Here is a 57,671-nt window from a genome sequence, read left to right on the forward strand (position 1 = left end):
CCTTCGACGGCTGGCGCATCGAGCCGGCGACGCGCACGCTGTTCGATCCCGACCGCGTCAAGATCACCTTGACCAGCGCGGAGTTCGACATCCTGCTGGCGTTCTGCCGCAACGCCGGCCGCGTGCTGTCGCGCGAGCAGCTGATCGAGCTGGCGCATGGCGGGCAGGCCGGGCCGGTCGAGCGCAGCATCGACGTTCACATCAGCCGCATCCGCCAGAAGATCGAGCCCGGCGCCAGGAGCTGGACCCTGATCAAGACCGTGCGCCTCGGCGGCTACGTCTTCACGCCAAGAGTCGAGACCATCGATGACGCCTGATAGCAAGCCGTGCCCGCGCCTCGGCCTCACCACGCAGATCGTGACCCTGGCGTCGCTTTCGGTGCTGTTCGGCATGGTGCTGATGATCGCGGCCGCGCTTTTGTTTCTCGATCCGCCCGACGAGCAGGAATCGCCAGCCTACGGCATCGCGCGCGTCGCCGAGGCGGTGCACTTCGTCCGCGCCGCGAACGACCCCGTGGCTGTCGAGAGCAGCCTGTCGAGCCTGCGCAGCTCCGGCATCCAGGTCGAGCTGGTGCCGCTGAGCTCGCTGACGCTGCTCGCCAAGCCGGTCAGGGACGTGCCATGGACCTCGCGGCTGGCGCGCCGCCAGCTCAGCGTGCTGCGCGATGTCACCTTGCTCCACGGCGTCGGCTATGGCGCGGCGCCGCCGACCCAGATCATCGTCCAGGTCGACGGCGAGCGCGCGCTGGTGTTCGACGACGTGCCGCGGCTCGAATTCTGGTCGATGGTGTTGAAGCCGGCGGCGGTGTTCCTGTTCCTCATCCTGATCCTGGGCGTGCTGCTGTCGATCTACGCGGCGCGGGCGATCATCCGGCCGCTGTCGGAGATGGCGCGCGCGGCCGCCGCATTCGGCCGCTCGCCGGGTGCGCAGGAGCCGCTGAGCCGGCGTGGCCCGCGGGAGATCGCCCAGGTCGCCGAGGCGCTGAACGAGATGCAGGCGCGCATCCGCGCGCTGCTCGACGACCGCACGCGGATGCTGGCGGCGATCAGCCACGACCTGCGGACGCCGCTGACGCGGCTGCGGCTGCGCTCGGAGCGGATCGCCCAGGGCGAGATGCGCAGCGCGATGCTGCGCGACATCGACCAGGTCAGCCGCATGCTCGACGAGACGCTCGACTACCTGCGCGACGACACCAAGGCCGAGCAGCCGGCGCGGATCGAGCTGTCGAGCCTGCTCGAGACGATCTGCTGCGACTTCGCCGATGTCGGCCACGCCGTCAGCTTCGATGGACCGTCGCGGCTGGTCTGCGAGGGCCGGGCCCGGGCGCTGTCGCGCGCCGTCACCAACGTGGTCGAGAACGCCGTCAAGCACGGCAGCGAGGTCGTGGTCAGCCTGTCGACCCTGGCCGACGGCATGATCGCGATCGAGGTCGCCGACGACGGTCCCGGCATTCCGCAGGCGCTGCAGGCGCGCGCGCTGGAGCCATTCGTCAAGCTCGACCAGGCGCGCTCCGCCGGCGGCTTCGGCCTCGGCCTGTCGATCGCGCAGGAGATCATGAAGAAACATGACGGCGGCATCGCGCTGATGCCGAACGCGCCGCGCGGCCTGCGGGTGCGGCTGTCGCTGCCGCTGCGCCTCGCGATGCCCGCGGCGATCCCCGCCAAGGTGGCGTAGCGGGCGCCACGCGCAGGAAACCCCGCCGGTGCTGATCCCGGCGGGGCCTTTGCGTTCGCCGATGTCGAGGGATGGCGGTCAGCTCACGCGCTTCCAGGTCTGGCCGCCGCAGAACAGGCCGCCGAAGGCGCAGCCCTGGACCCGCAGCGTGCTCGGATTCTTCAGCACCACGGTGGAGTCGTAGTTGCCGCCGCCGTCCGGATCGTGGATGCGGCCGACCCACTTGCTGTCCTTGCGCTTCATGTTGATCAGGATCTTCTCCCGCGTCTTCTCGGCAAAGCCGCAGATGTTGGCGCCGCACGGCTCGATCACGACGTTGCCCTTGCCGCCCTCGGTGGCCCACAGGCCGAGCGGCGAGTTCGGATCGGCTGCCGGCGCCGGCGCCGGAGCCGGCTGAACTGCGGCAGGCGCCGCGGCAACCGTGACCGGCGCGGGTGCTGGCGCCGGCTGTGGAGCAGGCGCGGTCGTAGCGACCGGAGCCGGCGGCACCGGCATCTGCACCGTCGTGGATGGCGCGGCGGCAGCGGGCGCTGCGGGGGCAGGCTCGGCCGCGGCTGGCGTGGCGGCGACGGGCGTCGGCGCGTTGACGACCGGCGGAGCCGCCACGGGCGCCGCTGCGGCCGGAGCGCCGGTCGCAGGCGCGCCGCTCGCCTGCGCATCGTCATCGTCGAGCTTGGAGGATTTCAGCCCGCTGAGGTCGATGCCGGACACCTGCAGGCAGGACAGTGACTGGCAGTTGCGCGGCACGGTGACGCGGATCTTGTGCCCGTCGAAATTGAACGCGATCGAGCTGCCGGCCTGCGCGGCGCTGCTCGCGATCAGAACGGCTGCTGCGGCCAGATACACGGTCTTCATGAATGAGCTCCCTCGGACGGCGTCGTGAACCTGAGGGAACTCTTAGACGCGGGTGACCGCGCGATCTGTGACGAGGGTCACAGCCGGAGAGCCGAAGAGACGATGGGGCCGGGGCCGCACGCGGCCCGTCAATTGATCGATCGGATCTCGGCGATCAGATCATCCCGACGATGATCGCGCCGACAAATGCAAACACGACATACGTGACCACCATGCTCAGCCGATCGGCAAGGCTCATGGGACGGCTCCCGTTTTCGCATCTCTCGCGCACCTGGTGTGCGCTGGCTCTTGACGCCTGCGCTCCGCAGAGCGCGCGCCACACATACAAGATCGGCATCGGCAAAAAAGACAGCGCGGCTGTCGCTTCCCCGTAAAACGACTGCCTTTCACGTCGCGATGGTTTGCGTGCCGTAAAGGGACGGCATTGACAGGTCCTTAAGCAAATTGCCGCAAACCTCTGCATATGACGCGCGGAGTTCGTTTGTATCTCGTCGGCTCCATCGTCCTTGTCTCGCTTGCGGGTTGCGGCCGTGGATTTTTCCAGGAACGCGAGCCGTGGCGGGCCGAGGCCGAGATCGCCTGCCTGAAATCGGGCGCGGTGAAGGAGAGCGCGGACATCGTCCGCATCGACCCGATCACCGGCCCCGGCATGTGCGGCGCCGACTATCCGCTGAAGGTGGCGGCGCTCGGCGAATCGACCGCGAGCTACGGCTTTGCCGACGAAAGCCTGCGTCCGCCGGCCGCGATCGGCGGCCAGCCGCGCTGGCCGATCAACCCGCCGCCGCAACGCTATGCCCCGCCTGCAACTTATCAGCCACAGGCCGCGCCGCAGCCGGCCTATCCGTCGTCGAACGCGGCCTATCCTGGTCCGGCATCGCCGTCCTACGGCGTCCCGCCCGGCGCGCCGCTGCAACTCGATCCACCGGCCGGCGAGGACGACGTCGACCAGCCGGCCGACGCGTCCTATCCCGCCGCGCCCTATCGCGGGCAGCCTGCCGGGCGCACCGCCTATCCGCAGCAGGAACCACCGCCGCGGCTCGGACCGTCGCGCGATCCGGTCGGCACCGTCGGCCCGGTCGCGGTGAAGCCGACCGCGACGCTCGCCTGTCCGATCGTCTCGGCGCTGGACCGCTGGATCGCTGAATCGGTGCAGCCGGCGGCGCAGCGCTGGTTCGGCACCAAGGTCGTCGAGATCAAGCAGATCTCGGCCTATTCCTGCCGCGGCATGAACGGCAATCCGAGTGCGCACATCTCGGAACACGCCTTCGGCAACGCGCTCGACATCTCCGCCTTCATGCTCGCCGACGGTCGCCGCATCACCGTCAAGGACGGCTGGATCGGCCTGCCGGAGGAGCAGGGTTTTCTGCGCGACGTCCAGGGCGGCGCGTGCCAGCAGTTCACCACGGTGCTGGCGCCGGGCTCCAACGTCTATCACTACGATCACATCCATGTGGACCTGATGCGCCGCGCCAGCCGCCGCCTGATCTGTCAGCCGGCCGCGCAATCCGGCGAGGCGGTGGCGGCGCGCGCGCAGCAGCGGCGCTACGGCTACGGCCAGCGCGGGCCGGACGTCACCAGCTCGATCCCGCCGCGCAAGCAAGCCAAGTCGATTGGTCAGTTGATCAACGAGGAAGACGAATTCCGGGACGATTGAGTGGCAATGGCGAATAGCGCGTCGCATCTCCCGGCCCGACCATCCCCTCACTCTTTGTCATTCGCTTCGCGCTGTGCGCGGCTGTGGATTTCTTTCGCCGTCAGCCGCGCCTGAAGGCGCTCTGTCCCGCCCCGAAACGGAAACGCCGACGTCGCGCGCTGCGCATTAGGAGTTCGTTGACCAGTTTTGCCGTCCGCCATTGGCCGACACTAGACCTGCCACAGTCGCCAGGAACAAGGCGCGCGGGGTTCTGGTTGCTGCCGGATTGGGAGAGGCGGAGATGGCATCGTATCGCATCAAGGCGATTGGGGCGGGCTTCGAGGTCGGCACCGCCGAGCAGGCTGTGCTGGTCTGCCGCTCGCTGAAGACCGCACGCCGCGCCGTCGCCGATGCGCAGCGCCTGGAGCGGATGCCGCCGAAGCCCATCCCCTGGCGTGTGCCGCCGGAGCCAGCGACCGCCGCTGGCGGCGCGGACGATGCCGCGCGCAGTGAGGACAAGGACATCGAGATTCCCGTCGTGTCGGATGGCCCGCCTCTGTGCTGCTGACCAGATCATGATGCGATTCCACGGAATCGCATCATGATCTCATCTCCCTGTTTGAGCATGATCTCCGCGCAAACGCCTTCGGCGTTTGTCGCGAGGGAAAACCGGTTTCCACTTTTCCGGATCATGCTCTAACCGGCGCGGAAGCGGCAGAACTGGAACTGCTGCGTCGCGCCCCACGGCGTGCGATGCGCCTCGGTGCAACTGTTCTCTAGCGTGAAGGCAGGACCCAGCGTTGCGGCCAGGCTGTGGGCGTCGTAGCGCACGATCGGCAGCCCGCTGCACTTCTCCGGACCATCGGGCGCGAACGTGCCGATGATGACGGCCCCGCCGGGCACCACCGCCGCGCGCAGGCGATCGACATAGGCGGCGCGGTCTTCAGGTGCGGTGAGAAAATGGAAGGCGGCCCGATCGTGCCAGACGTCGTAGCGCGCGTCCGGCGTCCAGGTGGTGACGTCGGACGCGATCCAAGTCACCCCGGCCGCCGCGGCGCCGAGCCGGCCGCGCGCCGTCGCCAGGGCGGCGTCGGAGATGTCGAGCACGCTGAGCGCGCCGTAGCCGGCCGCGAGCAGCGCATCGACCAGCCGCGAGGCGCCGCCGCCGATATCGATGATCCGCGACGCCGCCGTCGCACCGGCCTCGCGGATCATCCGCAGCGACGTCGCCGGGTCGTCCTGGTACCAGCTGACCTCGGTCTCGGCCTTGGTGGTGTAGACGGTCTGCCAATGGCTGGCGCGGTCGGGCATGGTATGGCCGTTTGGTGCAGAGGAGGCTCATCCTATCACGAGTTCGCAATATCGTCGCAGGCTGCGAATGCTGCACGAAGAAATCCGAGCGGTCTGAGATGTAACGCAGGCTCTTGCGGCGAGGACGGTGGGCTCCCTCTCCCCGTTCTTTACGGGGAGAGGGCTGGGGTGAGGGGCAGACGCAGGGGAAGCGCACGTGGATAGACCTGTACCCTCTCACCCGGATTGCATCTGACGATGCAATCCGACCTCTCCCCGCAAGCGGGGAGAGGTGGGGCCGCTGCGAGCTATGTCGTCTCAAGAAATATTAGTACAACTTTCTCGCGCTGACCTCAAAACGTCCCCGCCACCGTCACCCGGAACGTCAGCGGCTCGATCGGGTGCAGCACGCGGTCCATCACGCCAGTCTGGCAGACCTGCGCCGGCACGGTCGACGTCCCCCCGCTGGGATAGCACGCCTGGTAGAGCTGGTCGGTCGGCAGCAGCGAGCCGTAGCCGTAGGAGATCTGGCTGGCCTTGGTGTTGAGCAGGTTCAGCACGTCGAGCTGGATGCGCCAGCCATTGGCGTCGCGGAAGCCGATGCGGCCGTTGAACACGCTGGTCGCGGTGGAGCGAAAGTAGTTGTCCTCCGTCAGCGGCGTGGAGCCGAGATAGCGCCAGCGCAAGGACCCGAACCACCCGGTCTTTTCGCCGAGCGTGATGCCGGCCGAGGCGATCATCGCCGGCGCGTTGGGGATGTAGTTGCCGGGCGCGTTGCCGCGCAGCACCTCGGCCGTCGCGCCGGCCAGAACGAGGTCATTATAAGCGTTGGCCTGGTCGGTGTTGTCGCCGACGAATCGCGCATGCGTCATCGCGAGGTCGGCGTCGATGTCGATCCACGGTAGCGGGCGATAATGGTTGGTGAATTCGAAGCCGTAGCGCCGGCTCGGCCGGCTCGCTTCGGTATTCCCCGCATCGCCGGAGAACAGGATTTCGGAGTCCTGGTTCAGCATGAACAGGCTGAGCGACGAGTCGACCCCCGGGATGATGCGCGTGCGCACGCCCACTTCGGCGCCCTTGGTGCGGACCAGCAGCGGAGAGGAGTCGACCCGGTTGCCGGGCGCGGTCGGATCGTCCGTGGTCGTTGCGCCGCGGGCGTCGTTGCTGTGCATGCCGTAGCCGGCGCCGAGGAAGAACTCGGTCTGATAGAACGGCCCGAGCACCATGCGGAATTTCGGACTGCCGAGGCTTGCCGCGGCGTCGCCGGTGTTGCTGCCGTTATAAAGCGAATAGACGTGGGTCTGATAGTAGTCGCCGCGATAGCCGACGGTGGTGCGCAGCCAGTCGGTCCAGCGCACGGTGTTCTCGACATACAACCCGACGCTGCCTTCGCCGACCTTGTCGTTGCGCACATAGCTCAGATAGTCGCGCTGCTTTGTGTAGCTCAGCGCCAACGCGATGTCGTCGTAGCGGGTCTGGATGCCCAACGTGGTCTCCATCGGCCGGCCAGCAAAGCTGCCATTCAAGGTGCGCGACGCATTGGCGCCGACCATCAGCCGGTCGTCGTGCTGGTGAAACTGATCGCCATTGTCGGGATCGCGCAGCGCGTAGGTGAAGTTGTTGTAGAGATCGAGCTGGCTTTTCACCACATAGGCGTTGGCCTTCCACGAGCCGGCCTCGTCGGTGCCGGCGACGCGGCCCGACAGCGCGAAGCGGTTGGTCTTGCCGCCGTCGGTCGGATCGTACGCGTCGTAGCGGCCGAGATCGCCGGAGGTGATGGCGCGCTCCGGCACCTGGTCGGTCGAGGTCCAGCGGTTCGCATAGGCCATGCCGGTGATCGAGAAGCCGTCAGTCGCCGTGCCCTGCGAGTAGCGCACCAGGCTGTTCAGCTTCTTGGCGTCGTCGGGCGTGGTCCAGGGACCGTCATAGCGGCCGGCCTCGCCGGCGATCAGCAGATGGCCGTCGCCGACATGCACCGAGTCCATGCCGAAGAAGCGGCGATAGCCGAAGCTGCCGGCCGTCATCTGTGCGATCGCCTTCGGCACGCTGTCCACCAGGCCGATATGGACGCTGCCGACCGAGGCGAAATCGCCTTCGTCGGCGAAGTAGGGGCCCTTTCGGACGTCGACCCGGCCGATCGTCTCCGGCATCAGCCAGTTGAGATCGGCATAGCCCTGGCCATGCGCATGGGTGCGCATGTTCACCGGCACGTCATCGACGAACAACGCGAGATCGGTGCCGTGATCGAGATTATAGCCGCGCAGAAAATACTGGTTGGCTTTGCCTTCGCCGGAGTGCTGCGTGACGATCAGGCCGGGCACGGCTTCGAGCACCTCGCCGGGCCGCGTGGCTGGGCGGGCGTTGATCTCCTCGCCTGATATGACGACCTCGCTCGCCATGCCCTGCGGGTGCGGCGCACCGGAGCCGGCACTGGGCGTGCCGGATGGGGGCGTCGCTGCCGCGGCTGTCGCGGCCGGCGTCGCTCCGATGCGCGGGCGTAGTGCATCCGAATCCGGCCGCTGTGCCGTGCGTCGCGCCTGCGGCTTGGGCTTGGCGGTCCGTTTGGGCGCATCCACATCGACTGTCGGCAGCTCTGCGGGGGGCCGTTCCGGATGTGCCTGTGCCTGATGCGCCAAGGCCGCCATCAGCACGCCAACACTCGCCCCACACCACCGCATCGTCACGCCCCTAGAACTCGCCACAGGGCATGCATCATCAACTGCCGCGCGCCTTCGTTGGCCCGCGACATGCTCGCTTGGATCGCCCCACTGTCGAATGTTAAAGAACGCTAAGGTGACACCGGTATGATGTCAACGTGAATACATCATACTCATGCGGTGGATAGGCGCTTGCCGCGCAGCTCAGGGAGACGGGACATGCAGCGCCTGACGATCACGATCGACGACGACCTGCTCGCCGAGGTGGACACCTTCATGGCCCGGCGCGGCTACGACAACCGCTCGGAGGCGTTTCGCGATCTGTTGCGCAGCGGCCTGGAGACGGCGGACGCCGGGGCCAGCGACAGCCGCCCCTGCATCGCGACGCTGAGCTATGTCTACGACCATGCCGCGCGCGAGCTGCCGAAGCGACTGACGCAGGAGGCGCACGACCATTCCGGCCTCGCCCAGGCGACCCTGCACGTCCACATCGACCAGGAGAGCTGCCTCGAGGTCACCGTGCTCAAGGGCGAGCGGGCGGAGGTCAAGGCCTTCGCCGACCACGTCATCGCCGAACGCGGCGTCCGCCACGGCCACGTCGCGATGATGCCGATCGAGGCGACCCGTGGGCATGGACATGCGCACAGCCATTCGCACAGCCACAGCAGCAGCCACAGTCATTCGCATTCCCAAGCGACGAAGAGCGGGAAGAAGTAGGAGCGGGTTCAGCGAGTTTCCTGGCGATCAGAACACCTGGGCGTCGGTGCCAACACCGCCAGTCCCAACCTCCGTCGTCATCCCGGACAAGCGCGCGGTACGCGCGCGCCGATCCGGGATCCATAACCACAGGGAGGAGTTCGAGGAACGATGGCCGCTCCATCCCGCCTAGCCACATCCGCCACGGCGTATGGATCCCGGGTCGGCGTCCGCCAACGCTGTCGCGTTGGCGGCCTTGCCCGGGATGACACTGTTTATTTGGTGGCAGCGCGGGCAACCCGGGACGACGCGGAGTTTGGAGCGGACGGCCCTCCGCACCCTCCGCCGTCATGGCCGCGCAGGCGGGGATGCAGTAAGCCGCGGCCTATCGGCCCCATCACGTGCGCCTCGGCGTACTGGATCGCCCGGAAGGCGGGGCGATGACGGCGCGTGTGTGGCGTGGCGCCCGCTCCATCGTCATTGCGAGGAGCGAAGCGACGAAGCAATCCAGAGTCGCGCGTGACGCCCTGGATTGCGTCGCTTCGCTCGCAATGACGCTGGAGCTACGTTCGCGAACGCCGGAAACGGCGTGCGCGTGGATACTGATTTCTTCAACCACATCAAGCTGATTTGCCCTGTCCAGTCCCCCACTCAAAAATATTCTGCTTCCATTTTTCCGAATTTCATGGTTGTCTCCCTCCATCCCGCCTCGATCGAAGAGGGACGTTTCGCGGTCGTCACGAGCGTTGGAGGCGGGGAGCGGTGGCCTGTCGGCGCGCAGCGCGCTGGAATCGCGAGCGGACGAACGCGACCGGCAGGACGATGAAGTCGTATGGTCCTGGCGCCCCGATGCTGGCGTCAAGTTCACGGGCAGATGTTTGGCATCTGCCGTGGACGACGGTGGCTACAAGCCCGGACACCGGGGAGAGTACGTATAAATCGTAAGCCCATCGCGCAGGGAGGGCCGGGTGATCTCGGCTGAACCTGTGGTACCTGCCGCCTGCATTTTTTTGAGCAGGCGGGCCACGGGCGCGGCCAGCGCCCGGCCTTCCCTGCACCCTCCGATCGATTCGAGGGTGATCCGATTGCAGAGCTCGGGCGTCACCAGCCGCGAGAAGGAGAGCGCATGTCTCATGCTGACATATCTCGGGCTGACATGTCTGGCGCCGATATCTGTTGTGCCGACATCGGCGCGCGCATCGCTGCGGTCAGCGGCGTCTCAACTCTTGATGCTGTAGGTCGCGAGGAACATGCGGACAGCGCTCGCCACCACCTTGTGCGTCTCGTCGGGCGAGGGGGCGGGGGCTCCCTGAAAGATGAAGGGCAGGAACAGCGTCGCCTGGCACATCAACTGGAATTGCGATGCGGCGAGGTGGCAATCGTCGATGGCGAGCTCCCCGGCATCGACGCGGGCCTGCAGATAGGCGGCGAGCCGGCCGATCGTGCCCTCGATGACGCAATCATAGTAGCGCCGTCCCACCTCAGGCATGCGTTCGGCGATCGCCATCACGGTGCGGATCGCCGATCCGCCGCCGGGGCGGCAGACGACCGCGATCCAGGCGGTGCCGAACTCGTACAGCACGGTCGCGGCATCGCGGGCGGGATCGAAGCTGAAGTTCGAGGCACCTCGATGCACGCTCTCTTCTTCGACGATCGCCTCGAACAGGCGGAACTTGTCGGCGAAGTAGACGTAGAGGGTGCCTTTGGAGACGCCGGCGACGCGCGCGATCTCGCCCATGCTGGCGCCGTCGAAACCCAGGTCCATGAACACTTTGCGGGCGCCCTGGAGGATCTGCCGGCGCTTCGAGGAATCGTCGTCCGACGTCGCATGGGTGGTGGTGTGGTCCGGCTCAATCATTGGTTTAGGCTGTTCCCGAAGATTTGGCCGGTGCCAACGTCACAAAAGCATCTGCGCGGATATGTTGCGGTAGCGAAGATATAGATTGACCGAACGGTTCGGTCAATGGTAGATGTGGATTGACCGAACGGTTCGGTCGGAATTTTCGGGGCCTGGGCGGCCCCGCTGTCATGGGTGGGAGTCTCTGATGGCCGCTGCGAGAGATCAGGCTGTACGGGCGCGCCGTCCGGACGCTGATGAGGCGCCGGAACAGACGAGTTCTGAGCCGGTCCGGCCGCAGGCCAGCGACACGGCGCAGCGCAAGCCTGCTGATGCCAAGCCGGCCGACCTGAAGGCCGACGTCAGCACCGAGGCTCCGCCCGAACGGCCCGCGCCGGCCGGCGCTCCCGCCGACGCGAAGCCGCAGGCCGTAGCCGCCGCGGCTCCGAAATCCGGCAAGCGCAAGCGGGTGCTGGCCAGCATCGGCGTGCTGCTCGCGCTCGCCGCCGCCGGCTATGCCACGCACTATTATCTGGTCGGCCGCTTCATGGTCTCGACCGACGATTCCTACGTCCGCGCCAACAACACCATGCTGGGCGCGCGCGTCTCCGGGCACATCCAGGAGATCGTGCCGCGGGACAATTCCGTGGTTCGCAAGGGCGACGTGATCTTCCGCATCGACGACGGCGACTACAAGATCGCGGTCGACGCCGCCCGCAGCAAGATCGCCACGCAGGAGGCGACCATCGCGCGCATCGGCCGCCAGGTCGCCGCGCAGCAGAGCGCCGCCGAGCAGGCGCAGGCCAATCTCACCTCATCCGAAGCCGCGATGAAGCGGGCCGGGCTCGACTATGAGCGCCAGCAGGCGCTGAGCAGCAAGGGTTTTGCCTCGCACGCGACCTTCGAGCAGTCGGAAGCCGCGCGCGACCAGGGCATGGCGGCGGTCCGCGCCGCCCGTGCCGCGTACGACGCCGCGCGCGACAATGTCGAGGTGACGAAGGCGCAGCAGGTGGAGGCCCAGGCGCAGCTCGCCGAGCTCAAGACCTCGCTCGCCAAGGCCGAGCGCGATCTCGAATTCGCCACCCTGCGCGCGCCGGTCGACGGCACTTTCTCCAACCGCCTCGTCAACACCGGCGACTTCATTGCGGTCGGCCAGCGGCTCGGCAACGTCGTGCCGCTCGACGACGTCTTCATCGATGCGAACTTCAAGGAAACCCAGCTCAGGCGCATCCGTCCGGGCCAGCCGGTCACGATCAAGGTCGACGCCTATGGCGCGCGCGGCTTCAAGGGCGTGGTCGACAGCATCTCGCCGGCCTCGGGCTCGGTGTTCACCCTGCTGCCGCCGGACAACGCCACCGGCAACTTCACCAAGATCGTGCAGCGCTTGCCCGTGCGCATCCGCGTGCCGAAGGAGGTGGCGCGGCAGAACCTGCTGCGCGCCGGCATGTCGGTCTACGTCACCGTCGACACCACCGACGCCAAGGATGCCGACACCGACGCCGACCTCGACGCATCGGCGACGGTGCAGGGGAAGTAGTTGGACAGGGAAAGTATTTTGAACTGATGCGAGGGCACGAGCTGTCGCGTCATCGGAAGTCAGCTCCCTCCCTCCTTGTGGGGGAGGGCTGGGGAGGGGGGTACTCCGGGCGAGACCGCCGTTGTGGGCCCCCTCCCCCAGCCCCTCCCCACAAGGGGGAGGGGAGCGCACCGGGAATGCGGCGCGGTCCTCGATCCAAGCGGACTAACTGACCATGGCCACCGCCACCACAGCCAACCCCACCATGAGCGCGCCGGCGGCGCCGTCCGACCGCATCGCGCCGCGGCGTCTGATCGCGTTCCTGATCATGGTGTTCGGCATGTTCATGTCGATCCTGGACATCCAGATCGTGTCGGCGTCGCTGACCGAGATCCAGGCGGGTTTGTCGGCAAGCTCCAGCGAAGTGTCATGGGTGCAGACCGCCTATCTGATCGCCGAGGTGATCGCGATCCCGCTGTCCGGTTTCCTGTCGCGCGCGCTCGGCACGCGGCTGCTGTTCGCGATCTCGGCGGCGGGCTTCACCATCTCCAGCTTCCTGTGCGGCTTCGCCTCCTCGATCGAGCAGATGATCCTGTGGCGCGCGCTGCAGGGCTTCCTCGGCGCCGGCATGATTCCGACCGTGTTCGCCTCGGCCTACACGGTGTTTCCGCGCACCAAATTCCACATCGTCGGTCCGATCATCGGCCTCGTCGCCACGCTCGCGCCCACCGTGGGCCCGACCGTCGGCGGCTACATCACCGACGCGATGTCCTGGCACTGGCTGTTCTTCGTCAACATCCCGCCGGGCATCCTGATCACGATCGGCGTGCTGGCGCTGGTCGATTTCGACGAGCCGCATTTCGAGCTGCTCGACCGGTTCGACTGGTGGGGCCTGTTGTTCATGGCCGGCTTCCTCGGCTCGCTCGAATACGTGCTGGAGGAGGGGCCGCAATATGAATGGCTGCAGGACACCTCGGTCGCGATCTTCGCCGCGGTCTGCGCGGTCTCGGCGGTGTGCTTCTTCTGGCGGGTGCTCACGGCGGACGAGCCGATCGTCGACCTCTTCGCGTTCGGCAACCGCAACTTCGCGGTCGGCTGCCTGCTGCAATTCTGCATCGGCATCGGCCTCTATGGCCTGACCTACATCTATCCGCGCTATCTCGCCGAGGTCCGCGGCTACAGCGCGCTGATGATCGGCGAGACCATGTTCGTCTCCGGCGTCACCATGTTCCTGATGGCGCCGGTGGTCGGACGCCTGATGCTGAAGATCGACATGCGCCTGATGATCGCGTTCGGCCTCGTGATCTTCGCGATCGGCTCCTACCAGATGACCGGCATCACCCGCGACTACGATTTCTGGGAGCTGTTCCTGCCGCAGGTTCTGCGCGGCGTCGGCATGATGTTCGCGATGGTGCCGACCAACAACATCGCGCTCGGCACGCTCGCGCCCGACCGGGTCAAGAACGCCTCCGGCCTGTTCAACCTGATGCGCAATCTCGGCGGCGCCGTCGGCCTTGCCGTGATCAACCAGGTGCTGAACGATCGCACCGACCTGCACATCTCCCGCCTGCACGAGCGCGTCAACTGGGGCAACGCCACTGCGGTGGAGACGCTCAACATGCTGCAGCAGAAGCTGCAGGGCATGGGTGACTCGGCGCTGATGGCGATGAAGCAGCTCTCGCAGATCGTGCACCGCCAGGCCGTGGTGATGGGCTATGGCGATGCGTTCTTCATGCTGACCTGCTTCTACATCGCGCTGAGCTTCATGGTGATGCTGCTCAACAAGCCGAGCTCGCCGATGGCCGGCGGCGGCGACGCACATTGACGTGAGCGGCCCCGCGCGCGCCGCGGGTTGCCAAATCATACCCTCGATGGTATGGAACAAGAATTGTCGCTCGAACCGGGGAGATTTGCATGACCACATCGCATCTGCAGATCGCGTGCACCCGTTCGATGCCTGTCCTGGTGTTCGGCCGCTCGCTTTGAGCACCACCGCCTAACTTCCCAACGCCTGATTACTCATCCGCAGACCGCGCGCCGCGTCACGTCTGCATTATTTGGAGCCGGCTGGCGCTGCGCGCGCGGCCGGATGATGCCATGACCGTCGACGTCTCCGGCCTGAAGGCCGACAAGCGTCCCGCCGCCATCCGCGTCGTGATGCCGTTCGTGTTCCGCCACTGGCGGAAGCAGCCGCGCATGACCCTCGGCATTGCATGCGCGCTGCTGGGCGCCACCGCCGCCGACCTGTTCATGCCGGTGTTCTCCGGCAAGCTCGTCGATGCGCTGACGCTCGGCCCGGCAAACGGCGATGCGCGACATGCCGCGCTGGTGGCATTCGCCGGCATCGTCGCGCTGGGCTTTGCCTCGATCGTGCTGCGATTGTCGGGCCTGCAACTGATCGTGCCGTTCACCCTGCGCATCATGTCCGACGTGGCGCGCGACGCCTTCGTGCGCGTGCAGCGGTTCTCGACCGACTGGCACGCCAACAGTTTCGCCGGCTCCACGGTGCGCAAGATCACCCGGGGCATGTGGGCGCTCGACCTCTACAACGACACCATCCTGCTGGCCCTGCTGCCGTCGCTGTCGGTGCTGCTGGGCTCGATGGTGCTGCTCGGCCTGCATTGGGGCGCGCTGGGTGGGGTCATCGCCGTCGGCGCGGTGCTGTATGTCGCGATGACGGTGGCGTTCTCGACCCGCTACATCGCGCCGGCCGCACGGATCTCCAATGCCTGGGACACCAAGGTCGGCGGCACCCTGGCGGACGCGCTGAGCTGCAATGCGGTGGTGAAGTCGTTCGGCGCCGAGGCGCGCGAGGACTTCAGGCTGATGCGCGTCGTCAGCCGCTGGTCCCGGCGCGTCAACCGTACCTGGCTGCGCTACAACACCACGGCTGCGACGCAACTCGGCGTGCTCTTGTGCCTGCGCTCCTCGGTGATCGGCGGCGCCGTCCTGCTGTGGATGGCGGGCAGGGCCTCGCCGGGCGACGTCACCTATGTGCTGACCAGCTACTATGTGATCCATGCCTATCTGCGCGACGTCGGCATGCACATCAACAACTTGCAGCGTGCGGTCAACGACATGGACGAGCTGGTGGCGATCCATGGCGAGCCGATCGGCATCGTCGATGCCGCCGATGCCAGGCCGATCGCCGTGACGGGCGGCCACATCGTGTTTGATGCGGTGACGTTCCATTATGGCGGCCATCGTGCGCCGCTGTACGATCGGCTGTCGGTGGACATCCGGCCGGGCGAACGGATCGGCCTCGTCGGGCGCTCCGGCTCCGGCAAGACGACCTTCGTCAAGCTGGTACAGCGGCTGTACGACGTGAGCGGCGGCCGGATCCTGATCGACGGGCAGGACATCGCCCATGCGAAGCAGGACTCGCTGCGCAGCCAGATCGCGATCGTGCAGCAGGAGCCGATCCTGTTCCACCGCTCGCTGGCCGAGAACATCGCCTATGGCCGGCCGGGCGCCAGCCAGGCGGAGATCGAGCAGGCGGCGCGGCTTGCGAACGCGCATGAGTTCATCACGCGGCTGCCGAAGGGCTACGGTACGCTCGTCGGCGAGCGCGGCGTCAAGCTGTCGGGCGGCGAGCGGCAGCGGGTGGCGCTGGCGCGCGCGTTCCTGGCGGATGCGCGCGTGCTGATCCTGGACGAGGCGACCTCGAGCCTGGATTCGGAATCGGAGGCGCTGATCCAGGAGGCGATGGAGCGGCTGATGAAGGGCAGGACCGCGATCGTGATCGCGCATCGGCTGGCAACTGTGCGCAGCCTCGACCGCATCCTGGTGTTCGATCGTGGCCGCATCGTCGAGCAGGGCAGCCACGCCGCGCTGGTCGGCAAGCCTGGCGGACTCTATCGCAGCCTGTTCGAGCGGCAGGCCATCGAGTTTGGCCAGCTCTCGGCGGCGGGATAACACAAATGGTGAGGGGCCCGGCGCTGTCGGCGCCGAGCCCCTCATGAACATATCAGCCGGCCTGTAAGCCGGGTTCTGTAGGGCACCGCCACACTTGCGCATGACGATACGCGACGGCCATTCCTCTGGGATCGCGCTTGCGCGTGACCTCGGGCAACCTACCCGGACGGCGAGCCTGACATCGCTCCCGCGGACGTCATCGCCTGACACAAAGTGCCTGGGCGATTGTCTCCGCGTGGCCGTCCCTATTCGGTTTTGCTCCCGGTGGGGTTTACCATGCCGGTTCCGTTGCCGGCCCCGCGGTGCGCTCTTACCGCACCTTTTCACCCTTACTTGCCTCCCTCGCGGGAGGAAGCGGTTCGTTCTCTGTGGCACTGTCCCTGGGGTCGCCCCCGCCGGACGTTATCCGGCACCGCATGTCGATGGAGCCCGGACTTTCCTCCCCGGCGGCCTTTCGGCGCTTGCCGGAGCGGCCGTCCGGCCGACTGATGCGGCCTGAATGGGGCTTTCCGAGCAGCACGTCAAGCCATCGCCATGCCGGCGAAAAATATTATCCTTCGCGTGTCGTTCCATGTCGGCGCCGTTCGACTGGATGTCGGCGATCCAGCCGAACATGAGGAGCAAGTCCGATGCAGTATCTGTTGATGATCTATCTGAACGAGGTCGAATACGCGAAGATGGAGAAGGCGGCCGAAGGGAAGATGCTGGCGGAATATCAGGCCTTCACCCAGTCCATCATCTCGAGCGGCAACTACAAGGGCGGCGATCGGCTGCAGCCGACCACGACGTCGACCACCGTGCGGGTGCGGGACGGCAAGATCCTCACAACCGATGGTCCGTTCGCCGAGACCCGCGAGCAGCTCGGCGGCTACTACATGATCGAGGCCAAGAATCTCGACGAGGCGATCGGGATTGCCGCGCGGATTCCCGGCGCCCGGCTCGGCTCGATCGAGGTGCGGCCGGTCTGGCAATACAATCATTGAGACCGGTGCGGCTCGCTGCCGAGAAGGTCACCGATGACGCCCGATGCGATCGACAAGGTGTTCCGCGATGAGGCCGGCCGCGCACTCGCGACCTTGATCCGGCTCGTCGGTGACTTCGATCTGGCCGAGGACGTGCTGCAGGATGCGTTCGCTGCGGCGCTGCTCAAATGGCGGGGGTCCGACGCTCCCGCCAACCCGCGGGCGTGGCTGGTCAATGTCGCCCGCAACAAGGCCATCGATCGCATCCGGCGGCGGAGCAATTTTCGCGACAAGGAGGCGGAGATCGTTCATGCGATCGAGCGTGATGCCGCCAGCGACGACGCCGACGCGCCGGCCGATCTCGACGACGACATGCTGCGGCTGATCTTCACCTGCTGCCATCCGTCGTTCGCGCCGGAGGTCCAGGTCGCGTTGACGCTGCGCACGGTCTGCGGCCTCACCACCGCCGAGGTCGCCCGCGCTTTTGTCACCGGCGAGGAGGCGATGGCGCAGCGCCTGGTCCGCGCCAAGCAGAAGATCCGTCTCGCCGGCATTCCCTATGAGGTGCCGGGACGCGACGCGCTCGAGGAGCGGCTGCGCGGCGTCCTGACCGTGATCTATCTGGTGTTCACCGAGGGCTATCTCGCGACCTCCGGCACGGAGCTGATTCGCGAGGATCTCGCGCGCGAGGCGATCCGGCTGGGTCGGCTGCTGCTTGGCTTGATGCCGGAGGCGCGCGACATCAAGGGCCTGCTCGCGTTGATGCTGCTGCACGATGCGCGGCGCGCCGGCCGAACCGATGCGGCGGGCGACATCGTCCTGCTGGAGGAGCAGGACCGCTCGCTGTGGAATCGCGAGCAGATCGCCGAAGGGCTGGGGCTGGTCGAACAGGCGCTGGGCATGAAGGGGCTGCCGCAGTCCTACACGGTCCAGGCGGCGATCGCCGCGCTTCATGCCCAGGCGTCCAGTTACGCTGAAACGGACTGGCGGCAGATCGTCGGCCTCTACGAGGTTCTGCTGCGGATCGCACCATCGCCGGTGATCGAGCTCAATCATGCAGCCGCTGTCTCGATGGTCGACGGCCCGGCGCGGGCGCTGGCGCTGGTCGATGCGCTGGCCGCCCGTGGCGGATTGAAGCAGTACGATCTGCTGCCGGCAGTGCGGGCGGACCTCCTGCGGCGGCTCGGCCGGCGCGACGAGGCAAGCGCGGCCTATCGCGAGGCGAGCGCAGCGACGCAGCTCGCGCCGCTCAGGCGTCTCTATGCACGCCGGCTCGGGGAGCTCGACGCGGAGGCCTGACGCGTCAGGCGCGCGGCGCCTGATCCTCGGCCGGAAGGCTCGTCAGCAGCGCATGCAGCGTCCACAAGGTCGAGCGGTCGGCGATGCCGTCGATCTTTTCGGGGCGGAAGTGTCGCTGGAACGCCGTGACCACATCCATGGTGATGCCGTCGAATTTGCCGGTGATCGGCACGCCATAGCCGTATTTGGCGAGCGCCTTCTGCAGGCCCTTGACGTCGTCGCCGATGCTGCCGAGCTTCAGCGTCTCGCCCTTGGTGATCGCCGCCGGCTGCACCCAATGGCCGACGCCGGAATTCGCCAGCGAATGCCACGGGAATTTCTCGCCCGGATCCTTCTTGCGCGCGGGCGCGACGTCGGAATGCCCGAGCACGCGATGCGCCGGGACGTTGCGGCGGAGCATGATGCCCCGGCACAGCGCGATCACCGCCGCGATCTGCCGCGGTGGGAAATCCGGATAGCCCCAATCGTGGCCGCGATTGACGATCTCGACGCCGATCGAGCAGGAATTGATGTCCTCCTCGCCGCCCCATGACGAGAGACCCGCGTGCCATGCGCGCAAGGCCTCCGGCACGCACTGGACGATGCGTCCGTCCTCGAGCACGACGTAATGCGCGGAGACCTCGCTGCCGGCGGTACACAGCTTGGTGATCGCCCCTTCGACATCCGGCATGCCGGTGTAGTGCAGAATGATCATGTCCGGCTGGCGCCCGCCCTTGCGCTCGCCGAAATTGGCCGACGGGATGACGTCGGAGGCGACCGACGAGTCCGGCGTAAAGACCGGCAGGTCGGCAACGCCTTTGGGGATCGGCAGCGCACGAGAACGCTTCGATTCCGGCTTGTCGGAGGGATTGGGCATGAACGACTCGAAGCGGACGGCGGCGGCGATGGCTCAAACCGGATATGGGCAGGCACTACTCTTTTACATGTCCCAGCCGCAATCGAAATCGCATGCGAGCCCTCGATATTGAGCCGACCGTTGTATCGCGACGGCACGTCCGCCGACCGGCGCGCCGGCTCTGCTTCGCACTCCAAGTGCCTAACATCCGCCATAGACCGTCAACGGTTTGTTAACGCTAAACGCCGTTACTGAGTGGTGAAGAGCCAAGCCGGCTTTCGGGACGGCAAGCCGCCACGATGCAAGGTCCTGCACGGCAGATTACGATCGAAACCGGTTCCGGGGCGCTCCGGCGCCGTGCGATCGCTGTCGGATCGAGGGTCTCGACGTGGCCGGATCGTGCTGCTGATGTCGTGACGGCTCCACGGATGACGGAGCGTCCCGAGAGATGGCTTGGCGAGTTGACGGGGCGCGAGGATCGAAGGCGCGATGGGCTCGCTGCCGACCAAAATCAGTCTGAAGCAACGGCGCGCTCGCGGAGCGGCCGCGTGAGTACGGCTGACCAGCGACACGTCCCGGTGCTCGGCCCCGAAGCGGTCGAGATGCTGGCGCCGCGCGACGGCGGAACCTACGTCGATGCGACCTTTGGCGCCGGCGGCTATACGCGCCTGATCCTGGCGACGGCGGGAACACGGGTCATAGGGATCGATCGCGACAGCACTGCAATCGCCGGCGGCGCTGGTCTCCTCGCCGAAGCGGGCGATCGCCTGAAACTGGTCGAGAACCGCTTCTCGGCATTGGCCGACATCTGTGCATCGCAAGGCCTCACGCATGTCGACGGCGTCGTGATGGATGTCGGCGTCTCCTCGATGCAGCTCGACTCCGCCGCGCGCGGCTTCTCGTTCAGGTTCGACGGCCCGCTCGACATGCGGATGGGCGGCACGGGACCGACGGCCGCCGATGTCGTCGCCCACGCTGCCGAGCGCGCTCTGGCCGACGTCATCTATATCTTTGGCGAAGAGCGGCACTCGCGCGCCGTGGCGCGGGCCATCGTGGCCGCGCGCAAGGAACAGCCGATCACGACGACGCGGCAGCTTGCCGACATCGTCGCGCGCGTGGTGAGATCCAAGCCTGGCGACATCCATCCGGCGACGCGCACGTTCCAGGCGTTGCGCATTCTCGTCAACGAGGAGCTGGACGAGCTCGAACAGGCGCTGTCGGCCGCGGAGCGCGTGTTGGCACCGGGCGGCCGGCTGGCGGTCGTCTCGTTCCATTCGCTCGAGGACCGCATCGTCAAGACGTTCCTCGCCGAGCGCAGCAGAACCGGCGGCGGCTCGCGCCATTTGCCCGAGATCGCGCAGGAGGCACCGAGCTTCCAGCTGCTTAACCGCAAGCCGGTCGTGGCCGCGGAAGCCGAGACCGAAGCCAATCCTCGGGCGCGGTCCGCCAAGCTGCGCGGTGCCGAGCGTACGGCCGCGCCGGCGCACGCTTCGGCATCTTCTTCGCCCTGGCCGCGCCTGGCCGATGTCCTGCGAGGAGGCTGACCGATGCGCCTCCTGCACCTCGTCGTGATTTGCTCGCTGATCTTCGCGGCGGCCTATGTCTATCGCATCAAGATGGACTCCACGGCACGGGTCGAGCGCGTGCTGCAATTGCGCGCCGAGATCCGCGAGCAGCGCGAGGCCATCGCAGTGTTGCGCGCGGAATGGGCCAAGCTCGACGCGCCGCTGCGGCTGCAAGGGCTGGTCGAGCGGCATCTGCCGCTGAAGCCGCTCAACGCCACGCAATACGACAGCCTGAAGAATCTGCCGGAGCGGCCCCCGCGATTTGCGCGACCGGACAATCCGGATCCGATCGGATCGATGATCGATGCGATCGACGCGATCAACGAAGAGCCCCCCGTGACCGGGTCAGTGCGTCGCCCGGAGGATCAGCAATGACCGATCAGCTTCGGCCCGACGTCAAGCCGCAGGAACCCTGGCGGCAACGTCTGGTGCGCACGCTGCTGTATGGGCGCGATGTCGATCGGACTGCCAAGGCGCGCGCGCGCGTCGGCCTCGCGATCATTGCCTTTGCCGCCGTCTACGCGGTGATCGGCGGCCGCCTCGTGATGTTCGCGATCGGCTCGGATGGTCCGAGCGCGCGGCGCGCCGCGCAGCAGGACGCCATCGCCACCGCGCGCCCCGATATCGTCGACCGCAACGGCGCCGTTCTCGCCACCGACGTGAAGACGCCGAGCCTGTTCGCCGAGCCGCGTCGCCTCATCGACAAGGACGAGGCGATCGAGCTACTGACGGCGACCTTGCCGGATCTCGATACGGGCGAGGTCCGCGACCGACTGATGTCGCGCAAGGGCTTCGTCTGGTTGAAGCGCGAGATGACGCCGAAGCAGCAGCAGGACATTCATCGCCTCGGCCTGCCGGGCATCGGCTTCCTGCGCGAGAACAAGCGTGTCTATCCGACCGGCAACGAGGTGGCGCATCTGATCGGCCTGGTGAACATCGACAACCAGGGCATCGCCGGCATGGAGAAGTGGCTCGACAATCAGGGCCTCGCCGACCTGCATCGCGCCGGCTTCGCCACCGACCGACTGCAGCGGCCGGTTGAACTGTCGGTCGACCTACGCGTCGAGCATGCGCTGCGCGACGAACTGCTCAAGGCCAAGGAGAAGTTCAAGACCAAGGCGGCCTCCGGTCTCGTCGTCAATGTCAGGACCGGCGAGATCATCGCCATGGTGTCGCTGCCGGATTTCGATCCCAACAACCCGAAGGAAGCGCACGATCCAGACCGGATCAACCGCCTCACCACGGGTGTCTACGAGATGGGCTCGACCTTCAAGGCGTTCACCCTCGCGATGGCGCTCGACACCGGCAAGTATGATCTCAACTCGCTGTGGGATGCGCGCGGGCCGCTGCACTACGGCAAGTTCGCCATTCACGACGACGAGCCGAAGGGCCGCTTCCTTACCATGAAGGAGGTGTTCACCTTCTCCTCCAACGTCGGCGCCGCCAGGATCGCTTTGACTCAGGGCGTCGAGGGCCACAAGGCATTCCTGCGCAAGATGGGCCAGTTCGACCGGTTGCGCACCGAGTTGCCGGAGAGTGCCTCGCCGATCCTGCCCAAGCGCTGGAGCGAATTGAACACGATCACGATCGCGTTTGGTCACGGCATGGCGGTGGCGCCGCTGCAGGGCGTGATGGGCGTCAGCGCGCTGGTCAATGGCGGCTATCTGATCCCGCCGACCTTCATGAAGCGCACCGAGGCGGAGGCGATGCAGGTCGCCAAGCGCGTGATCAAGCCGGAGACCTCCGAAAAGATGCGCTATCTGATGCGTCTGAACGCCGAGATCGGCACCGCGCGCAAGGCTGACGTGAAGGGCTACTACATCGGCGGCAAGACCGGCACCGCCGAGAAGGTGATCAACGGCCGCTACGCCAAGAAGAAGGTGCTGACCCTCTTCACCGCAGTGATCCCGGCGGACAAGCCAAAATACCAGCTGCTGATCATGCTGGACGAGCCGCAGCCGTTGAAGGAAACCTATGGCTTCATCACCTCGGGCTGGAACGCGGTGCCGACCGCCGGCAACGTGATCTCCCGGATCGGGCCGCTGCTGGGAATCGAGCCCCGGTTCGACCTGCCGCCGTCCGACCGCCAAATTCTTGCGGCATCGCGGCTGACACAGTAAGCCGTCGTCGAATCGCAGGCTTTGGAGCTGCCGCCATCCCCGGGCGGGGCCAGGACTGGCACGGAACCAGGATGAAACTTCACGACCTCCTGGGCGATCAGGCGACGCTCGACGCTCCCATCGCCGCAGTCGAGATATCCGGCCTCGCCGTCGACAGCCGCGCCGTGCGGCCCGGCGACCTGTTTTTTGCACTCTCCGGCACCAAGACCGATGGTTCCCGCTTCATCGCGGCGGCGATCGCGGCCGGCGCGGTTGCCGTAGCCGGTGGGGCGGGTCCTGGAACAGAGCTGGCCGTTCCATTCATCGCGCTGCCGAACCCGCGGCGGGCGCTCGCGCTGGCTGCGTCGCGGTTCTATCCGCGCCAGCCGGCAACGATTGCCGCCGTCACCGGCACCAGCGGCAAGACGTCGGTCGCCGCCTTCACGCGGCAGATCTGGCAGAAGCTCGGCCACAGCTCGGCCAGCATCGGGACCGTCGGGCTGGTGTCGGACAAGCGCACCGTCTACGGCTCGCTGACGACGCCCGATCCGATCGCGCTGCATCGGCAGATCGACGAGATCACGCAGGACGGCGTCACCCATCTGGCGTTCGAGGCCTCGTCGCACGGGCTCGATCAGTTCAGGCTCGACGGTGTCAGGGTCTCGGCCGGCGGGTTCACGAACCTGTCGCGCGACCACATGGACTATCATCCGGATATCACGCACTACCTCAACGCCAAGCTCAGGCTGTTCCGCGATCTCGTTCCGCCGGGCGGGCCTGCGGTGATCTCGGCCGATCATGAGTGCTCGCCGGAGGTCATCGCTGCGGCGCAGACGCGCGGTCTTCGCCTGATGACGGTGGGGACCCATGGCGATGGCGCGGGCGAGGGCATCCGTCTCGTGGCCGCTGCAATCGACGGCTTTGCGCAGCAGCTCCAGATCCAGCATTGCGGCCGCATGCATGCGGTCCGGCTGCCGCTGGTCGGCGCGTTTCAGATCGAGAATGCGCTGGTCGCAGCGGGCCTTGCGATCGGCACCGGCAGCGATCCGCAGGCCGTGTTCGAAGCGCTCGAGCAGCTCGAGGGCGCCAAGGGCCGGCTTGAGCTGGTCGGCGAGCACAATGGTGCGCCCATCTTCATCGACTACGCGCACAAGCCGGACGCGCTCGCCAAGGCGCTGCATGCACTGCGGCCCTATGCCGCCCGAAAACTCGTCGTCGTGTTCGGCGCCGGCGGCGACCGTGACACCGGCAAGCGTCCCTTGATGGGCGCGATCGCCGCCGAAGAGGCCGACAGCGTCATCATCACCGATGACAATCCGCGCAGCGAGGATCCGGCTGCGATCCGCGCCGCGATCCTGGCGGCCGTACCCGGGGCGCGCGAGATCGGCGACCGGGCGGAGGCGATCCGGGTCGCCATCGGCGAGCTGCAGCTCGGCGATGCGCTCGTGATCGCCGGCAAGGGCCATGAGACCGGACAGATCATCGGCAGCAATATTCTGCATTTCAGCGATCATGAAGCGGTCGCGGACGCGTTGGCATCGAGGACATCATGACGAAGGCGCTGTGGACCGTGGCAGAGGCGGCGCGCGCGCTCGGCCTCACCGGCGACTATCCGGAGACTCGAATCGACTTCGTCACGCAGGACAGCCGCGCGGTGAAGCCCGGCAGCCTGTTCGTGGCGCTGAGCGGCACGCCGAGTGGCGGCTTCGTGTCGAGCTTTGCCTCCAGCCGCGATGGCTGGGAGTTTGCGGCGAACGCCGAAGCGGCTGGCGCGGTGGCGATGATCGTGCCGCACAGGATCGATGGCGTCACCGTGCCGCAGCTCGTGGTGCCGGACACGCTGATCGATGGGCTGTGGGCGCTGGCGCGCGCCGCGCGGGCGCGCTTCCACGGCCCGGTGATCGGGTTGACCGGCAGCGCCGGCAAGACCTCGACCAAGGAGTTCATCGCCGCCTATCCCGGCGCGTCCGCGAGTCCGTCCAGCTTCAACAATTTCTGGGGCGTGCCGCTGACGCTGTGCAACGCCGATCCCTCCGCTTCGGTCTGGGTCGTCGAGATGGGCATGAACCAGACAGGCGAGATCGCGCGGTTGACGGAGCTGTCGCAGCCGACGGTGGCGCTGGTCGTCAACGTCCAGCCGGTGCATCTGGAGAAGCTCGGCAGCCTGGAAGCGATCAGGAAAGAGAAGGTCTCGATCGCGCGCGGTCTGCCAGCCGATGGCGTCCTCGTGCTTCCCTCAGATCTCGCGGCGCCGGAATGGACGGGCAAGGTGATCTGCTTCGGCGGCGATGCGGAGGTGCGCGAGCTCTCGCACAACTCGCGCGGCGAAGCCTGGGATGTGATCGCCGATGTCGCCGGTCGTCGCGTCGCATTCGCGCTGACGCCCGGTGCGCCGCATCGCCTGCACAATGCGCTGGCGGCGCTGGCCTCGATCGCAGCGGCCGGGCTCGATCCGGCGCTGCTCGCGCCGACGCTCGGCCATGTCGGCATCATGACGGGCCGTGGCGTCGAGCAGACCGTCGGCGACATCGTTCTCATCGACGACAGCTTCAACGGCAATCCGGCCAGCATGGCGGCAGCGCTCGACAGTCTGCAGGCGCGACCGGTGCGGGGGCGGCGCATCGCCGTGATTGGCGACATGCTCGAGCTCGGCGCCGAGGCGCCGGCCTATCATCAGGGGATGGTGGCTCATCTCGCCGGGGTCGATGGCGTCTATTGCGTCGGTCCGCTGATGCGTCACCTGTTCGACAGCCTGCCGCACGCAAAGCGGCTCGGCTGGCATGAGGATCCGGTGACGCTGGATCCCGGCCGGGTCGCGGCGCTGCTGGCGCCGGGCGACGTCGTCGTCATCAAGGGCAGCAAGAAGATCTTCTGGGTCAACAAGTTCGTGTCGAAGCTCGCCGCGGCGCTGCAGCGGCCCGCTTGAAAATCGGGCGATATCGCGGCGCGGCAGAACGATATTTTCCACTGGCGGTCGAAGCGATCGTGCCGGACGGGTCTTTCCGCCGGCCTATGATTCGCACACGGCCCCGATCATGGTTAAAAGAGGCTGGACCGGATTCGCGAGCGAATCCGTGTTCGCGGTCTCGGTGAGGCGGCATAGGCGGGTTGGATGTTCTACTGGTTGATCGAGCTGACGAATACGTTTCCGAGCCTGTCCGTGTTTCGCGGATTGCTGAACGTGTTCCGCTACATCACGTTCCGTACGGGCGGCGCGGTCGTCACCGGGGCGCTGTTCGTGTTCCTGTTCGGGCCGTGGATCATCGATCATCTGCGCCTGCGCCAGGGCAAGGGCCAGCCGATCCGCACCGACGGCCCGCAATCGCACATCATCAGCAAGAAGGGCACGCCCACGATGGGCGGCCTGATGATCCTGTCGGGCCTCGTCGTCTCCACCGTGCTGTGGGCCAATCCGCTCAACCCCTACGTCTGGATCGTGCTCGCGGTGACGCTCGGCTTCGGCTTCGTCGGCTTCTATGACGACTATCTGAAGGTGACCAAACAGTCGCATTCCGGCTTTGCCGGCAGACTGCGTTTGCTGATCGAGGCTGCGATCGCGCTGGTCGCCTGTTATGCGCTGGTGCGGCTCGGGCGCGATCCGTCCGCGACCGGGCTTGCCATTCCGTTCTTCAAGGAACTCGTCATCAAGTTCGGCTGGCTCTACGTCATCTTCGGCGCGTTCGTCATCGTCGGCGCCGGCAATGCCGTCAACCTGACCGATGGACTCGACGGCCTGGCCATCGTCCCGGTGATGATCGCCTCCGCCAGCTTCGGTCTGATCGCCTATCTCGCCGGCAACGCGGTGTTTTCCGATTACCTGCAGATCCATTATGTCGCGGGCACTGGCGAGCTTGCCGTGCTGTGCGGCGCGGTGCTCGGCGCGGGCCTCGGCTTCCTCTGGTTCAACGCCCCGCCGGCGTCGATCTTCATGGGTGACACCGGCTCGCTGGCCCTCGGCGGCATGCTCGGATCGATCGCGGTCGCGGTGAAGCACGAGATCGTGCTGGCGGTCATCGGCGGCCTGTTCGTGCTGGAGGCCGTGTCGGTGATCGTGCAGGTGGCCTCGTTCAAGCTGACCGGCAAGCGCATCTTCAAGATGGCGCCGATCCACCATCATTTCGAGCAGCTCGGCTGGACCGAGCCGCAGATCGTGATCCGGTTCTGGATCATCTCGGTGATGCTGGCCCTGGTCGGTCTCTCGACCTTGAAGCTGCGCTGACATGATCCCCGTTACCTCATTTGCCGGCAAGACCGTCGCCGTCTTCGGGCTCGGCGGCTCGGGGCTGGCCTCCTGTCATGCTCTGCGGGCCGGCGGGGCCGAAGTGATCGCGGCCGACGACGGCGCCGATCGGATGACGGAAGCGGCGAAGGCAGGCTTCATCACCGCCGATCTGCGCACCGTCTCCTGGGCGAACTTCGCCGCGCTGGTGCTGGCGCCCGGCGTGCCGCTGACCCATCCGGTCCCGCATTGGAGCGTGTTGAAGGCGCGCGAGGCCGGGGTCGAGGTGATCGGCGACATCGAGCTGTTCTGCCGCGAGCGCAGGCGGCACGCGCCGGATGCGCCATTCGTCGCGATCACCGGTACCAATGGCAAGTCGACCACGACGGCGCTGATCGCGCATCTGATGCGCGTCGCCGGCTACGATACCCAGATGGGCGGCAATATCGGCACCGCGATCCTGTCGCTGGAGCCGCCGCGCATGGGCCGCGTCCACGTGATCGAGATGTCGTCCTACCAGATCGACCTGACGCCGTCGCTCGATCCGGGCGTCGGCATCCTGCTCAATGTCAGCGAGGACCATATCGACCGCCACGGCACGATCGAGAACTATGCGGCGGTGAAGGAGCGGCTGGTGGCGGGTGTCCAGTCCAAAGGCACCGCGATCGTCGGTGTCGACGACGGTTTTTCGCGGGCGATCGCCGATCGGCTCGACCGGGGCGGCAAGCGCGTCGTGCGCATCTCGGTGAAGAACCCGCTGGCGGATGGGCTGTACGTCGAGCACGAGACGATCGTGCGCAGCGCGGGGGGCGCGCGCAGCGAGGTCGCACGTCTCGGTGGCATCGGCTCGCTGCGCGGTCAACACAACGCCCAGAACGCCGCCTGCGCCGCCGCTGCCGCGCTCGCGATCGGGGTCAGGGAGGATGTGCTGCAGCAGGGGCTGCGCAGCTTCCCAGGTCTGGCGCACCGCATGGAGCAGGTCGGCCGCCGCGGCAACGTGCTGTTCGTGAACGACTCCAAGGGCACCAACGCAGATGCGACCGCGCATGCGCTGTCGTCCTTTGCCGACATCTTCTGGATCGCCGGGGGCAAGCCCAAGGCGGGCGGCATCACCAGCCTCGCCGGCTTCTTCCCGCGCATTCGCAAGGCCTATCTGATCGGCGAGGCGGCTTCCGAGTTCGCCGGAACGCTTGGCGACAAGGTGCCGCACGAGATGTCCGGCACGCTGGAGGTCGCGGTCGCGCAGGCTGCCGCCGATGCGGAGGCCTCGGGATTAAAGGATGCCGTCGTGCTGCTGTCGCCGGCCTGCGCTTCCTTCGATCAGTTCCGCAACTTCGAAATCCGCGGCACGCATTTCCGCGACCTGGTGCAGGCGCTGCCGGGTGTGGAGCGGGTTGTCTAGGCCGCAAACACCGCTGTCGTCCCGGCGAACGCCGGGACCCATACCCGCAGGGAGCAGCTTGAGGCACGCCGGCCATTGGCTCTTTGCCCATCACGACGGCTACGGCGTATGGGTCCCGGATCGGCGCCGCGACGCGCTGGCGCGCGCCACGGCTTGTCCGGGACGACAGTTGAGAGGCCCTTAACCCTTCGATAACCATCCTGGGCGCCAATGGGCCGATGTCTCGGCTCAGGTGGACGCCCGATGCTCTCCCGTGAAGAACGCAATCCGCTGTCCGACTGGTGGTGGACGGTCGACAAGCCGCTGCTCGGCTCCATCCTCGCGCTGATGCTGTGCGGGGTGATCCTGTCGCTCGCGGCCAGCCCGCCGGTGGCGACCCGGATCGGGCTCGATCCGTTCCACTTCTTCAACCGACACGTCCTGTTCCTGTTGCCGTCGTTCATCGTGCTGATCGGCGTGTCCTTCCTGTCGCCGCGCCAGATCCGGCGCAGCGCGCTGGTGGTGTTCACGATCGCCATCGTGCTGATCGTGCTGACGCTCGCGATCGGCCCGGAGGTGAAGGGCTCGCGGCGCTGGATCACGCTGATCGGCGTCAACATCCAGGCGTCCGAGGCGGCGAAGCCGGCCTTCGTCGTCGTTTCCGCCTGGTTGTTCTCGGAATCCGCGCGGCGGCCCGACATGCCGGCGACCACCATGGCGCTGGTGCTGCTGCTGATGCTGGTGTCGCTGTTGGTGATGGAGCCGGATTTCGGCCAGACCATGCTGATCCTGATGGTCTGGGGCTCGCTGTTCTTCATCGCCGGCATGCGCATGATCTGGGTCGCGGGTCTCGCGGGCGCCGCCGCCGCCGGCCTGTTCGGCGCCTATCTCCTGGTCCCGCACGTCGCCGGCCGCATCAAGCGCTTCATGAACCCGGCCTCGGGCGACACCTTCCAGGTCGACACCGCGATGGAGGCGTTCTCGAATGGCGGCTGGTTCGGCCTTGGGCCGGGCGAGGGCATCGCCAAGCGCAGCCTGCCGGACAGTCACACCGATTTCGTGTTCGCGGTCGCCGCCGAGGAGTTCGGCATCATCCTGTGCCTGGCGCTGGTCGCGCTGTTTGCGTTCATCGTGATCCGCACGCTGTCGCGCGCCTATGCGACCGAGGACAGCTTCGCGCGTTTCGCAGCGTCGGGCCTCGCGATCCTGTTCGGCATCCAGGCGGCCATCAACATCTCCGTCAACCTGCAGCTGATCCCGGCCAAGGGCATGACCTTGCCCTTCATCTCCTACGGCGGTTCCTCGATCGTGTCGCTCGCCTATGGCGTCGGCATGATGCTGGCGCTGACCCGGCAGCGGCCGCGGATGGAGGTCGAGGCAGGCGACGCAGCCGGCGCGGTGCGCAATTACGCTTGAGGTCGCCTTGCTCGCAATGACGACACATTGCCTGTAAACAAGCCCGCATGACCTCAACCGCGCCTCTCATTCTGCTCGCGGCCGGCGGCACCGGCGGCCATCTGTTTCCTGCTGAAGCGCTCGGCGTCGAGCTGATCAGGCGCGGCTATCGCGTCCGTCTCGTCACCGATGCGCGCGCGCTGCGCTACAGTGGCCTGTTCACCAAGGACATGATCGACGTGGTGCCGAGCGAGACGGTGCGCAGCCGCTCGCCGGTCGCACTCGCGCGGACCGCGCTGCTGCTCGGCACCGGCACGATCGCGGCCTTCAACCTGATGCGGCGGCTCAAGCCCGCGGCCGTGATCGGCTTCGGCGGCTATCCGACCGTGCCGCCGCTGCTGGCGGCACGCCTCGCCGGCGTGCCCAGCCTGATCCACGACGCCAATGCCGTGCTCGGCCGCGCCAACCGCTTCCTGTCCGCGCATGTGAAGGCGATCGCGACCTCGTTGCCGGGCGTGCTCGACCGCGATCCGGCGCTGTCGGCCAAGACGACCACGGTCGGCACCCCGATGCGCCCCGCGATCCTGGAAGCCGCGGCCGTGCCCTATGTTCCGCCCGAGACCGCCGGGCCGCTGCGGCTGCTCGTGGTCGGCGGCAGCCAGGGCGCGCGCATCATGAGCGACATCGTGCCCGGCGCGATCGAGCGGCTGGAGCCGGCGCTCTGGGGCCGGCTGATGCTGACCCAGCAGGTGCGCCAGGAGGACATGGCGCGGGTGCGCGCGGTCTACGACCGGCTGAAGATCAACGCCGAGCTGCAGCCGTTCTTCACCGACCTGCCGGCGCGGCTCGCCGCCAATCATCTCGTGATCTCGCGCTCAGGCGCCGGTACCGTGGCCGAGCTCGCCGCGATCGGCCGGCCCTCGATCCTGGTGCCGCTGCCCGGCGCCATCGACCAGGACCAGTTCGCCAATGCCGGCGTGCTGTCGGATGCTAGCGCCGCGATCCGGATCGTGCAGACCGAATTCACCTCCGACAGGCTGGCCTCCGAGATCTCGGCGCTCGCCGCCGAGCCCGCGCGCCTCGCCGCCATGGCGCAGGCCGCGCGCGCGGCCGGCCGGCTCGATGCCGCGGAACGTCTGGCCGATCTCGTGATCAGGACGGCGGCGCTCTAGTCGCGCGAGCGCACGGTGATCCCAAGATGAACCGGAGCTCCGACGATGGCGGCATCCTGCCCGACGATCATCCGATGCGCTTGCGGCGGCATCCGTCCTTCGTGCCTGTGCTCGTGGAATTCTGCGACCGGCTGATTGCGCCGCTGCGCGGCCAGCGCCTGATGATCAAGCTGTTCGGTCAGCGCGCTCCGACGGAAATCGCTGCGCATATCGTGATGATGCATATGTCGGCGCGCAAGCCGGTCGAGCGACCGACACTGACGCGTCTGCAGATGCGGCTGCCGGGTCCGCGGCAGACGGCGGCGTTCGTCGCGGTGTTGCGCGGTCTGTCGCTGGTGACCGTCGAGCGAGATCCCGAGGACGCTCGTATCCGCTATCTGGTGCCTGGCCCCGTCATCCTCGAGGGACTGCGAGGCTGGCTTGCCATGCACCTGGATTGCCACGCGCGGTTGACGCAGTCCGATGGACTGAGCCTTCGTCTGCAGGACGACGCCGCGTTATTTGCGGAGACGATCCGGCAATGTGCGGGCTGGCTCTGCCGCGACAACCGGCCGCTGACGGGCTTTCCCGATCTCGCCTGGACCGACGAGCACGACAGCGGCATCCATCTGGCCCTGACGCTCGTCGCCCGGTCCGCGGTCGGGCGCGAGGCCATCGCGATTTCGACGGCGGAGCTTGCGACCTCGCTCGGCGTCTCGCGCTCCCATATCCGCAATCTGCTGGCGACCATGAAGGGCCGTGGTCTGCTGCGCTTCGGCGACGGGCGCCGGCATCTGACGCTGACGCCGGGTTTCGTGGCTTCCGTGGAAGCTTGGTTCTGCCACCAGGTGTGCTGGCTCGCGGCCGCAGCCGCACGTGCGGATCGCGTGCTGCGGCCGGCTTGAGGGCGTCAGATCATCGTGACCCGGCCGGTGCCGATGTCATAGATGCCGCCCACGATCTTCACCTTGCCCTCGGCGACCATGCGGCCGACGATCGGCTTGGCAGTCGAGAGGCGCCGGACATTGTTGCGGACGTTCTCCGCGGTGGCTTCGGCCAGCAGATCCTGCGGCTTCTTCGCGATCGCTGCCTCGACGCCGGGTTTGAGCGCATTGATCAATGCGGGCAGGTGGCCTGGCAGTTTGGTGCCGTCCTTGAGCACCTTGATCGTCGCATCGATGGCGCCGCAGCCGCTGTGACCGAGCACCAGCACGAGAGGCGTGCCGAGGAACTTGACGCCGTATTCGAGGCTGGCGAGGCCGTCGTCATTGACGAAATTGCCGGCGACGCGGACCACGAACAGCTCACCGGGCGCCTGATCGAACACCAGCTCGGGCGCGACCCGGGAATCTGCGCAGCTCACGATCGCGGCGATCGGGTATTGGGCCGCGGCGCGCGCCGCCCGGCCGGCCGAAAAATCCTTGTTGTCGAGATTGCCGGCGACGTAGCGCGCATTGCCATCGACGATGCGTTTCATCGCGTCATCCGGAGAGATGGCGTTGGGCGGCATTGCGCTGTCGTTCGCCTGCTTGGCTTCCTTGGCAAACGCCGGAAGTGCGCCGACCGCCGCGGCAGCCAGCACTGCGCCGCCGCCGAGCAGCCGGCGGCGGGACAATACGGGAGGGTGCGTTTCACACAGCGAGCACATCGGCGAGGGTTCTCCATCAAAGATTGAAATATGCGTGCCCGGCACGCCGGCCGCACGGCTACTCATGCCACGCGAACTGACGCAGTGAGCGCGCAAAAATTGCAGGTATCCCGTTGGGAGGGGGCGGCATGTGATCGCGCTTAATAATTCGTGAAGGGAGGGATCGAGCGGGAACTCCTGGCCGATCGCCGCCGGCCGGGCTGCCAAAATCGGCTAAAACCGGGCGAACGCCTGCGAATTTGGCACTTCTTACTGCCCGGGCGGACTTGTCCAGGTCGGCCATGTCTTGCAAGAAGGGCTGATGATTCGCGGCCGCTCCCTCCGGTGGGGACGCCCGGAACCCTTGAGACGAGACGCCCCATGAGACTGCCGCGCGAGATCGGACCCATCCACTTCGTCGGGATCGGCGGCATCGGCATGAGCGGCATCGCCGAGGTGCTGTGCAATCTCGGCTACACGGTGCAGGGCTCCGACGCCTCCGACAACGCCAATGTCGCGCGGCTGCGCGAGAAGGGCATCACCGTCAGCGTCGGGCACAAGGCCGAGAATGTCGCGGGCGCCGACGTCGTGGTGGTCTCGACCGCGATCAAGCGCGACAATCCGGAGCTGATGGCCGCGCGCGCCCAGCGCATCCCGGTCGTGCGGCGTGCCGAGATGCTGGCCGAGCTGATGCGGCTGAAGAGCTGCGTCGCGATCGCCGGCACCCATGGCAAGACCACGACGACATCGATGGTCGCGGCGCTGCTCGATGCCGGCGGCCTCGATCCGACCGTCATCAATGGCGGCATCATCAATGCCTACGGCACCAATGCGCGGCTCGGCGCCGGCGAATGGATGGTGGTCGAGGCCGACGAGAGCGACGGCACCTTCCTGAAGCTGCCGGCGGATGTCGCCATCGTCACCAATGTCGATCCCGAGCATCTCGATCATTTCAAGACCTTCGAGGCCGTGCAGGACGCGTTCCGCGCCTTCGTCGAGAACGTGCCGTTCTACGGCTTCGCGGTGATGTGCATCGATCATCCGGTGGTGCAGGCGCTGGTCGGCAAGATCGAGGACCGCCGCATCATCACCTATGGCGTGAACCCGCAGGCCGATGTCCGGCTCGTCGACCTCGCGCCGATGGGCGGCGGCTCGTCGTTCAAGGTCGTGTTCCGCGACCGCAAGAGCGGTGAGACGCACGAGATTGCCGACATCGCGCTGCCGATGCCAGGCCGGCACAATGCCTCGAACGCAACGGCGGCCATTGCGGTCGCGCGCGAGCTCGGCCTGTCCGACGAGGCCATCCGCAAGGCGATTGCCGGCTTCGGCGGCGTCAAGCGCCGCTTCACCCGCACCGGCGAGTGGAACGGCGTCACCGTGATCGACGACTACGGGCATCACCCCGTCGAGATCGCCGCCGTGCTGAAGGCGGCGCGCGAATCCACCAACGGCAAGGTCGTCGCCGTGGTGCAGCCGCATCGCTACACCCGGCTGCAATCGCTGTTCGAAGAGTTCTGCACCTGCTTCAACGACGCCGATGCGGTCGTCGTGGCCGACGTCTATCCGGCCGGCGAGGCGCCGATCGAGGGCATCGATCGCGACCACTTCGTTCTGGGCCTGCGCGCCCACGGCCATCGCGACGTGGTGCCGCTGCCGAAGGCCGCCGATCTCGCTCGTATCGTCAAGGACCTCGCCAAGCCCGGTGACCTCGTCGTGTGCCTCGGCGCCGGCAACATCACGCAATGGGCCTACGCGCTGCCCGGCGAGTTGAAGGCACTGGGGTGAGGGCGGTGTTGAACCAGCGGTTCACCGAGAAAGTCAGGCCACTCGACGTAGCCTCTCCGTTCCCTCCCCCCTTGTGGGGGAGGGGCAGGGAGGGGGGTGAGCCGCAGACTCCGGAGTGCGTGGTCCCCCCCTCCCTAGCCCTCCCCCACAAGGGGGGAGGGAACGGAGCGTGCTACGTCGCAACGACGTCGGCCCAAACGAGGCAGGCCGCCGCATGACCTTTCCCGACATCACCCCCGATCTCAAAACGGCCATGCCGGAGCTGCGTGGGCGGCTGCTCGCCAATGAGAGTCTCGCGCCGCTGACCTGGTTTCGTGTCGGCGGACCGGCGCAGGTGCTGTTCACGCCGGCGGATGCCGACGACCTCGCCTATTTCCTGAAGCACCTCCCAACGGATATCCCGCTCTATGTCATTGGCGTCGGCTCCAACCTGATCGTGCGTGATGGTGGCGTCCCCGGTGTCGTGATCCGGCTGGCGCCGCGCGCGTTCGGCGAGGTCAAGGCGGAAGGCGACATCGTCACGGCCGGCACCGCCGCGCTCGACAAGCGCGTCGCGGAGGTCGCCGCGTCGGCCAACCTCGCGGGCCTGGAATTCCTGTTCGGCATTCCCGGCACCATCGGCGGGGCGCTGCGGATGAATGCCGGCGCCAATGGCGGCGAGACCAAAGACATTCTCATTGAAGCGATCGCTGTCGACCGAAACGGCGAGACGCACCGCTTCAACAATGCCGAGATGAAGTTCACCTATCGCGCGAGCGGCGTCGATCCGGCGCTGATCTTCACGGCCGCGCGCTTCCGCGGCACGCCCTCGGCGCCGGAGGCGATCCGGGCGCGCATGGCGGAGGTGCAGGCGCATCGCGAGACGGCGCAGCCGATCCGCGAGAAGACGGGCGGCTCGACCTTCAAGAATCCGCCGGGACATTCCGCCTGGAAGCTGGTCGATGCCGCCGGCTGTCGTGGACTCAGGGTCGGCGGCGCCCAGGTCTCGGAAATGCACTGCAACTTCCTGATCAACACCGGCAGCGCTAGCGCCGACGACATCGAGACGCTCGGCGAGACCGTGCGTGAGCGGGTCAAGGCGAGCTCGGGCATCGAGCTGCAGTGGGAGATCAAGCGGATCGGAATCAAGGCGAGCTGATCGAGCCGCAGGCTCACGTGACGTCAGCGCAATCGCGACCGCAATTGTGAGATCAATCGAGAAGACATTGATGCGCACCACGATTTTGTTCGGCGGCTCCAACAAGGAGCGTCTCGTCTCGGTCGCGAGCGCGAAAGCCCTGCACGCGGCATTGCCCGAGGCGGACCTGTGGTTCTGGGACGCCGATGACAGCGTGCATCAGGCCAGCGGCCAAGCGCTGGCCGCGCATGCCAAGCCGTTCGAGGAGCCGTTCACCGCCGATGGCGCCAGGATCGGCGCGCTCGGCGAGGCGCTCGATCGCGCCGGGGCCGAAGATCGGGTCCTGGTGCTCGGCCTGCATGGCGGCCGGGCGGAGAATGGCGAGCTTCAACTGATGTGCGAGCTTCGTGGCGTGCCGTTCACTGGCTCGAGCTCGGCGGCCTCGCACCTCGCCTTCGACAAGGTTGCCGCCAAACGCTTCGCCGTGCTCGGCGGTGTCACGGCGGCCGAGGGTGTCGCGCTGGATGATGCCGAGGCCGCGCTCGCGCGCTACGGCCGGCTGATCGCGAAGCCCGTGAAGGACGGCTCGAGCTTCGGCCTGATCTTCGTCAACGCCAGCCAGGACCTCGTCTCCGTCAAGGCAGCGGCCGCGACCGAGGAGTATCTGATCGAGCCGTTCGTCATCGGGACCGAGGCGACCTGCGGCGTGCTCGAGCAGGCCGACGGCTCGCTGATCGCGCTGCCGCCGATCGAGATCCTCCCCGCCGACGGTGCCTTCAACTATTTCGCGAAGTACCTCGCGGCGGCGACGAAGGAAATCTGTCCGGGCCGCTTCAGTCCGGAGATCACTGCGGCGCTCCAGGCTGAGGCGATCAAGGCGCATCGCGCGCTGTCCTGCGGCGGCTACTCGCGCACCGACTTCATCGTCGCGGCCAACGGTCCGGTTTATCTGGAGACCAATACCCTGCCGGGCCTGACGGCCGCCTCGCTCTACCCGAAGGCTCTGGCGGCCCAGGGCATCGCCTTTGTCGATTTCCTCAATCAGCAGATCGCCCTGGCCGAGAGGCGCAGCCGCCGATCCGGCGTGCGATAGGCGCACCGGAGGAACCCGGCCCGGCGTCCCCCGGTGGTTCCTGTAACCCGTAAAATGCTTAAGAATTCCGGGCAAGGTCCTCATAAATCGGAGAAAAAATTCGTCTCCTCGGACCGATTTTACTTTTTGTTTACCAGGACGTCCGAAGGTTAACGCTGGCGCCTCAGTGGTGCTCGGCTGCCAGGTCGGGCCGTCGTGACGAACCGCGTCGCGATGGTCGGAAGGGATCCGGTCGGCCGGGACCGTGGGCGTGGGTCCGCGAGTATCTGCGGGCGCAACAGTTGATGAGCTCGTGCAATGGATGGTGCAGGACGCCTCGCTCGATCGCAGAGGCCTCAAGCTGACCTGAAAGCCGCTGCCCTTGGCGCGGCAATCCTGCTGCGCGAGTATGTCTCGGCCCGTCTTCCGCGTGTCCGCTTTGCGCGAGGCACGAAGCAAGGCAGGCGATCCATCCGACGAGACCTTGCGCCGGCGCAGGCCGCGCTCGCGCCGATGGTCGAGCGCGAGGCGCCGCCGCGCGTGGTCGAACTCGTCGAGCGCTATCTGCCGCGCCGGCTCGGCACCGTGGCGACGGTGGTCCTCTTGTTCGGCAGTGTCTGGCTCGGCATCGTCAAGGGCGGCCATGCGCAGGACGTCAGTGTGGCGTTGTCCGACACCCGCAACGCGCTCGCCAATGCGGCCGGGTTCCGCATCACGGCTGTTGCGATCAACGGCCGGAAGCAGCTTACCCAGGACGAGATCCTCGCGGTCGGCGGCGTTACCGGCCGCTCCTCGTTGCTGTTCCTGGATGCCGCCGCAGTGCGTGACAGGCTCAAAGCCAACCCCTGGATCGCCGACGCCACGGTGCAGAAGTTCTTTCCGAACCAGCTGCAGATCGATGTCGTCGAGCGCAAGGCGTTCGCGCTCTGGCAGCAGGACGGTCGCCTCTCGGTCATCGCCGAGGACGGCGCCGTGCTCGAGCAATATGTCTCGCGCCGCTTCCTGACGCTGCCGCTCGTGGTCGGCAAGGGAGCCGAGAGCCGCGCGCGCGATTTCCTGGCGCTGCTCGCCCGCTACCCGCAGGTGCGCGCGGTCACCAAGGCCGCCGTGTTCGTCGGCGAGCGGCGCTGGAACCTGCGGACCAAGGACGGCCTCGACATTCGCCTGCCCGAACATGATGTCGGCAACGCGCTCGCGACCCTGACCCAGCTCGATCAGGACGACAAGCTGTTCTCGCGCGACATCGTCGCCATCGACCTGCGGCTGCCGGACCGGCTGACGGTGCAGCTCTCCGAGGATGCGGGCAAGGCGCGCGACGAGCTGTTCAAGGACAAGAAGTCCAAGAAGAAGGCCGGTGACGCATGACCGGCTTCGATCGCCAGACTCCGAAGACGCGCCCGATGGGCCAGAAGCGCACCGCGCTCGTGGCCTCGCTCGACGTCGGCACCAGCAAGATCGCCTGCATGATCGCGCGGCTGAAGCCGGCGCCGCCGAGCGACGCGCTGCGCGGCCGCACCCACGCCGTCGAGCTGATCGGCTACAGCCAGATCCAGTCGCGCGGCGTCAAGGCCGGCGCCGTCGTCGATCCCGTCGAATGCGAGCAGGCGGTGCGGCAGGCGGTCGCGCTGGCCGAGCGCATGGCGAAGGTGCGGGTCGAATCCGTGCTGCTGCCGGTCGCAGGCGGCCGCGTCATGGGCCACCTGATCGAGGCCACCTCGGACATCCGCGGCGGCGCCGTCACCCAGGCCGATGTCAGTCGCGTCACCTCGACCGGCATGCACCACGCCACCGGCGACGGGCGCGCGGTGCTGCATGCCCTGCCGGTCGGCTACACGCTCGACGGTGTGAAGGGCATCCGCGATCCCCGCGGCATGCTGGCGCGGCAGTTCGGCGTCGACATGAACGTCGTTACGACCGACGCCACCGTGGCCAAGAACCTGATGCTAGTGGTCGAGCGCTGCCACCTCAACGTCGAGGCCATGGCGGCAAGCCCGTATGTTGCCGGGTTGTCGGTGCTGACCGACGACGAGGCCGATCTCGGCGCCGCCGTGGTCGAGATGGGGGCGGGCACCACGACGATCGCGATCTATTCCGGCGGCCGTTTCGTCCATGCCTCCGGTTTTGCGCTCGGCGGGCATCACGTGACCATGGATCTTGCGCGCGGACTATCAGCGTGCATTGCAGATGCCGAGCGAATCAAGACGTTATATGGCACGGTGCTGACTGGCGGGTCCGACGCGCGTGAGTTGATGTCTGTTCCGACGGCCGGTGACAACGAGCGGGATGTTCCGCAGATCGTGTCCCGCGCCACCATCGCGAACATCGTCAGGCACCGCGCAGAGGAGATTTTTGAAATGGTCCGCGACCGGCTGAAGGATTCGCCCTTTGCGGCAGAACCCAAGGCGCGCGTCGTCCTCAGCGGAGGCGCCTCTCAGCTGACGGGGCTGGTCGAGCTTGCGACCCGGATCCTCGACCGCCCGGTGCGTGTCGGCCGCCCGCTCGGCTTCGGCCGTCTTCCCAACGAGGCCAAGAACGCCGCCTTCGCGGTGCCGACGGGGCTGCTGGTCTATCCGCAATACGCGCACCTCGAACACGTCGAACCGCGGCATACGCGGCAGGTCGGGACAGGAACCGACGGCTACTTCGGAAAGGTCGGACGATGGCTACGCGAGGGCTTCTGATGACCGGTTTCCACCCCATGCGATTTTCAACAACACCAACCGCGGCCGGCGGCCGGGGCGAACCCACCCGCGCGTGATCGAGAGGCAATCATGGCACTCACTATTACACCTCCTGATATCCACGAGCTGAAGCCCCGGATCACCGTGTTCGGTGTCGGCGGCGCGGGCGGCAATGCCGTCAACAACATGATCACGGCCGGCCTGCAGGGGGTCGACTTCGTCGTCGCCAACACCGATGCGCAGGCGCTGACCATGTCCAAGGCGCAGCGCATCATCCAGATGGGCACGCAGGTGACGCAAGGGTTGGGCGCCGGCTCGCAGCCGGACGTCGGCGCTGCCGCCGCGCAGGAGGTGATCGACGAGATCCGCGATCATCTCTCGGGCGCCAACATGGTGTTCGTGACCGCCGGCATGGGTGGCGGAACCGGCACCGGTGCAGCCCCGGTCATTGCCAAGACCGCGCGCGAGATGAACATCCTCACGGTGGGCGTCGTCACCAAGCCGTTCCACTTCGAAGGCGCGCGCCGCATGCGCACCGCGGAGTCCGGCATCTCCGAGCTGCACAAGGTCGTCGACACGCTGCTGATCATCCCGAACCAGAACCTGTTCCGGGTCGCCAACGAGAAGACCACCTTCGCCGACGCCTTCGCGATGGCCGACCAGGTGCTGTATTCCGGCGTCGCCTGCATCACCGACCTGATGGTCAAGGAAGGCCTGATCAACCTCGACTTCGCCGACGTCCGCGCCGTCATGCGCGAGATGGGCAAGGCGATGATGGGCACCGGTGAAGCCTCCGGCGACAAGCGCGCGCTCACCGCCGCCGAAGCCGCCATCGCCAACCCGCTGATCGACGATTCCTCGATGAAGGGCGCGCGTGGCCTGTTGATCTCGATCACCGGCGGCAAGGATCTCACGCTGTTCGAGGTCGACGAAGCTGCGACCCGCATCCGCGAGGAGGTCGACCAGGACGCCAACATCATCGTCGGCGCCACCTTCGACGAATCGCTCGACGGGCTGATCCGGGTCTCGGTGGTCGCCACCGGCATCGAGCAGGCGCAGTTCAACCGCGGCGTCACGACGACTGCACAGCCGGCGGCGGCTGTCGCTCCGATTGCCGCCGCCCCGACCGCTGCCGCGGGTCTCCCTGAAAGCCGCCTCGCCGATCTGACTGCGCGCCTGCGCGCCGACAATCAGCGCCTGGCTGAACGCGCCGCCAAGCTCGAGCAGCAGGCGTCGCAGGCTCCGGCCGTCGCCGCGCCCGCGCCGATGGCGCCTGCGCCGCGTCCGGCTCCCAACCTCGAGCGCGACACGCTGGCCGCCGTTGCCGCCGCAATGGCCAGCGAGCCCGCGCCCGCGTCGGCGCCGGTCCAGCCCGCCTCCTATGGCGATGTGACGGTGCGCCCGATCGCGCAGAAGCCGTCGCTGTTCCCGGAACCGGAGGCGCAGCGCGCGGCCCCGATCGAGCCGGCGGCCCCGCCGGAGACGTTCATCCCGCAGGCCGCGGAGCGGGTTCCGTCGCGCGCGCCGCGCATGCCGAAGTTCGAGGACCTGCCGATGCCGGCCCAGGCCGAGATCCGGCAGGCGCGCGGCGACGAGGGCGATGAGCATCCGCAGAAGACCCGGATGTCGCTGCTGCAGCGTCTCGCCAATGTCGGTCTCGGCCGCCGCGACGAGGATGCCGAGCCGCCGCTGCCGGTGCGGACCGCGGGTCCTGCCATGCCGCAGATGCCGCCGCTGCCGGAACGGAAGCCGCAGCGGAACGTTGCTCAGCAGGTTGCGAGCCACGAATCGCCTGTCTCGGAATATGCCCGCCGTCCCGCACCCCAGGGTCTGGACGTCCATGGCCGTCCCGCGCCTGTGTCCCCGGCGCCACAGGGAGATGACCATTTGGATATCCCGGCCTTCCTGCGCCGGCAGGCCACCTGAGAATTGTTACAGCCCTGATGGTGCTGAACAGGCCCGGCTCGCGAGAGCCGGGCCTTTTCCATGGCTGTCCGGGGCTCGTTGATCGCCGTTCAACTAACTGATTTTAAATGATTAATTATTCTTTCGGTGTTTAGATCGGGAACCAGGAGGGTTAAGGCCACGTTCCAGTTTGGTTAAGGGTTGGCGCGAATACGGCAGAGATGGGGTAACAATCCGTAAAGAAGCGTGAGTTGGCGCTCTTTGGGGCTCTCGTTAAGTTCTGCCGTGACTTGGGGATGCCTGAAACTGAGTCGGTTCGCGAGGGGCGGCCGATAAGGGATCAGGCGGGGTCTTGGGCGATCGTCGATGAAATTCAGCCGGCAAACAACGCTTCGTTCGCAAGCCACCGTCACCGGTGTAGGCGTCCACTCTGGCGCGCCTGTCAGCCTGACGATCGGGCCTGCGCCGATCGATGCGGGAATCGTGTTCCTCCGCACCGGCCTCGATGGCGCTGACCGCGAGGTCCAGGCGTCCTTCGGCTCGGTGATCGCCACCGAGTTGGCGACGGTGCTCGGTGACCGCCACGGTGCGCTGGTGTCCACTGCCGAGCATGTGCTCGCCGCGCTGCGCGGCATGGGTGTCGACAACGCCCTGATCGAGGTCGACGGCCCCGAGGTTCCGATCATGGACGGCAGCGCTGCGCCGTTCGTCGCTGCCATCGACCAGGCCGGAATCGTCAATCAGTCGGCCCCGCGGCGCTACCTTCAGGTGCTCAAGCCGGTCCAGGTGACCATGGGTGCCTCCACGGGCGAGCTGCGTCCGAACAGCTCCGGCTTCCGGGTCGAAGCTGAAATCGATTTCACCAACCCCGTGATCGGCCGCCAAGCCTATCATTTCGAACTCAGCCCCGAGCGCTTCCGCCGCGAGATCGCCCGCGCCCGCACCTTCGGCTGCATGAGCGACGTGTCGCGGCTGTGGAGCGCCGGCTTCGCGCTCGGTTCCTCCTTCGACAACACGCTGGTGTTCGACGAGGACCGCCTGCTCAATCCCGAAGGTCTGCGCTACGCCGACGAATGCGCCCGCCACAAGGTGCTGGACGCGATCGGCGATCTGGCGCTGGCCGGCCTGCCGATGCTCGGAACCTATCGTTCGGTCCGTGGCGGTCACAAGCTCAACCATGCGGTGCTGACTGCTCTGATGGCCGATCGCACCGCTTGGCGGATCGTCGAAGGCGAGACCGTGCGTCGTCCCCGCGTGGCCGCGGAGGTCGTCGGCGGCATGGTCGGTGGCATGGTCGCCCCGGCCTACGGCCCGGACGTGTCCTGAGCGGCGGCGTCCCGATCGGCTGATTCCGTCGGCTGACCTACGCAACGCGCGACATCGCCGGGAGCTTTGCTTTCGGCGTGGTTCAGATTTTTCCGTCTGCTTTTTTGTCAATGTTTGTTGCCGGCCGCGTCCTTCTCAGCGGCTGGACCCTCGGCATTTCGATGTTTTCCAACGGCTTCTTCAGCGGTAACCATGATGCGTGGCGGCAGCCTCGGTGTTGCCTTAATCCGGGCGGATTGGCTTCCTATGCGGTTGGTTGATGAAGTGTTTTCGGCTAGAGAGGCCGGGGCCGCGTGATGCGTGCCACCGGCGGGGCTCTTCCCTCGCGGTCATGAAGCGACCTTCATGGTGCGCGGCGTAGATCAGATCACAGGCATCGGGTTCCAAAGAAGCATGTCGATACAGCGTCTCACGCGCGACCTCCGTCATCCCGCAGCAAGCATCGGCCGGCTTAGGCTCGCCGCATCGCTGATCCTGCTGGCGCTGCCTCTGAGCGGCTGCGGAACGGGCGGACTCTGGGACAAATTCCTGGCCAAGGACGACACCTTCGTCGATGAGCCCGCGGACAAGCTCTACAATGAGGGCTTGTACCTGATGAATGAGAAGAAGGACGTCAAAGGCGCGACCAAGAAGTTCGAGGAGGTCGATCGCCAGCATCCTTATTCCGACTGGGCCCGCAAATCGCTGCTGATGTCGGCTTACGCCTCCTATCAGGCCGGCGACTACGACGGCTGCATCGGCGCCGCCACCCGCTACGTGACCCTGCACCCGGGCAGCCCGGACGCGGCCTATGCGCAGTACCTGATCGCCGCCTCGCATTACGACCAGATCCCGGACATCAGCCGCGACCAGGGCCGCACCGAGAAGGCCATCGCCTCCCTCGAAGAGGTGGTGCGTAAATATCCGACATCCGAATACGCCACCAATGCCAAGGCCAAGCTGGAGGGCGCCCGCGATCAGCTCGCCGGCAAGGAGATGGATGTCGGCCGCTATTACATGCAGAAGCGCGACTACACCGCCGCCATCAACCGCTTCAAGGCTGTCGTGACGCAGTACCAGACCACGCGGCACGTCGAGGAAGCGCTGTATCGCTTGACCGAGGCCTACATGACGATCGGTATCGTCGGCGAAGCGCAGACCGCGGCGGCCGTGCTCGGGCACAATTTCCCCGACAGCAAGTGGTACAAGGACGCCTATAATCTCGTGAAGTCGGGCGGCGTCGAGCCCGAGGAGAACAAGGGCTCCTACATCTCGCGCGCCTTCAAGAAGCTCGGCCTGGGCTGAGCGATCGGCCGGATCACTCGTCTGATCTGGCTTTGTTCTATATTCTTGTTTTGTTCTCTTTTTGCTGCTAGCATCGAGTCGTTCGCTCAGGGGCGTTCCGCCCCGTTACGAAGGACTTCGGTTCCATGCTGGCGCGACTGTCGATCCGTGACATCGTCCTGATCGAACGACTCGATCTCGAATTCTCGAATGGACTTGCGGTGCTGACCGGCGAGACCGGAGCCGGAAAGTCGATCCTGCTCGATGCGTTTGCATTGGCTCTCGGCGGCCGCGGCGACGCCAGCCTAGTGCGCCATGGCGCCGACCAGGGGCAGGTCACGGCCGTGTTCGAGATCGGCAAGGATCATCCGGCCGCCCGGATCCTCGCTGCCAACGGCCTGGATGCCGATGGCGAGATGATCCTGCGCCGCGTTCAGTTCGGCGATGGCCGCACCCGCGCCTTCATCAACGACCAGTCGGTCAGCGTGCAGACGCTGAAGGCGATCGGCGCCACACTGGTCGAAATCCACGGCCAGCATGACGAACGTGCGCTGGTCGACGCCGCCACCCACCGCCGGCTGCTGGATGCCTTTGCGGGCCTGGAGAAGGACGTCGCCGCGGTGGAAGCGCTGTGGGCAGCGCGCCGGACTGCGGTCACGGCGCTCGACGAGCATCGGGCGAGCATGGAGCGCGCGGCCCGCGAGGCCGATTATCTGCGGCATGCCTCGGACGAGCTGAAGAAGCTGGCGCCGAAGGAGGGCGAGGAGACGCAGCTCGCCGCCCGCCGCACGGCGATGATGCAGGGCGAGAAGATCGCGGGCGATCTGCGCGACGCGCAGGATGCCGTCAGCGGCAACCAGTCGCCGATCGCCGCGCTAGCCGCGGCGGTCCGCCGGTTGGAGCGCCGCGCGGTCAGCTCGCCCGCGCTGGTCGACCCGGCGGTCAAGGCGATCGATTCGGCGATCAACGCCCTGGAGGAGGCCGATCAGCATCTGACGGTGGCACTCGCGGCCACCGATTTCGATCCGCTGGAGCTGGAGCGCATCGAGGAGCGGTTGTTCGCGCTGCGCGCGGCCGCGCGCAAATATTCGACGCCGGTGGACGGTCTGGCTGCCTTGGCTGCCAAATATGCCGCCGACGTCGTCCTGATCGATGCCGGCGCCGAGCAGCTGAAGAAGCTGGAAGCAGCGGCGGCGGCAGCCGATGGGCGCTATGCCGCCGCGGCGGCCAAGCTGTCGGCAGCGCGGACCAAGTCGGCCGAGAAGCTGAACCGGGCCGTCCATGCGGAGCTCGCCCCGCTCAAGCTCGAGCGGGCCAAGTTCATGACCCAGGTCGACAGCGACGCCGAGGCGCCGGGGCCGGAAGGCATCGACCGTGTCGAGTTCTGGGTTCAGACCAACCCGGGCACGCGGCCGGGCCCGATGATGAAGGTCGCCTCCGGCGGCGAGCTGTCGCGGTTCCTGCTGGCGCTCAAGGTCGTGCTGTCCGACCGCGGCTCGGCGCCGACCTTGGTGTTCGACGAGATCGACACCGGCGTCGGCGGCGCGGTCGCCGACGCCATCGGCGCCCGGCTGGCGCGGCTCGCGCACGGGGTTCAGGTGATGGCCGTGACCCATGCGCCGCAGGTCGCGGCCCGGGCGGACCAGCATCTGTTGATCTCAAAGGACGCGCTGGACCGCGGCAAGCGCGTCGTCACCCGGGTCAACACGCTCGCCACCCTGCACCGGCGCGAGGAGATCGCCCGCATGCTGGCCGGCGCCGAGGTCACCGCCGAGGCCCGCGCCGCCGCCGACCGGCTGCTGGAGGCTGCGGCGGCGTAGCTGGAAACGGAACGGCCGAACGCTTTGGCTCCGGCGCGCGCATTGTGTACACCGTCGTTTCGGGACGGCCTCCGGGTCGTCCCGCAATGACGAGCAGATCATACGCATGCCCAAGACAGCAAAACCGAAGCAGCCCGTCGACGTCGCCGATCTCACCAAGGCTCAGGCCAAGGTGGAATGGAAGCGGCTGGCGCTGGAGCTCGAGACCCACGACAGGCTCTATTATCAGGATGACGCGCCGAAGATCTCGGACGCCGCCTACGACGAGCTGCGTCGCCGCTTCAATGCGATCGAAAAGCGTTTCCCTGAGCTCGTCAGCAGCGAGTCGCCGTCGCAGAAGGTCGGCGCTGCGCCCTCCGGCCGGTTCAAGAAAGTGCGGCACACGGTGCCGATGCTGTCGCTCGACAACGCCTTCGCGGAGGAGGACGTGCGCGACTTCGTCGGCCGCATTGCGCGCTTCCTCAAGCTTGCCGACGATCGCATCGATTTCTCGGCCGAGCCGAAGATCGACGGGCTGTCGATGTCGCTGCGCTACGAGGGCGGTGAGCTGGTAACCGCCGCGACCCGCGGCGACGGCGCCGAGGGCGAGGACGTCACCGCCAACATCCGCACCTTGAAGGACGTGCCGCACAGGCTGCACGGCCGCAACCTGCCCGACATCTGCGAGGTCCGCGGCGAGGTCTACATGACCAAGCAGGCCTTCCTCGCGCTCAACGAGCGCCAGAAGGAAGCGGGCGACACCATCTTCGCCAACCCGCGCAACTCCGCCGCCGGCTCGCTGCGGCAAAAGGATCCGACCATCACCGCCTCGCGTCCCCTGGGCTTCTTTGCCTACGCCTGGGGCGAGATGAGCGCGATGCCGGCGGAGACGCAAAGCGGCATGATCAAATGGTTCGAACGCTGCGGCTTCACGACCAACCCGCTCACGAGGCTCTGCCACTCGGTGGAGGAACTGATCGCGTTCCATCGTCACATCGAGGAGCAGCGCGCCGAGCTCGACTACGACATCGACGGCGTCGTCTACAAGGTCGACCGCATCGACTGGCAGGAGCGGCTCGGCTTCGTCTCGCGCACGCCGCGCTGGGGCATTGCCCACAAGTTTCCGGCCGAGCGCGCCATGACCGTGCTCAAGGACATCGAGATCCAGGTCGGCCGCACCGGCTCGTTCACGCCGGTCGGCAAGCTGGAGCCGGTCGGCGTCGGCGGCGTCATCGTGCAGAATGTGACGCTGCACAATGAGGACTACATCAAGGGCATCGGCAACAAGGGCGAAGTGTTGCGCGAAGGCCGCGACATCCGGATCGGCGACACCGTGGTGATCCAGCGCGCCGGCGACGTCATCCCCCAGGTGGTCGACGTCCTCATCGACAAGCGGCCGAAGCACGCCAAGGAATTCCATTTCCCGAAGAAATGCCCGTGCCCGCTGCACACCGACGTCGTCCGCGAGGAGATCGCGACCGGCGAGGAGGGCTCGCGCGCCCGCTGCACCGGCGAGTTCGCCTGTCCGTTCCAGAAGATCGAGCACCTCAAGCTGTTCGCCTCGCGCCGCGCTTTCGATATCGACGGTCTCGGCGAGAAGCAGATCCAGTTCTTCTTCGACCAGGGCTGGGTCAAGGAGCCCGCCGACATCTTCACGCTGGCCGCGCGCAACGCCAGGCTGAAGCTCGAGGAGGTCGAGGGCTATGGCGAGACCTCGGTGCGCAATCTCTTCAATGCCATCGACGCCCGGCGCGAGATCGCGCTGGAGCGCTTCATCTACGCGCTTGGCATGCGCCATGTCGGCGAGACCACGGCGCTGGCGCTCGCGCGCGGCTACGGCTCATGGGATGCGTTCCACGAAGCCTGTCTCAAAGTCGCCAGCGGCGACGAGGAGGCGATCGCGGAGATGGATGCGCTCGACCAGATCGGCGACACCGTGATCAAGAGCGTCGCCGCCTATTTCGGCGAGGACCACAATCGCGGTATCGTCGAGCGGCTGACGAAAGAGGTGAAGATCCTCGACGCGGAGAAGCCGAAGCGCAATTCGCCGATCGCGACCAAGACGGTGGTGTTCACCGGCACGCTGGAAAAGATGACGCGCGACGAGGCCAAGGCGACCGCCGAGCGGCTCGGTGCGAAAGTATCGGGCTCGGTGTCGAAGAAGACGGACTACGTCGTCGCCGGTCCCGGCGCGGGCTCAAAGCTGAAGGACGCACAGAAGCACGGCGTCCAGGTGCTGACCGAGGACGAGTGGCTGCAACTGATCGGGGAGTAGCTCGCGCGCTCGTCTGGTGCAGAAGGTGGTTGTGGCACCACAACTGGCATCATCCGCGAAAGCGGATGATGCAGTATTTCAGAGGCCGCAGTGGTTGGATCGAGGCGCCTCGGAATAATGCCCGCCTTCGCGGGGCATGACACCGCTTGTTCGCGAGGCTGTGCAGGTCGCGGCGCCTACGCGGGTAAGCCCCCGAGAGCGGCGTGGGGGCGTACGGTCCTCACGCCGCCCTTCACATCACCCCGGCCTCATCCTCTTCCGCCGTCTCGATCAGCTCCTTCGTCACCTTCATCTGCGTGCGAGGAACCAGAAAGATCATGCTGCAGGCGCAGGCCAGCGACAACATGAGCATCGCCGACGTCAGCGGCAGCGTCGTTGCGTAGTGGCCGCCGAGATAGGCGCCGAGCTGCGACGTCAGCGCGCCCACGCCCATCTGCAGGAACCCCATCGCGCCGGAGGCGGTGCCCGCCGCGCCGGGCCGGACGCTGATCGCGCCGGCGGCGGAGTTCGCCATCACGGCGGCATTGGCGAACATCAGCAGCATCTGCGTGCCGAACAGCACCGAAGGTACCTGGTTGAAGCCGAACAGGCTCCACGTGAAGTTCAGCGCGGCGCTGGTAAGCTGCAGCCCCAGGCCGAACCAGATCAGCCGATCGAGCGAATGGCGCGGCGCGTAGCGCACGCAGAACAGGTTGCCGACGAAATAGGCGAAGCCGGTGGTCGCAAACCACGCGCCATACTCCGCCGAGGAACGGCCCATCTGCACCTCGACGATATACGGCCCGCCGCCGGCGAAGGCGAAGATGATCTGCGAGGCCAGCACCTGGCACAGCATATAGCCGAGGAAGGCGCGGCTCTTCACCAGCATGGCGACGTCGCGACGGAAGCTCGCGCCCTCGACGCGGGCAGGGCGGGTCTCCGGCAGCGCCATGGTCACGGCGGTCGCGATCACGACCGACAGCGCGGCGACGACGTAGAAGATGGCGTGCCAGCCGAACGCGATCTCGATCAGGCCGCCGGTCAGCGGCGACAGCATCTGCGCGATCATCATGACCGCGACGACGAGGCTGATCATCGCGCCGATGCGCTCGCGCGGATAGAGATCTCGGATGATGGCGCGGCTGATCACCATGCCGCTGGCGCCGCCGAGCGCCTGGAAGAAGCGCGCCGCGATCAGCTGGGCCAGGGTGTCGGCGAAGATGCAGCTGACGCTCGCGACGATCGACAGCACGAGCCCTGCAAGCATCACGGGGCGGCGGCCGAAGCGGTCGGAGAGCGGCCCGAGCAGCAGCTGCGAGATCGCGATGCCGGCCATGTAGAACGACACCGTCATCTGCACGACGGAGGCGTCGCGCCCGAACGTGGTCGCGAGCAGCGGCAGGGCCGGCACCAGCAGGTATAGCGAGATCGGCGCCAGCCCGGTCATCACGACCAGCAGGACCAGCATCGTGCGCGACGGAACGGCGCGCGGTGGCGCCGCTCCAGGCGGTCTGCTGATCATTCCATGCATGGTGCCGCTCAAATCAAGTGAACGCCCCGACTGTAGCGGCCTTCCATTTCGCGGAAATGCCTGTTTCGGCATGCGCCCATGCAGGCAGCGGGACGGCGCGCAGCCGGACCGTACGGCTGACTACAGTGGCGCTGTCGCCTGATCGAGCCAGCGCTGGTCGCCGTCGTCGAGCGCCGCTCGGACGGCGTCCCTGACCCGGGCATGATAGGCGTCGAGCCACGCGCGTTCCTCGGCGCTCAGCATCGCGACCTCGATCAGGCGCCGGTCGATCGGCGCCAGGGTCAGCGCCTCGAAGCCGTTCATCGGCTTCTCCGCGCCCGCGACGTCCTTCGCCACCACCAGCTCGAGGTTCTCGATGCGGATGCCGAACGCGTCGGTCTTGTAGTAGCCGGGCTCGTTGGACAGGATCATGCCGCGCTTCAGCGGCGTGGTGCCGAGCTTCGAAATCCGCGCGGGTCCCTCGTGCACCGACAGATAGCTGCCGACGCCGTGGCCGGTGCCGTGCTCGAAATCGATGCCGGCCTGCCACAGGAACTGCCGCGCCAGGGTGTCGAGCTGGGCGCCGGTGGTGCCGTCGGGGAAGATCGCGCGCGCGATCGCAAGGTGGCCGCGCAGCACGCGGGTGAAGCGATCGCGCATCTCCTCGGTCGGCGCGCCCACGGCGATCGTGCGGGTGACGTCGGTGGTGCCGTCCTGATATTGCGCGCCGGAATCGATCAGCAGCAGATCGCCCGGCATGATGCGGCGGTTGCTCTTGCGGGTGACGCGATAGTGCACGATGGCGCCGTTGGGACCGGTGCCCGAGATGGTCGGGAACGACACATCCTTGAGCGCGCCGGTGTCGCGGCGAAAGCTCTCCAGCGCCTCGACCGCATCGATCTCGGTCAACGAGCCCTTCGGCGCCTCGCGATCGATGAAGGCGAGAAAGCGGGCCAGCGCGACCGCATCGCGCTGATGGGCGCGCCGCGTGCCGTCGATCTCGACCGCATTCTTGGCGGCCTTGAGCAGGCTGACCGGATCGGCGCCGCGCACCGCCTTGCCGCCGGCGCCCTGAATCAGGCGCGTCAGGGCATCGGCGGCCGTGGCGCTGTCGAGCGCGACGGCCGCGCCGGATTGCGCGAGCTCGGACAGGCGCGGTGTCAGCGCGTCCGGCTCCGCCACCTCGGCGCTCTGCTCGAGATGATCGCGCGTCAGGTTCGAGAGCTTGCGGGAATCGATGAAGATCGTCGGGCGTCCGGTCTTCGGCACCAACGCATAGGACAGCGGCAGCGGCGTGTGCGAGACGTCGGCGCCGCGGATGTTGAAGGTCCAGGCGACGTTGTGGGAATCGGACAGGACGAGCGCCTCGACGCCGAGGCGCTCGATCTCCTGGCGGATCCGGCCGAGCTTGTCGGCCTCGCTCTCGCCGGACAATTCCGCGCCGTGGATGGCGACGGCGCCGAGCGGCGGCAGCGGCCGTTCGGTCCAGATGCTGTCGACCGGGTTGCGCTCGACCGGAACCAGCTCCGCGCCGGCCTTGGCGCAGGCGGCGGCCAGTCGTTCGGCCGCGGCCGTTGTATGCAGCCACGGATCGAAGCCGACGCGGTCGCCGCTCTGCAAATGGCGCGTCAGCCAGCTCTCCGGCGGCGGCTCGATCAGTGATTCCACCATCCAGGCCTTGCCGTCGACCTGCTTGCCGGCCTGCAGCGTATAGCGGCCGTCGACGAAGATCGCGGCCGCCTGCGACAGCACGATCGCAAGGCCGGCCGAGCCGGTGAAGCCGGTCAGCCACGCCAGCCTCTCCTCCGAGGGTGGCACATATTCGTTCTGCTGCTGGTCGGCGCGCGGCACGATGAAGCCGGCGAGCTTGCGTCTGGCCAGCTCTTCGCGGAGCGCGGCGAGCCGCGCGGTCAGTGCCACGCCGGTTTCGGGTTCTTCGAACGTCTGGAACAGAGCTTCGAACATCGGTCTCATACTTTAGAAGTGAATCCTGCCGCGTCGGCGAATACTCCTTCAGCAGACAGTGCAGTGCACGAAGAATCTCCTTGCATTCGCCTGTGCAAAAAGATTTGCTGTCGCATGCCAGTCATCCGAAAGAGGTGCGGCGAGGAAACGTATGGACGTGACGACCACGATCGTAAAGATCATCCACGGTCGCATGATCCGGGGAGTGCCTCAACTCAACGGCGAGGGGATGCACGATGCCTGCTTTTACCTTCGAAAAATTATCGGCGCCCGCGCCGAGCGGACCGGCGTCCGCACCGGCCGAGAAGCCGCGCAGCGCGCTGGCGGATCTCGTCAATCGTCTCGTCGCGCCGCGCGGTCGACGTGCCCCGCGTAATCAGTCCGACTCCACCTCGCAGCAGAGCCAGCCGAAGACGTAATCGCGAACTTGCCGCACCCAGCGTGCAGGTTCGATCCATGCCGTGAGCTGATCCGCCTCACTGCTGCTTCTGCAGCAACAGGCTGCTCCATCCCTCGATTCTCAAATGCCGGATCGGAACCAGGCCGCGGGCACGATAGGCGGCGCGGACGGCGCGTGCTTGCGGGGTCAACAGGCCCGACAGGATCACGAAGGCCCCCGGCGCGAGGTGGCGCTGCATCGGCGCAGCCAGCTGGCGCAGTGGGTTGGCCAGGATATTCGCCAGCACCAGGTCGAACGGGCCGGCTTCGGCAAATTCCGCGGCGGCGAAGCCGGTGGCCCGGATCACCTGGACCAGGGGGCCGGCGCCGTTGAGCCGGGCGTTTTCCCGCGCCACCATGACCGAGGGCGCATCAATGTCGCTCGCCAGCACGGACCGGCGCGTTGCCTTGGCGGCGGCAATGGCGAGCACGCCGGTTCCGGTGCCGAGATCCAGCACGCGCCGCGGCGCGCGCGTCTTGAGCACGTGATCGAGCAGCAGCAGGCAGCCCCGGGTGGTGCCGTGATGGCCGGTGCCGAAGGCGAGCGCCGCCTCGATCTCGATTCCGAGCTTGTTGCCGGGCACGCGGGCACGGTCGTGGCTGCCGTGGACCATGAAACGACCGGCCGGGACCGGAACGAGGTCGTCCAGGCTGGCCTTGACCCAGTCCTTGGCCTCGACGACCTCGAACGTCAGGGTCCGGGCCACGTCGGCGCCCGCCGCCCCGCCGACGAGCTCGCGCACCAGCGCTTGGTCGGGCGGATCGGCAAAATGCACCGTGACGTCCCAGCGTCCGTCCGGACGCTCGAACGCCGCAACCGCCGCGTCCCCCTCGAAGAACACCTCGGTCAGGACGTCGACCGCCGGGCGGGCGGTCGCTTCATCGGCAACCGTGAAGCTGGCCTTGTGGGTGGCGGGCGTAGTCGTTGAGGTCATCAAGGTGGATCCTGGCGAGATTTGACGGCGTGGTTAAGGGAATTGCCTGCCAACGCAAGCGATAGGACCGCAATTCTGCCGGATCTGCGCATCCAGCGGTTGTATAATGCCTTTCCTGATCCGAATAAAAGTTGAGGTTCAATTGCAGCGAAGAATCTCTGCAACTTGACCTGGGGGGATTATCCCGACTTTAGGGTCTCGGCCCCTAATGTTCCCGCCATGGGAACCGGATGATCCTCGGTTCCTGGGTTGGGAAACGAGGTTCAGATGAAGTCCATTCTGTCGAAGTTCTTGCGTGATGAATCCGGCGCCACCGCCATCGAATACGGCCTGATCGCAGCCGGCATCTCGCTGGCGATCATCGCCGCCGTCAACGGCCTGGGCAGCTCGCTCAGCAGCAAGTTCGACTCGATCAACACGTCCCTGAAGTAATCCGCCCGACGCGGCGTTCTCGAAGAACCGGGCCCTGCGCCCGGTTTTTCTGCTTGAGGCCATATCAACCGCCGGGTCCACAGCATATCCACACGGCCGTGCACTGATTGTTTGGCAGTCGATCCACAGTGCGTCCTCAGCTTGTCCACACGGACGTCCGCCGCCTTTCCACCCCTTATCCTCAGCCGAACAGAGCGCGATAGTCCGCCAGGATCGCCTGGGCCGCATTGTGGCCGGGGGCACCGGTGACGCCGCCGCCGGGGTGGCTGCCCGAGCCGCAATGGTAGAGCCCCTTCAGCGGCGAGCGATAGTCGGCGTGGCCGAGCATGGGGCGGGCCGAGAACAACTGGTTCAAGGTCAGCGCGCCGTGAAAGATGTCGCCCCCGATCAGTCCGAACTGGCGTTCGAGATCGAGCGGTGACAGCACCTGCCGGCCGAGCACGCTGGCGGCAAAGCCCGGCGCATAGCGGTCCACGGTCGCGATCATGAGGTCGGCAACCTCGTCGCGGTGATTGTCCCAGGAGCGGCCGTCCGGCAGCTCGGGCGCGACATGCTGGCAAAACAGGCTGGCGACGTGCCGGCCTGCCGGCGCCAGCGTCGGGTCGAGTGTGGACGGGATCAGCAGCTCGACCACGGGATCGCGGCTCCAGCCATGCGCGCGCGCATCGAGATAGGCCTGGTCCATGTAGCCGAGGCTCGGGCCGAGGATGATTCCGGCGGAGAGATGGTCGCCGTCGCCCGGCAGCGCGCTGAACGAGGGCAGCCGGTCGAGCGCCACGTTCATGCGGAACGTGCCCGAACCGCAGCGCCAGTTCCGGATGCGGTTCAGGAACGGCTCGGGCACGGCGCCGGCCGGCACCAGGCGCGTGTAGAGCAGCTTCGGGTTCACGTTGGCGACGACGTGGCGGGCGCGGATGGTGCGGCCATCCTCGAGCACGACGCCGACGGCGCGGTCACGCTCGACGATCACCTCGCGCACGCCGGCCTCGAGCTCGACCAGCGTGCCCAGTTCCTTCAGGCACCCGGCCATCGCCTGCGTGATCGCCCCCATCCCGCCGATCGCATGGCCCCAGACGCCCTTCTTGCCGTTCACCTCGCCGAAGGCGTGATGCAGCATCACATAGGCCGAGCCGGCGGCGTAGGGACTGGCATAGTTGCCGACGATGGCATCGAAGCCGAACAGCGCCTTCACCAGGTCGGTCTCGAAGATCTCGTCGAGCATCTCGCCGGCCGAGCGCGTGAACAGGTCGAGCAGGTCGCGCTGCTGCTCCAGCGACAGCGCGCGCAACGTGTTGGCGGTGCCGAGCGCGTTGAACGCCTCGCGGATCGCCGATAGCCCGAACTGGGCGACCAGGTTCGGCGGCGCCCGCAGCACGAGGCTGCGCAGCACGTCCGCGATCGCCTCGAGCCGGGCCGAGAACGGGCCGATCGCGTCGGCGTCCCGCGGGCTCAGCCGCGCAACCGACGCCAGCGTGCGACCCTCGCCCGTCAGCAGATAGCGACCGTCCGGCGACGGCAGGAAGTTCTGCGCCCGGCGCTCGACGATCTCGAGCCCGTGCTCATGCAGCTTCAGGTCGGAGACGACGCGCGGATTGAGCAGGCTCACCGTGTAGGACGCGACGGAGTTGCGGAAGCCCGGATGAAACTCCTCCGTCACCGCGGCGCCGCCGACCACCTTGCGGCGCTCGACCACATGCACGCGCAGGCCCGCCATGGCGAGATAGGCCGCACAGGTCAGGCCGTTGTGGCCAGCGCCGATGATGATGACGTCGGTTTCATTCATGTCAGCTTCAAAAAGCCCTGTTTAATCACCCGCACCGGGAACCTCGGCTGGTGCTGTCGCGCCGGAAGGCTGCGACGTCAAGGAAAACTCCATTTTGCCTCAGCTCCTCGCCATACCGCCCTGCGATCCGCTATGTCTCGTCTGCTCATCGCGGTCCGGCCTCGGCATCTGATGCCGGCCGCGCTGCTGCCGGAGTTGTCATGACCTCAATCGCCTCGCCCGCCGCCGTCGCTCAGCCCTCCGCCGCACGCAACCGGCTGGTGCTCGTCGTCTATACCGCCGCCATTTTCGTCAGCGCGCTGCTGCTGTTCTCGGTGCAGCCGCTGTTCACCAAGATGGTGCTGCCGCGGCTCGGCGGCTCGCCGGCGGTGTGGTCGGTGGCGATGGTGTTCTTCCAGACCCTGCTGCTGGCGGGTTATGCCTATGCGCATTTTCTCACCCAGTTGCCCAGCCGGGTGCTGCCGATCGCGATTCATCTGCTGCTGCTCGGTTTCGCTCTGCTGACGCTGCCGTTGTCGATCGCGAGCAGTTGGGGCAACCCGCCGACCTCGGGCTACGGGCTGTGGCTGCTCGGCCTGTTCACCGTGTCGATCGGCCTGCCGTTCTTCGCGCTCGCCGCCAACAATCCGCTGCTGCAGGCGTGGTTCGTACGCACGGGCCATCCAGCCGCGCCCGACCCGTACTTCCTCTATGCGTCGTCGAACATCGGCAGCTTCCTGGCGCTGCTGTCCTATCCGCTGCTGATCGAGCCGATCTTCAGCCTGCGCATGCAGAACCTGATCTGGACCGGCGGCTATGGCCTCCTGATCGCGCTGATCGCCGGCTGCGGCGTCCTGCTGCTGCGGTCGCCGGTGATCGTCGCGAGCCTGCTGCACACCGAGGACAGCCATGCCCCGGCGCCACGCTGGCTGCTGCGCCTGCGCTGGATATTCCTGGCCGCGGTGCCCTCGGGCCTGCTGATCGCGGTGACCGCGCACATCTCCACCGACGTCGCGGCCGCGCCCTTGCTGTGGGTGCTGCCGCTGTCGCTCTATCTGCTCACCTGGGTGCTGGTGTTCCAGTCGCGGCCGCTGCTGCCGCACAAATGGATGCTGGCGCTGCAGCCGCTGGCGATCGCCGGCGTGATCGTGCTGCTCGCCTTCGGCGGCGAACAAAATCTCGCGCTCACGCTCGGCGGTCATCAGCTCTGCTTCTTCATCATCGCCATGGCCTGCCATGGCGAGCTCGCGCGCACGCGCCCGCCGGCCAAGTATCTCACCGGGTTCTATGTCGCGCTGTCGTTCGGCGGCATGGTCGGTGGCCTGTTCGCCGGGCTGATCGCGCCGTTCACCTTCTCCTGGGTCGCCGAGTATCCGATCCTGCTGGCGCTGGCGGCGTTGTGCCGCCCGGCTGCCAATGAGCGCCTGCCCGGGCTCACGCGCTGGTACTGGCTCCTGCTCGCGGTCATTGCGGTCGCGCTGCTGGTGCCTTCAGGCATGACCGGCAAGGTCACGACCTATCTCGAGGACCACCGCGTCTATGTCGCGGGCGCCGTGGGCGTGCTCGCCGCGCTGCTCGCTCTGCTGCTGAACGGCGGCCGCTGGAAGGTGTTCGCGACGGCCGCACTCGCGCTCGTCCTGATCCGCGCCTATCCGGCCGATGACGGCCGCGTCGAAACGGTGCGCAGCTTCTTCGGCGTGCACAAGATCGTGGTGACATCGGACGGGCACTATCACGTGCTGATGCACGGCACGACCATCCACGGCGCGCAGAAATATCTCAACGCCGACGGCTCCAAGGTGACGGGGCGGCCCGAGCCGATCACCTACTATCACAAGGACGGCGGCATCGGCCGCGCCATCACCGCGATCCGGGAGCGCAAGGGCGCGCCGCTCAAGGTCGCCGTGATCGGCGTCGGCGCGGGCACGCTGACCTGCGCGGCCCAGCCCGGCGAGAGCTGGAATTACTTCGAGATCGACCAGACCATGGTCGACACCGCCAGCGATCCGAAATATTTCAGCTACATCAAGAGCTGCGCGCCGGACTTCAAGCCGGTCATCGGCGATGCCCGGCTGACCTTCGCCAAGGAGCCGGACGGCGTCTACGATCTGATCATTGTCGACGCCTATTCGTCTGATGCGATTCCGATCCACCTCGCGACGGAGGAGGCGATGGCGATCTACAAGGCGAAGCTGGCGCCGCAGGGCGCTGTCGTGATGCACGTCTCCAATCGCCATCTGGAGCTGGAGAGCGTCGTGGTCGGCATCGCCGACGCCAACGACCTGAAGAGCTGGGTCTACAATGAGGACTCCGGCCGCGACGACGAGTACATCTTCCCGACCGACGTCGTCGTCAGCGCGCGCGACGATGCCGATGTCGGCAAGCTCGCCTCCTCGGACAAGTGGACCGAGACCGAGCCGACCGACGGCGAGCGGGTCTGGACCGACGACTATTCGAATATTCTCGGCGCGGTGTATCGGCGGCTTCGCGACGGCGAGTAGGCGAGGGCGCACGCCGCGTTCCCGCCGGTTGGGCGGCCGTCGGGATTCGGGTGGCGCGCGCCATGCGGCATGCGCGTTCGGAAAGAGGTGCGCTCCTCGATTCTGAATCGGCGCCGGTTGCGTCGCGTCAAATGTTCGCCGCTTGGTTCATCGCGATGGAGCGATATTGCATCGCAGAACATAGCACGATCTGCTTTCTTCAGCGGCTTTGTTGCGGAGCTGTCACGATCATGCTACCTTGAGGTGCGTGCCTCATAAAGGTTCCACGACGATGAGGCTCTCGGGAGGAAAGCGGCGGCTCGGTACGCGGCGCGGTAAGT

Annotated in this window: 42 protein-coding genes and 1 other RNA gene (1 of these 43 cut by a window edge); 32 read left to right on the plus strand and 11 right to left on the minus strand. The window is 67.0% G+C overall.

The genetic code is table 11. The annotated features are described in order from the left end of the window. Positions 1–317, plus strand: the final stretch of a protein-coding gene (locus tag QW845_RS13695) for a response regulator (RefSeq protein WP_315802094.1). 451 nt of this gene lie to the left of the window's left edge; the window shows 317 of its 768 coding nt (coding positions 452–768); its start codon lies beyond the left edge, outside the window; it ends in the stop codon at positions 315–317. Beyond that, positions 307–1,674 carry an ATP-binding protein gene (locus QW845_RS13700; protein ID WP_315802095.1) on the plus strand — a complete coding sequence of 456 codons (1,368 nt, stop codon included), beginning with the start codon at positions 307–309 and terminating at the stop codon, positions 1,672–1,674. Before QW845_RS13695 ends, QW845_RS13700 begins: the two co-directional genes overlap by 11 nt. A gap of 78 nt (positions 1,675–1,752) precedes the next feature. On the opposite strand, the gene QW845_RS13705 is transcribed toward QW845_RS13700, so the two are convergent. Continuing rightward, positions 1,753–2,529: a DUF2147 domain-containing protein gene (locus tag QW845_RS13705; RefSeq protein ID WP_315802096.1), complete on the minus strand. Its 777-nt coding sequence runs from the start codon at positions 2,527–2,529 to the stop codon at positions 1,753–1,755. A 463-nt stretch (positions 2,530–2,992) separates the two neighbouring features. Between QW845_RS13705 and QW845_RS13710 the strand changes: the two genes are divergently transcribed. After that, positions 2,993–4,183 (plus strand): extensin family protein, encoded by a 1,191-nt coding sequence (locus QW845_RS13710; protein WP_315802097.1) that lies wholly within the window; start codon positions 2,993–2,995, stop codon positions 4,181–4,183. A gap of 280 nt (positions 4,184–4,463) precedes the next feature. Further along, positions 4,464–4,730, plus strand: a complete 267-nt coding sequence (locus QW845_RS13715; protein ID WP_315802098.1) for a hypothetical protein — start codon at positions 4,464–4,466, stop codon at positions 4,728–4,730. A 128-nt stretch (positions 4,731–4,858) separates the two neighbouring features. Here QW845_RS13715 and QW845_RS13720 read toward each other — a convergent pair whose 3' ends face one another. Both QW845_RS13720 and QW845_RS13725 read right to left on the minus strand, forming a co-directional pair. Then, positions 4,859–5,473 (minus strand): class I SAM-dependent methyltransferase, encoded by a 615-nt coding sequence (locus tag QW845_RS13720; protein WP_315802099.1) that lies wholly within the window; start codon positions 5,471–5,473, stop codon positions 4,859–4,861. Between the two features lie 332 nt (positions 5,474–5,805). After that, positions 5,806–8,097, minus strand: a complete 2,292-nt coding sequence (locus QW845_RS13725; protein WP_409997910.1) for a TonB-dependent receptor — start codon at positions 8,095–8,097, stop codon at positions 5,806–5,808. Positions 8,098–8,328: 231 nt separating this feature from the next. Here QW845_RS13725 and nikR point away from each other — a divergent pair, with 231 nt between their 5' ends. Continuing rightward, positions 8,329–8,826, plus strand: coding sequence for a nickel-responsive transcriptional regulator NikR (nikR, locus tag QW845_RS13730; RefSeq protein WP_315802101.1), 498 nt, complete (start codon positions 8,329–8,331; stop codon positions 8,824–8,826). A 1,198-nt stretch (positions 8,827–10,024) separates the two neighbouring features. Here the strand turns inward: nikR and QW845_RS13735 are convergent. Continuing rightward, the gene (locus tag QW845_RS13735) at positions 10,025–10,663 is read right to left on the minus strand and encodes a TetR/AcrR family transcriptional regulator (RefSeq protein WP_315802102.1); all 639 of its coding nucleotides are present in this window, start codon (positions 10,661–10,663) and stop codon (positions 10,025–10,027) included. Between the two features lie 187 nt (positions 10,664–10,850). Here QW845_RS13735 and QW845_RS13740 point away from each other — a divergent pair, with 187 nt between their 5' ends. From QW845_RS13740 to QW845_RS13750, 3 genes are all read left to right on the plus strand, one after another. After that, entirely contained in the window at positions 10,851–12,179 is a 1,329-nt protein-coding gene (locus tag QW845_RS13740; RefSeq protein ID WP_315802103.1) for an HlyD family secretion protein, read from the plus strand. 214 nt (positions 12,180–12,393) lie between these two features. Beyond that, positions 12,394–13,983: a DHA2 family efflux MFS transporter permease subunit gene (locus QW845_RS13745; RefSeq protein WP_315802104.1), complete on the plus strand. Its 1,590-nt coding sequence runs from the start codon at positions 12,394–12,396 to the stop codon at positions 13,981–13,983. A 272-nt stretch (positions 13,984–14,255) separates the two neighbouring features. Beyond that, positions 14,256–16,073: an ABC transporter ATP-binding protein gene (locus QW845_RS13750; protein ID WP_315802105.1), complete on the plus strand. Its 1,818-nt coding sequence runs from the start codon at positions 14,256–14,258 to the stop codon at positions 16,071–16,073. Between the two features lie 48 nt (positions 16,074–16,121). On the opposite strand, the gene rnpB is transcribed toward QW845_RS13750, so the two are convergent. Beyond that, positions 16,122–16,562: RNase P RNA component class A (gene rnpB, locus QW845_RS13755), an RNA gene on the minus strand. Between the two features lie 140 nt (positions 16,563–16,702). Between rnpB and QW845_RS13760 the strand changes: the two genes are divergently transcribed. Beyond that, entirely contained in the window at positions 16,703–17,056 is a 354-nt protein-coding gene (locus QW845_RS13760) for a YciI family protein (RefSeq protein ID WP_315802106.1), read from the plus strand. A gap of 33 nt (positions 17,057–17,089) precedes the next feature. After that, positions 17,090–18,334 carry an RNA polymerase sigma factor gene (locus QW845_RS13765; protein ID WP_315802107.1) on the plus strand — a complete coding sequence of 415 codons (1,245 nt, stop codon included), beginning with the start codon at positions 17,090–17,092 and terminating at the stop codon, positions 18,332–18,334. A 4-nt stretch (positions 18,335–18,338) separates the two neighbouring features. Here the strand turns inward: QW845_RS13765 and QW845_RS13770 are convergent, their stop codons facing one another. Further along, on the minus strand, positions 18,339–19,190 hold the full coding sequence (locus QW845_RS13770; protein ID WP_315802108.1) for an N-acetylmuramoyl-L-alanine amidase: 852 nt from the start codon (positions 19,188–19,190) through the stop codon (positions 18,339–18,341). 527 nt (positions 19,191–19,717) lie between these two features. On the opposite strand from QW845_RS13770, the gene rsmH reads away from it, so the two are divergent. From rsmH to QW845_RS13820, 10 genes are all read left to right on the plus strand, one after another. Continuing rightward, positions 19,718–20,713 (plus strand): 16S rRNA (cytosine(1402)-N(4))-methyltransferase RsmH, encoded by a 996-nt coding sequence (gene rsmH / locus QW845_RS13775; protein WP_315802109.1) that lies wholly within the window; start codon positions 19,718–19,720, stop codon positions 20,711–20,713. Between the two features lie 3 nt (positions 20,714–20,716). After that, a complete protein-coding gene (locus QW845_RS13780) occupies positions 20,717–21,109 on the plus strand; it encodes a hypothetical protein (RefSeq protein WP_315713444.1) in 393 nt (130 codons plus the stop codon). Further along, on the plus strand, positions 21,106–22,854 hold the full coding sequence (locus tag QW845_RS13785; protein WP_315802110.1) for a penicillin-binding protein 2: 1,749 nt from the start codon (positions 21,106–21,108) through the stop codon (positions 22,852–22,854). The genes QW845_RS13780 and QW845_RS13785 overlap by 4 nt, the downstream gene beginning before the upstream one ends. A 71-nt stretch (positions 22,855–22,925) precedes the next feature. After that, entirely contained in the window at positions 22,926–24,386 is a 1,461-nt protein-coding gene (locus QW845_RS13790; protein ID WP_315802111.1) for a UDP-N-acetylmuramoyl-L-alanyl-D-glutamate--2,6-diaminopimelate ligase, read from the plus strand. Beyond that, on the plus strand, positions 24,383–25,759 hold the full coding sequence (gene murF / locus QW845_RS13795; protein WP_315802112.1) for a UDP-N-acetylmuramoyl-tripeptide--D-alanyl-D-alanine ligase: 1,377 nt from the start codon (positions 24,383–24,385) through the stop codon (positions 25,757–25,759). The genes QW845_RS13790 and murF overlap by 4 nt, the downstream gene beginning before the upstream one ends. A gap of 186 nt (positions 25,760–25,945) precedes the next feature. Then, entirely contained in the window at positions 25,946–27,052 is a 1,107-nt protein-coding gene (gene mraY / locus QW845_RS13800; RefSeq protein WP_315802113.1) for a phospho-N-acetylmuramoyl-pentapeptide-transferase, read from the plus strand. 1 nt (position 27,053) lies between these two features. After that, the gene (gene murD / locus QW845_RS13805; RefSeq protein WP_315802114.1) at positions 27,054–28,454 is read left to right on the plus strand and encodes a UDP-N-acetylmuramoyl-L-alanine--D-glutamate ligase; all 1,401 of its coding nucleotides are present in this window, start codon (positions 27,054–27,056) and stop codon (positions 28,452–28,454) included. Positions 28,455–28,697: 243 nt separating this feature from the next. Continuing rightward, positions 28,698–29,849 (plus strand): putative lipid II flippase FtsW, encoded by a 1,152-nt coding sequence (ftsW, locus tag QW845_RS13810; protein ID WP_315802115.1) that lies wholly within the window; start codon positions 28,698–28,700, stop codon positions 29,847–29,849. A gap of 47 nt (positions 29,850–29,896) precedes the next feature. After that, positions 29,897–31,000, plus strand: coding sequence for an undecaprenyldiphospho-muramoylpentapeptide beta-N-acetylglucosaminyltransferase (murG, locus tag QW845_RS13815; RefSeq protein WP_315802116.1), 1,104 nt, complete (start codon positions 29,897–29,899; stop codon positions 30,998–31,000). Between the two features lie 26 nt (positions 31,001–31,026). Then, a complete protein-coding gene (locus QW845_RS13820) occupies positions 31,027–31,884 on the plus strand; it encodes a hypothetical protein (protein ID WP_315802117.1) in 858 nt (285 codons plus the stop codon). Between the two features lie 5 nt (positions 31,885–31,889). On the opposite strand, the gene QW845_RS13825 is transcribed toward QW845_RS13820, so the two are convergent. Beyond that, positions 31,890–32,627, minus strand: a complete 738-nt coding sequence (locus QW845_RS13825) for a carbonic anhydrase (protein WP_315802175.1) — start codon at positions 32,625–32,627, stop codon at positions 31,890–31,892. Positions 32,628–32,987: 360 nt separating this feature from the next. Between QW845_RS13825 and murC the strand changes: the two genes are divergently transcribed. The 10 genes from murC to ligA all read left to right on the plus strand — a co-directional run bounded on the left by murC (position 32,988) and on the right by ligA (position 47,829). Then, complete coding sequence (gene murC, locus QW845_RS13830; RefSeq protein ID WP_315802118.1) at positions 32,988–34,391, plus strand: UDP-N-acetylmuramate--L-alanine ligase; 1,404 nt, start codon at positions 32,988–32,990, stop codon at positions 34,389–34,391. A 214-nt stretch (positions 34,392–34,605) separates the two neighbouring features. Continuing rightward, on the plus strand, positions 34,606–35,529 hold the full coding sequence (gene murB, locus QW845_RS13835; RefSeq protein WP_315802119.1) for a UDP-N-acetylmuramate dehydrogenase: 924 nt from the start codon (positions 34,606–34,608) through the stop codon (positions 35,527–35,529). Positions 35,530–35,599: 70 nt separating this feature from the next. Then, complete coding sequence (locus QW845_RS13840) at positions 35,600–36,601, plus strand: D-alanine--D-alanine ligase (RefSeq protein WP_315802120.1); 1,002 nt, start codon at positions 35,600–35,602, stop codon at positions 36,599–36,601. Positions 36,602–36,898: 297 nt separating this feature from the next. After that, positions 36,899–37,945: a cell division protein FtsQ/DivIB gene (locus tag QW845_RS13845; protein WP_315802121.1), complete on the plus strand. Its 1,047-nt coding sequence runs from the start codon at positions 36,899–36,901 to the stop codon at positions 37,943–37,945. Next, positions 37,942–39,261, plus strand: a complete 1,320-nt coding sequence (gene ftsA / locus QW845_RS13850) for a cell division protein FtsA (RefSeq protein WP_008964399.1) — start codon at positions 37,942–37,944, stop codon at positions 39,259–39,261. Before QW845_RS13845 ends, ftsA begins: the two co-directional genes overlap by 4 nt. A gap of 90 nt (positions 39,262–39,351) precedes the next feature. Further along, positions 39,352–41,187 carry a cell division protein FtsZ gene (gene ftsZ / locus QW845_RS13855; RefSeq protein ID WP_315802122.1) on the plus strand — a complete coding sequence of 612 codons (1,836 nt, stop codon included), beginning with the start codon at positions 39,352–39,354 and terminating at the stop codon, positions 41,185–41,187. Positions 41,188–41,532: 345 nt separating this feature from the next. Further along, positions 41,533–42,492, plus strand: coding sequence for a UDP-3-O-acyl-N-acetylglucosamine deacetylase (lpxC, locus tag QW845_RS13860; protein WP_315802123.1), 960 nt, complete (start codon positions 41,533–41,535; stop codon positions 42,490–42,492). A 393-nt stretch (positions 42,493–42,885) separates the two neighbouring features. After that, positions 42,886–43,776 (plus strand): outer membrane protein assembly factor BamD, encoded by an 891-nt coding sequence (locus QW845_RS13865; protein ID WP_315802124.1) that lies wholly within the window; start codon positions 42,886–42,888, stop codon positions 43,774–43,776. A gap of 125 nt (positions 43,777–43,901) precedes the next feature. Then, positions 43,902–45,575, plus strand: coding sequence for a DNA repair protein RecN (gene recN / locus QW845_RS13870; RefSeq protein ID WP_315802125.1), 1,674 nt, complete (start codon positions 43,902–43,904; stop codon positions 45,573–45,575). 106 nt (positions 45,576–45,681) lie between these two features. Further along, entirely contained in the window at positions 45,682–47,829 is a 2,148-nt protein-coding gene (gene ligA / locus QW845_RS13875; protein ID WP_315802126.1) for an NAD-dependent DNA ligase LigA, read from the plus strand. A 232-nt stretch (positions 47,830–48,061) separates the two neighbouring features. Here ligA and QW845_RS13880 read toward each other — a convergent pair whose 3' ends face one another. From QW845_RS13880 to QW845_RS13890, 3 genes are all read right to left on the minus strand, one after another. After that, on the minus strand, positions 48,062–49,339 hold the full coding sequence (locus QW845_RS13880) for a multidrug effflux MFS transporter (protein ID WP_315802127.1): 1,278 nt from the start codon (positions 49,337–49,339) through the stop codon (positions 48,062–48,064). Positions 49,340–49,459: 120 nt separating this feature from the next. Then, the gene (locus QW845_RS13885; protein WP_315802128.1) at positions 49,460–51,283 is read right to left on the minus strand and encodes an aminopeptidase P family protein; all 1,824 of its coding nucleotides are present in this window, start codon (positions 51,281–51,283) and stop codon (positions 49,460–49,462) included. 476 nt (positions 51,284–51,759) lie between these two features. Further along, on the minus strand, positions 51,760–52,656 hold the full coding sequence (locus QW845_RS13890) for a 50S ribosomal protein L11 methyltransferase (protein ID WP_315802176.1): 897 nt from the start codon (positions 52,654–52,656) through the stop codon (positions 51,760–51,762). 267 nt (positions 52,657–52,923) lie between these two features. Here QW845_RS13890 and QW845_RS13895 point away from each other — a divergent pair, with 267 nt between their 5' ends. Further along, on the plus strand, positions 52,924–53,088 hold the full coding sequence (locus QW845_RS13895) for a Flp family type IVb pilin (protein WP_315802129.1): 165 nt from the start codon (positions 52,924–52,926) through the stop codon (positions 53,086–53,088). A 181-nt stretch (positions 53,089–53,269) separates the two neighbouring features. Here the strand turns inward: QW845_RS13895 and QW845_RS13900 are convergent, their stop codons facing one another. Further along, positions 53,270–54,871 carry an NAD(P)/FAD-dependent oxidoreductase gene (locus tag QW845_RS13900; protein WP_315802130.1) on the minus strand — a complete coding sequence of 534 codons (1,602 nt, stop codon included), beginning with the start codon at positions 54,869–54,871 and terminating at the stop codon, positions 53,270–53,272. Between the two features lie 200 nt (positions 54,872–55,071). Here QW845_RS13900 and QW845_RS13905 point away from each other — a divergent pair, with 200 nt between their 5' ends. Further along, positions 55,072–57,351 carry a fused MFS/spermidine synthase gene (locus tag QW845_RS13905; RefSeq protein WP_315802131.1) on the plus strand — a complete coding sequence of 760 codons (2,280 nt, stop codon included), beginning with the start codon at positions 55,072–55,074 and terminating at the stop codon, positions 57,349–57,351. The last annotated feature ends 320 nt before the right edge of the window (positions 57,352–57,671 follow it).

Source organism: Bradyrhizobium sp. SZCCHNS3002 (assembly GCF_032377435.1).
In the GTDB taxonomy this organism is placed as follows: Bacteria; Pseudomonadota; Alphaproteobacteria; order Rhizobiales; family Xanthobacteraceae; genus Bradyrhizobium.

Bases quoted from the DNA above. Each gene is read 5' to 3' on its own strand.
- QW845_RS13700 (WP_315802095.1), top strand. From the start codon at position 307: ATGACGCCTGATAGCAAGCCGTGCCCGCGCCTCGGCCTCACCACGCAG.
- QW845_RS13705 (WP_315802096.1), bottom strand. From the start codon at position 2,529: ATGAAGACCGTGTATCTGGCCGCAGCAGCCGTTCTGATCGCGAGCAGC.
- QW845_RS13710 (WP_315802097.1), top strand. From the start codon at position 2,993: ATGACGCGCGGAGTTCGTTTGTATCTCGTCGGCTCCATCGTCCTTGTC.
- QW845_RS13715 (WP_315802098.1), top strand. From the start codon at position 4,464: ATGGCATCGTATCGCATCAAGGCGATTGGGGCGGGCTTCGAGGTCGGC.
- QW845_RS13720 (WP_315802099.1), bottom strand. From the start codon at position 5,473: ATGCCCGACCGCGCCAGCCATTGGCAGACCGTCTACACCACCAAGGCC.
- QW845_RS13725 (WP_409997910.1), bottom strand. From the start codon at position 8,097: ATGGCGGCCTTGGCGCATCAGGCACAGGCACATCCGGAACGGCCCCCC.
- nikR (WP_315802101.1), top strand. From the start codon at position 8,329: ATGCAGCGCCTGACGATCACGATCGACGACGACCTGCTCGCCGAGGTG.
- QW845_RS13735 (WP_315802102.1), bottom strand. From the start codon at position 10,663: ATGATTGAGCCGGACCACACCACCACCCATGCGACGTCGGACGACGAT.
- QW845_RS13740 (WP_315802103.1), top strand. From the start codon at position 10,851: ATGGCCGCTGCGAGAGATCAGGCTGTACGGGCGCGCCGTCCGGACGCT.
- QW845_RS13745 (WP_315802104.1), top strand. From the start codon at position 12,394: ATGGCCACCGCCACCACAGCCAACCCCACCATGAGCGCGCCGGCGGCG.
- QW845_RS13750 (WP_315802105.1), top strand. From the start codon at position 14,256: ATGACCGTCGACGTCTCCGGCCTGAAGGCCGACAAGCGTCCCGCCGCC.
- QW845_RS13760 (WP_315802106.1), top strand. From the start codon at position 16,703: ATGCAGTATCTGTTGATGATCTATCTGAACGAGGTCGAATACGCGAAG.
- QW845_RS13765 (WP_315802107.1), top strand. From the start codon at position 17,090: ATGACGCCCGATGCGATCGACAAGGTGTTCCGCGATGAGGCCGGCCGC.
- QW845_RS13770 (WP_315802108.1), bottom strand. From the start codon at position 19,190: ATGCCCAATCCCTCCGACAAGCCGGAATCGAAGCGTTCTCGTGCGCTG.
- QW845_RS13780 (WP_315713444.1), top strand. From the start codon at position 20,717: ATGCGCCTCCTGCACCTCGTCGTGATTTGCTCGCTGATCTTCGCGGCG.
- QW845_RS13785 (WP_315802110.1), top strand. From the start codon at position 21,106: ATGACCGATCAGCTTCGGCCCGACGTCAAGCCGCAGGAACCCTGGCGG.
- QW845_RS13790 (WP_315802111.1), top strand. From the start codon at position 22,926: ATGAAACTTCACGACCTCCTGGGCGATCAGGCGACGCTCGACGCTCCC.
- murF (WP_315802112.1), top strand. From the start codon at position 24,383: ATGACGAAGGCGCTGTGGACCGTGGCAGAGGCGGCGCGCGCGCTCGGC.
- mraY (WP_315802113.1), top strand. From the start codon at position 25,946: ATGTTCTACTGGTTGATCGAGCTGACGAATACGTTTCCGAGCCTGTCC.
- murD (WP_315802114.1), top strand. From the start codon at position 27,054: ATGATCCCCGTTACCTCATTTGCCGGCAAGACCGTCGCCGTCTTCGGG.
- ftsW (WP_315802115.1), top strand. From the start codon at position 28,698: ATGCTCTCCCGTGAAGAACGCAATCCGCTGTCCGACTGGTGGTGGACG.
- murG (WP_315802116.1), top strand. From the start codon at position 29,897: ATGACCTCAACCGCGCCTCTCATTCTGCTCGCGGCCGGCGGCACCGGC.
- QW845_RS13820 (WP_315802117.1), top strand. From the start codon at position 31,027: ATGAACCGGAGCTCCGACGATGGCGGCATCCTGCCCGACGATCATCCG.
- QW845_RS13825 (WP_315802175.1), bottom strand. From the start codon at position 32,627: ATGTGCTCGCTGTGTGAAACGCACCCTCCCGTATTGTCCCGCCGCCGG.
- murC (WP_315802118.1), top strand. From the start codon at position 32,988: ATGAGACTGCCGCGCGAGATCGGACCCATCCACTTCGTCGGGATCGGC.
- murB (WP_315802119.1), top strand. From the start codon at position 34,606: ATGACCTTTCCCGACATCACCCCCGATCTCAAAACGGCCATGCCGGAG.
- QW845_RS13840 (WP_315802120.1), top strand. From the start codon at position 35,600: ATGCGCACCACGATTTTGTTCGGCGGCTCCAACAAGGAGCGTCTCGTC.
- QW845_RS13845 (WP_315802121.1), top strand. From the start codon at position 36,899: ATGGATGGTGCAGGACGCCTCGCTCGATCGCAGAGGCCTCAAGCTGAC.
- ftsA (WP_008964399.1), top strand. From the start codon at position 37,942: ATGACCGGCTTCGATCGCCAGACTCCGAAGACGCGCCCGATGGGCCAG.
- ftsZ (WP_315802122.1), top strand. From the start codon at position 39,352: ATGGCACTCACTATTACACCTCCTGATATCCACGAGCTGAAGCCCCGG.
- lpxC (WP_315802123.1), top strand. From the start codon at position 41,533: ATGAAATTCAGCCGGCAAACAACGCTTCGTTCGCAAGCCACCGTCACC.
- QW845_RS13865 (WP_315802124.1), top strand. From the start codon at position 42,886: ATGTCGATACAGCGTCTCACGCGCGACCTCCGTCATCCCGCAGCAAGC.
- recN (WP_315802125.1), top strand. From the start codon at position 43,902: ATGCTGGCGCGACTGTCGATCCGTGACATCGTCCTGATCGAACGACTC.
- ligA (WP_315802126.1), top strand. From the start codon at position 45,682: ATGCCCAAGACAGCAAAACCGAAGCAGCCCGTCGACGTCGCCGATCTC.
- QW845_RS13880 (WP_315802127.1), bottom strand. From the start codon at position 49,339: ATGCATGGAATGATCAGCAGACCGCCTGGAGCGGCGCCACCGCGCGCC.
- QW845_RS13885 (WP_315802128.1), bottom strand. From the start codon at position 51,283: ATGTTCGAAGCTCTGTTCCAGACGTTCGAAGAACCCGAAACCGGCGTG.
- QW845_RS13890 (WP_315802176.1), bottom strand. From the start codon at position 52,656: ATGACCTCAACGACTACGCCCGCCACCCACAAGGCCAGCTTCACGGTT.
- QW845_RS13895 (WP_315802129.1), top strand. From the start codon at position 52,924: ATGAAGTCCATTCTGTCGAAGTTCTTGCGTGATGAATCCGGCGCCACC.
- QW845_RS13900 (WP_315802130.1), bottom strand. From the start codon at position 54,871: ATGAATGAAACCGACGTCATCATCATCGGCGCTGGCCACAACGGCCTG.
- QW845_RS13905 (WP_315802131.1), top strand. From the start codon at position 55,072: ATGACCTCAATCGCCTCGCCCGCCGCCGTCGCTCAGCCCTCCGCCGCA.